The organism is Thauera carbonicopians (assembly GCF_025699485.1).
In the GTDB taxonomy this organism is placed as follows: Bacteria; Pseudomonadota; Gammaproteobacteria; order Burkholderiales; family Rhodocyclaceae; genus Thauera.
Map to the genome: position 1 here is coordinate 57125 of NZ_JANUXN010000012.1, position 57150 is coordinate 114274.

At 67.2% G+C, this 57150-nt stretch carries 52 protein-coding genes and 1 tRNA gene (2 of these 53 only partly in view); 26 read left to right on the forward strand and 27 right to left on the reverse strand.

The window, feature by feature from the left end:
* The 6 genes from peaD to ccsA form a co-directional block, all read left to right on the forward strand.
* A protein-coding gene (gene peaD, locus NX068_RS14735; RefSeq protein ID WP_263462012.1) for a quinohemoprotein amine dehydrogenase subunit beta crosses the window boundary here: on the forward strand, window positions 1-332 show its end. The gene continues 814 nt to the left of window position 1, outside the view; only the last 332 of its 1146 coding nucleotides appear in the window; its start codon lies beyond the left edge, outside the window; the stop codon is at window positions 330-332.
* Between the two features lie 96 nt (window positions 333-428).
* Window positions 429-1748 (forward strand): alginate export family protein, encoded by a 1320-nt coding sequence (locus tag NX068_RS14740; protein ID WP_263462013.1) that lies wholly within the window; start codon window positions 429-431, stop codon window positions 1746-1748.
* A 57-nt stretch (window positions 1749-1805) separates the two neighbouring features.
* Window positions 1806-3308: an aldehyde dehydrogenase family protein gene (locus NX068_RS14745; protein WP_263462014.1), complete on the forward strand. Its 1503-nt coding sequence runs from the start codon at window positions 1806-1808 to the stop codon at window positions 3306-3308.
* An 87-nt stretch (window positions 3309-3395) separates the two neighbouring features.
* Window positions 3396-4262, forward strand: coding sequence for a hypothetical protein (locus NX068_RS14750; RefSeq protein ID WP_263462015.1), 867 nt, complete (start codon window positions 3396-3398; stop codon window positions 4260-4262).
* On the forward strand, window positions 4259-5272 hold the full coding sequence (locus tag NX068_RS14755) for a U32 family peptidase (protein WP_263462016.1): 1014 nt from the start codon (window positions 4259-4261) through the stop codon (window positions 5270-5272). The genes NX068_RS14750 and NX068_RS14755 overlap by 4 nt, the downstream gene beginning before the upstream one ends.
* A 1-nt stretch (window position 5273) precedes the next feature.
* Window positions 5274-7466: a cytochrome c biogenesis protein CcsA gene (ccsA, locus tag NX068_RS14760; protein ID WP_263462017.1), complete on the forward strand. Its 2193-nt coding sequence runs from the start codon at window positions 5274-5276 to the stop codon at window positions 7464-7466.
* Window positions 7467-7560: 94 nt separating this feature from the next.
* On the opposite strand, the gene NX068_RS14765 is transcribed toward ccsA, so the two are convergent.
* The 4 genes from NX068_RS14765 to NX068_RS14780 all read right to left on the reverse strand — a co-directional run bounded on the left by NX068_RS14765 (window position 7561) and on the right by NX068_RS14780 (window position 13615).
* On the reverse strand, window positions 7561-9084 hold the full coding sequence (locus tag NX068_RS14765) for a CoA-acylating methylmalonate-semialdehyde dehydrogenase (protein WP_263462018.1): 1524 nt from the start codon (window positions 9082-9084) through the stop codon (window positions 7561-7563).
* A gap of 70 nt (window positions 9085-9154) precedes the next feature.
* Window positions 9155-10948: an acyl-CoA dehydrogenase gene (locus NX068_RS14770; protein ID WP_263462019.1), complete on the reverse strand. Its 1794-nt coding sequence runs from the start codon at window positions 10946-10948 to the stop codon at window positions 9155-9157.
* A gap of 46 nt (window positions 10949-10994) precedes the next feature.
* Window positions 10995-11789: a crotonase/enoyl-CoA hydratase family protein gene (locus NX068_RS14775; protein ID WP_263462020.1), complete on the reverse strand. Its 795-nt coding sequence runs from the start codon at window positions 11787-11789 to the stop codon at window positions 10995-10997.
* 41 nt (window positions 11790-11830) lie between these two features.
* The gene (locus NX068_RS14780) at window positions 11831-13615 is read right to left on the reverse strand and encodes a long-chain-fatty-acid--CoA ligase (RefSeq protein WP_263462021.1); all 1785 of its coding nucleotides are present in this window, start codon (window positions 13613-13615) and stop codon (window positions 11831-11833) included.
* A 24-nt stretch (window positions 13616-13639) separates the two neighbouring features.
* Between NX068_RS14780 and NX068_RS14785 the strand changes: the two genes are divergently transcribed.
* The 4 genes from NX068_RS14785 (at window position 13640) to NX068_RS14800 (ending at window position 16792) form a co-directional block, all read left to right on the forward strand.
* A complete protein-coding gene (locus NX068_RS14785; protein ID WP_263462022.1) occupies window positions 13640-14755 on the forward strand; it encodes an AraC family transcriptional regulator in 1116 nt (371 codons plus the stop codon).
* 201 nt (window positions 14756-14956) lie between these two features.
* Window positions 14957-15859 carry an RNase adapter RapZ gene (gene rapZ, locus NX068_RS14790; protein WP_263462023.1) on the forward strand — a complete coding sequence of 301 codons (903 nt, stop codon included), beginning with the start codon at window positions 14957-14959 and terminating at the stop codon, window positions 15857-15859.
* On the forward strand, window positions 15856-16245 hold the full coding sequence (locus tag NX068_RS14795; protein ID WP_263462024.1) for a NusG domain II-containing protein: 390 nt from the start codon (window positions 15856-15858) through the stop codon (window positions 16243-16245). Before rapZ ends, NX068_RS14795 begins: the two co-directional genes overlap by 4 nt.
* Window positions 16226-16792, forward strand: coding sequence for a Gx transporter family protein (locus NX068_RS14800; RefSeq protein WP_263462025.1), 567 nt, complete (start codon window positions 16226-16228; stop codon window positions 16790-16792). Before NX068_RS14795 ends, NX068_RS14800 begins: the two co-directional genes overlap by 20 nt.
* Window positions 16793-17073: 281 nt before the next feature.
* Here NX068_RS14800 and NX068_RS14805 read toward each other — a convergent pair whose 3' ends face one another.
* The 14 genes from NX068_RS14805 to ybgC form a co-directional block, all read right to left on the reverse strand.
* A complete protein-coding gene (locus tag NX068_RS14805; RefSeq protein ID WP_263462026.1) occupies window positions 17074-17949 on the reverse strand; it encodes a dienelactone hydrolase family protein in 876 nt (291 codons plus the stop codon).
* Between the two features lie 170 nt (window positions 17950-18119).
* On the reverse strand, window positions 18120-18386 hold the full coding sequence (gene infA, locus NX068_RS14810; protein WP_068639481.1) for a translation initiation factor IF-1: 267 nt from the start codon (window positions 18384-18386) through the stop codon (window positions 18120-18122).
* Between the two features lie 553 nt (window positions 18387-18939).
* Window positions 18940-19224 carry a hypothetical protein gene (locus NX068_RS14815; protein ID WP_263462027.1) on the reverse strand — a complete coding sequence of 95 codons (285 nt, stop codon included), beginning with the start codon at window positions 19222-19224 and terminating at the stop codon, window positions 18940-18942.
* A 227-nt stretch (window positions 19225-19451) separates the two neighbouring features.
* Window positions 19452-19527, reverse strand: a tRNA-Lys gene (locus NX068_RS14820).
* A gap of 70 nt (window positions 19528-19597) precedes the next feature.
* A complete protein-coding gene (locus NX068_RS14825) occupies window positions 19598-20704 on the reverse strand; it encodes a YeeE/YedE family protein (protein WP_263462028.1) in 1107 nt (368 codons plus the stop codon).
* A gap of 99 nt (window positions 20705-20803) precedes the next feature.
* Window positions 20804-21508: a 7-cyano-7-deazaguanine synthase QueC gene (gene queC, locus NX068_RS14830; protein WP_263462029.1), complete on the reverse strand. Its 705-nt coding sequence runs from the start codon at window positions 21506-21508 to the stop codon at window positions 20804-20806.
* 31 nt (window positions 21509-21539) lie between these two features.
* On the reverse strand, window positions 21540-22211 hold the full coding sequence (gene queE, locus NX068_RS14835; protein WP_263462030.1) for a 7-carboxy-7-deazaguanine synthase QueE: 672 nt from the start codon (window positions 22209-22211) through the stop codon (window positions 21540-21542).
* Between the two features lie 7 nt (window positions 22212-22218).
* A complete protein-coding gene (gene ybgF / locus NX068_RS14840) occupies window positions 22219-22932 on the reverse strand; it encodes a tol-pal system protein YbgF (RefSeq protein WP_263462031.1) in 714 nt (237 codons plus the stop codon).
* Between the two features lies 1 nt (window position 22933).
* The gene (gene pal / locus NX068_RS14845) at window positions 22934-23449 is read right to left on the reverse strand and encodes a peptidoglycan-associated lipoprotein Pal (protein WP_263462032.1); all 516 of its coding nucleotides are present in this window, start codon (window positions 23447-23449) and stop codon (window positions 22934-22936) included.
* 54 nt (window positions 23450-23503) lie between these two features.
* A complete protein-coding gene (gene tolB / locus NX068_RS14850) occupies window positions 23504-24784 on the reverse strand; it encodes a Tol-Pal system beta propeller repeat protein TolB (protein WP_263462033.1) in 1281 nt (426 codons plus the stop codon).
* A 54-nt stretch (window positions 24785-24838) separates the two neighbouring features.
* Window positions 24839-25732, reverse strand: coding sequence for an energy transducer TonB (locus NX068_RS14855; RefSeq protein WP_263462034.1), 894 nt, complete (start codon window positions 25730-25732; stop codon window positions 24839-24841).
* Window positions 25729-26145 (reverse strand): protein TolR, encoded by a 417-nt coding sequence (tolR, locus tag NX068_RS14860; RefSeq protein ID WP_263462035.1) that lies wholly within the window; start codon window positions 26143-26145, stop codon window positions 25729-25731. Before tolR ends, NX068_RS14855 begins: the two co-directional genes overlap by 4 nt.
* 18 nt (window positions 26146-26163) lie before the next feature.
* Window positions 26164-26832, reverse strand: coding sequence for a protein TolQ (gene tolQ / locus NX068_RS14865; RefSeq protein WP_263462036.1), 669 nt, complete (start codon window positions 26830-26832; stop codon window positions 26164-26166).
* Window positions 26829-27326, reverse strand: coding sequence for a tol-pal system-associated acyl-CoA thioesterase (gene ybgC, locus NX068_RS14870; protein ID WP_263462037.1), 498 nt, complete (start codon window positions 27324-27326; stop codon window positions 26829-26831). The genes tolQ and ybgC overlap by 4 nt, the downstream gene beginning before the upstream one ends.
* Window positions 27327-27506: 180 nt before the next feature.
* Between ybgC and NX068_RS14875 the strand changes: the two genes are divergently transcribed.
* The 6 genes from NX068_RS14875 (at window position 27507) to NX068_RS14900 (ending at window position 33196) form a co-directional block, all read left to right on the forward strand.
* Window positions 27507-28667 carry an STAS domain-containing protein gene (locus tag NX068_RS14875; RefSeq protein ID WP_263462038.1) on the forward strand — a complete coding sequence of 387 codons (1161 nt, stop codon included), beginning with the start codon at window positions 27507-27509 and terminating at the stop codon, window positions 28665-28667.
* A 43-nt stretch (window positions 28668-28710) separates the two neighbouring features.
* Complete coding sequence (gene hslV, locus NX068_RS14880) at window positions 28711-29247, forward strand: ATP-dependent protease subunit HslV (RefSeq protein ID WP_263462039.1); 537 nt, start codon at window positions 28711-28713, stop codon at window positions 29245-29247.
* A gap of 10 nt (window positions 29248-29257) precedes the next feature.
* Window positions 29258-30592, forward strand: a complete 1335-nt coding sequence (gene hslU / locus NX068_RS14885; RefSeq protein ID WP_263462040.1) for an ATP-dependent protease ATPase subunit HslU — start codon at window positions 29258-29260, stop codon at window positions 30590-30592.
* Window positions 30593-30686: 94 nt separating this feature from the next.
* Window positions 30687-31562: an AEC family transporter gene (locus NX068_RS14890; protein ID WP_263462041.1), complete on the forward strand. Its 876-nt coding sequence runs from the start codon at window positions 30687-30689 to the stop codon at window positions 31560-31562.
* 1 nt (window position 31563) lies between these two features.
* Window positions 31564-31905, forward strand: a complete 342-nt coding sequence (locus NX068_RS14895) for a cupin domain-containing protein (protein ID WP_263462042.1) — start codon at window positions 31564-31566, stop codon at window positions 31903-31905.
* 151 nt (window positions 31906-32056) lie between these two features.
* A complete protein-coding gene (locus tag NX068_RS14900) occupies window positions 32057-33196 on the forward strand; it encodes a cytochrome P450 (protein WP_263462043.1) in 1140 nt (379 codons plus the stop codon).
* A gap of 120 nt (window positions 33197-33316) precedes the next feature.
* On the opposite strand, the gene NX068_RS14905 is transcribed toward NX068_RS14900, so the two are convergent.
* From NX068_RS14905 to NX068_RS14935, 7 genes are all read right to left on the reverse strand, one after another.
* Entirely contained in the window at window positions 33317-33718 is a 402-nt protein-coding gene (locus NX068_RS14905) for an RNA-binding S4 domain-containing protein (protein WP_263462044.1), read from the reverse strand.
* Between the two features lie 118 nt (window positions 33719-33836).
* A complete protein-coding gene (gene cysN, locus NX068_RS14910) occupies window positions 33837-35117 on the reverse strand; it encodes a sulfate adenylyltransferase subunit CysN (protein WP_263462045.1) in 1281 nt (426 codons plus the stop codon).
* A gap of 64 nt (window positions 35118-35181) precedes the next feature.
* Window positions 35182-36096: a sulfate adenylyltransferase subunit CysD gene (cysD, locus tag NX068_RS14915; protein WP_263462046.1), complete on the reverse strand. Its 915-nt coding sequence runs from the start codon at window positions 36094-36096 to the stop codon at window positions 35182-35184.
* 60 nt (window positions 36097-36156) lie between these two features.
* Complete coding sequence (locus tag NX068_RS14920; RefSeq protein WP_263462047.1) at window positions 36157-36927, reverse strand: phosphoadenylyl-sulfate reductase; 771 nt, start codon at window positions 36925-36927, stop codon at window positions 36157-36159.
* Window positions 36927-37478: a DUF934 domain-containing protein gene (locus NX068_RS14925; RefSeq protein ID WP_263462048.1), complete on the reverse strand. Its 552-nt coding sequence runs from the start codon at window positions 37476-37478 to the stop codon at window positions 36927-36929. The genes NX068_RS14920 and NX068_RS14925 overlap by 1 nt, the downstream gene beginning before the upstream one ends.
* A complete protein-coding gene (locus NX068_RS14930) occupies window positions 37471-39159 on the reverse strand; it encodes a nitrite/sulfite reductase (RefSeq protein WP_263462049.1) in 1689 nt (562 codons plus the stop codon). The genes NX068_RS14925 and NX068_RS14930 overlap by 8 nt, the downstream gene beginning before the upstream one ends.
* A gap of 62 nt (window positions 39160-39221) precedes the next feature.
* Window positions 39222-40001 carry a sulfite exporter TauE/SafE family protein gene (locus NX068_RS14935; protein WP_263462050.1) on the reverse strand — a complete coding sequence of 260 codons (780 nt, stop codon included), beginning with the start codon at window positions 39999-40001 and terminating at the stop codon, window positions 39222-39224.
* 107 nt (window positions 40002-40108) lie between these two features.
* On the opposite strand from NX068_RS14935, the gene NX068_RS14940 reads away from it, so the two are divergent.
* Window positions 40109-41050 (forward strand): CysB family HTH-type transcriptional regulator, encoded by a 942-nt coding sequence (locus NX068_RS14940; protein ID WP_263462051.1) that lies wholly within the window; start codon window positions 40109-40111, stop codon window positions 41048-41050.
* Window positions 41051-41060: 10 nt separating this feature from the next.
* Here NX068_RS14940 and NX068_RS14945 read toward each other — a convergent pair whose 3' ends face one another.
* The gene (locus NX068_RS14945) at window positions 41061-42056 is read right to left on the reverse strand and encodes an asparaginase (protein ID WP_263462052.1); all 996 of its coding nucleotides are present in this window, start codon (window positions 42054-42056) and stop codon (window positions 41061-41063) included.
* A 228-nt stretch (window positions 42057-42284) separates the two neighbouring features.
* Between NX068_RS14945 and prsT the strand changes: the two genes are divergently transcribed.
* Complete coding sequence (gene prsT / locus NX068_RS14950) at window positions 42285-45089, forward strand: XrtA/PEP-CTERM system TPR-repeat protein PrsT (protein ID WP_263462053.1); 2805 nt, start codon at window positions 42285-42287, stop codon at window positions 45087-45089.
* A gap of 145 nt (window positions 45090-45234) precedes the next feature.
* A complete protein-coding gene (gene xdp1, locus NX068_RS14955; RefSeq protein WP_263462054.1) occupies window positions 45235-46125 on the forward strand; it encodes an exosortase-dependent surface protein XDP1 in 891 nt (296 codons plus the stop codon).
* Window positions 46126-46188: 63 nt separating this feature from the next.
* Here xdp1 and NX068_RS14960 read toward each other — a convergent pair whose 3' ends face one another.
* Entirely contained in the window at window positions 46189-48003 is a 1815-nt protein-coding gene (locus NX068_RS14960) for an ABCB family ABC transporter ATP-binding protein/permease (RefSeq protein WP_263462055.1), read from the reverse strand.
* Window positions 48004-48145: 142 nt separating this feature from the next.
* Here NX068_RS14960 and NX068_RS14965 point away from each other — a divergent pair, with 142 nt between their 5' ends.
* From NX068_RS14965 to NX068_RS14995, 7 genes are all read left to right on the forward strand, one after another.
* Window positions 48146-48823 carry a TetR/AcrR family transcriptional regulator gene (locus tag NX068_RS14965; protein WP_263462056.1) on the forward strand — a complete coding sequence of 226 codons (678 nt, stop codon included), beginning with the start codon at window positions 48146-48148 and terminating at the stop codon, window positions 48821-48823.
* Between the two features lie 52 nt (window positions 48824-48875).
* On the forward strand, window positions 48876-51362 hold the full coding sequence (locus NX068_RS14970; protein WP_263462057.1) for an acyl-CoA dehydrogenase: 2487 nt from the start codon (window positions 48876-48878) through the stop codon (window positions 51360-51362).
* Window positions 51359-52645: an acetyl-CoA C-acetyltransferase gene (locus NX068_RS14975; RefSeq protein WP_263462058.1), complete on the forward strand. Its 1287-nt coding sequence runs from the start codon at window positions 51359-51361 to the stop codon at window positions 52643-52645. Before NX068_RS14970 ends, NX068_RS14975 begins: the two co-directional genes overlap by 4 nt.
* The gene (locus tag NX068_RS14980) at window positions 52642-54669 is read left to right on the forward strand and encodes a 3-hydroxyacyl-CoA dehydrogenase NAD-binding domain-containing protein (protein WP_263462059.1); all 2028 of its coding nucleotides are present in this window, start codon (window positions 52642-52644) and stop codon (window positions 54667-54669) included. The genes NX068_RS14975 and NX068_RS14980 overlap by 4 nt, the downstream gene beginning before the upstream one ends.
* A complete protein-coding gene (locus NX068_RS14985) occupies window positions 54670-55077 on the forward strand; it encodes an acyl-CoA thioesterase (protein WP_263462060.1) in 408 nt (135 codons plus the stop codon).
* A gap of 75 nt (window positions 55078-55152) precedes the next feature.
* On the forward strand, window positions 55153-56439 hold the full coding sequence (locus NX068_RS14990; RefSeq protein ID WP_263462061.1) for an OmpP1/FadL family transporter: 1287 nt from the start codon (window positions 55153-55155) through the stop codon (window positions 56437-56439).
* Window positions 56440-56497: 58 nt separating this feature from the next.
* Window positions 56498-57150, forward strand: partial view of a 3-hydroxyacyl-CoA dehydrogenase/enoyl-CoA hydratase family protein gene (locus NX068_RS14995; protein WP_263462062.1) — the 5' portion only. Its footprint extends 1729 nt past the window's final position; only the first 653 of its 2382 coding nucleotides appear in the window; its start codon is at window positions 56498-56500; the stop codon falls past the right edge of the window.

The following is a 57150-nucleotide window of genomic DNA, read 5'->3' on the forward strand; positions in this document are numbered from 1 at the left end:
TGCTGACGGGCGAGGCCGAGGCGCGCGAGTTCGGGCCGCTGACCGAGATCTACTTCACCGGACTGCGTTCGCCGAAGGACCGCAACATCATCTACGGCCTGCTGCATCGGCTGACCAAGTACGACATCGCCGAAGGCAAGCTGCTGCAGGCGGTGGAACTGGAGCATACCTACTACACCTTGCTGACCAACCATGACGGCAGCCGGCTCTATCTCACCGGTACCTTCAACGACATCGCCATCTACGACGCCGATTCGCTGACCAAGCTGGGCAACGTGCAACTGCCGGGCGGCGACATGTCCCTCGGCACCGGACAGGTCTTCGTGCGCTGAGGTCGAAACCCTGTCCCGTCGACGGGACAGGGCCCGTGCGGCCTGAGCTGCCGCGCGGATGCAGCACCAGAAAAACATCATCGAGGAGACGACGGAATGCGCATTCGAACGAAGGTGGTGGCCGCACTGGCCGCCGGACTGACGGGCCTGGGGCCGGCACAGGCGCTGGACCTCTATCAGGGCGAGCGGGGCTCGCTGGGCCTGAGCGTGGACGGCATGGCGGGCGCCTTTTCCACCCGCGAAGACTATCTGGGCGAAGGTGGCAAGAAGTGGCGCGAGGCCTTCATCCACGGTGTGCTGACCGGCAGCACGCGTGCCGGCGAAGGCGAACTGTACGGCGGCCTGGGCGCCATCGCGCAGGGTACCTGGGGCGACGGCGATGCCGGCGGCTACACCACCGGGCGCGAGCGCGACGTCGATCTCGAGGATGCCTACCTCGGCTGGCGCAGCGCGGGCGGGGTGTTCGACTTCTCCTTCGGCCGCCAGCAGTTCCAGCTCGGCGACGGCTTCCTGATCGCCGCCGACCGCGTCAACCTCGGCAAGGGGCTCGACGTGCTCGGCGTCGATGTGGACCGTGGCGGCGCCTACTATCTCGCGGCGAAGAAGAGCTTCGGCAACACCGCGATCCTGCGCATCGACCCCGCGGGACCGTGGCGCGGCGACGTGTTCTGGCTCAAGTCGAACAACCCCTACCAGCAGGACACCGAGCTGGGCGGGCTGAACCTGGAGTACGTGTCCGAAACCTACGGCACGCTCGGCCTGAGCTGGATGAAGGTGCTCGGCGTCGACAAGGGCGCCGGGCTGGGTATCTTCGACCATCGCGACGGCATGCGCATCGCCAACCTGCGCGGCCAGGGCAGCCTGGGCGTCGACAACCTGTTCGTGGCCTTCGAGTACGTCGACCAGCGCGGCGGCGACACCGCGGTGAAGAACGACGCCGACGCCTGGTTCGTCGAAGGCGGCTGGACCTTCGCCGACGTCGCCTGGAGCCCGACGCTGAACTACCGCCATGCGCGCTTCTCGGCCGACAAGGCCTCGACCACCCGCAACGAGGCCTTCGATCCGCTGTTCTTCGGCCTCAGCCGCGGCCTGGGCACCTGGTTCCAGGGCGAAGTCGCCGCCAACTACGCCGGGCCGGCCAACAGCGGCAACAAGGTCGACCGGCTGGAGCTGACGCTGACGCCGCGCGAGGATCTGGCGGTCACGCTGCAGTACTGGGACATCCGCTCGATCGGCGATGCGGCCGATCTGGACGGACGCGAGATCGACCTGTTCGCCTTCTGGCAGATCAACGACAAGTTCACCTTCGTACCGCTGATCGGCATCTACGAGCCGCGCGGCAAGGACGTGAAGAGCCTGCAGGGCAACGACAGGCGCAACGTCTATCTGCAGGCGGTGCTGCTGTTCAATTTCTGACGCTACTGTTTCGGCTGGATTTCACCGATACCCAATGCACATATACGGAGACAGGACATGGATGCACATACGAGTGCGCTGCTGAATGAGAACACACGCCGCTTCGTGGCGAAGCCCAAGCGCCTGCTGATCGGCGGCGCTTGGGTGGAGGCGAGCGAGGGCGGCACGCTGGACGTGTTCGACCCGGCCACCGGCCAGGCCTTCGCCAAGGTGCCGGCCGGCGGCAAGGCCGACATCGACCGTGCGGTGGCCGCCGCGCGCCAGGCCTTCGACGGCGGCGACTGGGCGGTCATGCGCCCGGTCGACCGCGAGCGCCTGCTGATGAAGCTGGCCGACCTGGTCGAAGCCAACGCCCAGGAACTGGCCGAGCTCGAAGCGCTGGACAACGGCAAGCCGGTGACGGTGGCGCGCTTCGCCGACGTCGCGCTGGTGGTCGACTCGCTGCGCTACATGGCCGGCTGGGCGACCAAGCTCGGCGGCGAGACCATGCAGCCCTCGGTGCCGATCATCCGCGAGCGCGAGTTCTGGGGCTTCACCCGGCGCGAACCGGTCGGCGTGGTCGGCGCCATCATCCCGTGGAACTTCCCGCTGCTGATGGCGGCGTGGAAGATGGGGCCGGCGCTGGCCAGCGGCTGCACGATGGTGCTGAAGCCGGCCGAGGAAACCCCGCTGAGCGCGCTGCGCCTGGCCGAACTGGTGCAGGAAGCGGGCTACCCGGCCGGGGTGTTCAACGTCGTCACCGGCCTGGGCCATGTCGCCGGTGCGGCGCTGTCCTCGCACCCGCACATCGACAAGCTCGCCTTCACCGGCTCGACCGAGATCGGCAAGCTGGTGGGCAAGGCCGCGCTCGACAACATGACGCGCATCTCGCTCGAGCTCGGCGGCAAGAGCCCGATGATCGTGCTCGACGACGCCGACGTCGACGCGGTGGCGGCCGGCGCGGCGCACGGCATCTTCTTCAACTCCGGCCAGGTCTGCACCGCCGGCTCGCGCCTGTTCGTGCACAAGAAGAAGTTCGACCAGGTGGTCGAAGGGCTGTCGAACATCGCCGCCGGCATGAAGGTCGGCGCCGGGCTCGATCCCGACACCCAGCTCGGCCCGCTGGTCTCGGCGGTGCAGCAGGAACGGGTGATGGGCTACATCCGCAGCGGCTTCGATGAAGGGGCGCGTGCCGCGGTCGGCGGCGAGGCGGGTGCGGGCGGCGGCTACTTCGTCAAGCCGACGGTGCTGGTCGATGCGCGCGACGACATGCGGGTGGTGCGCGAGGAGATCTTCGGCCCGGTGGTGGTGGCGATGCCGTACGACGACCTGGACGAAGTCGCCCGCCGCGCCAACGACACGCCCTACGGGCTGGCGGCGAGCATCTGGTCGAACGACCTGACGCGGGTGCATCGGCTGATTCCGCGGATCAAGGCCGGCACGGTGTGGGTGAACTGCCATACGGTGCTGGACAACTCGATGCCGTTCGGCGGCTTCAAGCAGTCGGGCATCGGCCGCGAGATGGGACGCGCGGTGTTCGACCAATACACCGAACTCAAGTCGGTGCTGATGGCCTTGTGAGTGCCGTGCGCGCTGCTGCAGGCCGGCAGCGCGCCGGTTCTTCCGATGCGGTCTGTGCGCGGCCCGGGGCCGCAAGGACGAAACGGAATGGATACCCCCGAGCTGGCGGTGACGGCAACCCGTCCCATCGCCCTCGACTGGACTGCAGCAGTGCCCGCCGTGCGCGAACAGCACTGGCGGCGCGTCCATGGCGATGCGTCGCTGGCCGCCTGGCTCGCCCCGCTGGCGCCGACGCATCTGCACTTCGGTAGCGAGTTCTGCGAGCATCTGCTGCCGTCGCCGCGTGTCTTGCGCGAAGCCGTGCGCCAGGCCAGCGAGCGCGGCCTGCGTTTCGCCCTGCTCACGCCGGTCGCTTCGCCCGGCGTGATCGAGCGGCTCGATGCCTTGTTGCCGCTGCTGCCGGACGGCATGGAGGTGGTGGCCAACGACTGGGGCGTGGCCCACTTGGTGGCGACGCGCTTTCCGTCCCTCGGGCTGGTGGCGGGCCGGGTGCTGTGCCGCATGACCAAGGACCCGCGCCTCGATGCGGGCTGGGCCGGTCGCTGCGGTCATGCGCTGGCGGCGCCGGCGATGCGTGCGCTGTTCGAGCGCCTCGGCATCCGCCGGCTGGAACTCGACATGCCGGTCTTTCCCGGCGAGGAAGCGCTCGACGGCCTGCCGCTGCCGGCGGGCGTGCATCTGCCCTTCGTGTATGTGGCCAAGGGGAGGATGTGCCGCGTGGGAAGCCTGTCGATGACGGGACCGGAGCGCTTCGCCGTCGGCCGCCGCTGCAAGAAGGAGTGCCTGCGCATGTCGGCGGCGGCCTCGCGGCCGGGGCGGGAGGATGCCTGCAGCGCGGTGCAGCTCGGCAACACCTTGTTCAGCCGCCATTCCGATGCGATGGCGCATTCCCTGAGGCATGCGGTCGGCATGGGCCGGGTCGCGCGCCTGGTCGTTGCGGGAGAGTCCTTGTGAGAATCGTCGCCCCGGTGTCCCGCTTGTCCGAGATCGGCCTGCTGGCGCAGGCCGGCGCCAGCGAATTCTATTGCGGCCTGGTGCCGCCGGAATGGCTCGGCCGCTTCCATGCCCTGAGCGCCAACCGGCGGCCGTCCGGCAACCTGAAGAGCTACGAGGATCTGGCCGCTGCCGTCGAGCTGGCCCACGCCCACGGCGCCATGCTGTCGCTGGTGCTGAATGCACAGAACTACCCGGCCGCACAGGCCGAGGCGGCGGTGGAAATCGCGCAGCGCTTTGCCGGCATCGGCGGCGATGCGCTGATCGTCAGCGATCTCGGCCTGGTCCATGTGCTTGCGGCGCGCTTTCCCGCCCTGCGCGTGCATGTCAGCTCGGTGGCGACCTGCCGCAACGCGGCAGCGGCGCGCTTGTGCCTCGAGCTGGGTGCGCGCCGGCTGATCCTGCCGCGCGACGTGACCATCGACGAAGCCGCCGGCATCGCCGCCGAAGTGCCGGACATCGAGATCGAGGCTTTCGTCCTCAACGACGGCTGCGTCTTCGAGGAGGGCGCCTGCCATACGATCCATCTGCCGGGGCAGATGGGCGGGCCGATCTGCCTCGACCGCTACCGGTACAGCTACCGCCGCCGGGATGGCGGCGAACTGCCGCCGCATCTGGCGGCGCGCCTGCGGGAGAACGACGAGGCCTACGAGCGCTGGCTCTGGTACCGCTTCTCCTGCGGTTTCAGCACCACGCCGGAAGGCCTGCCTTACGGGCCTTGCGGCCTGTGTGCCATTCCCGCGCTGCGGCGCGGCAAAGTGGCGGCGATCAAGATCGCCGGGCGCGAGGCGCCGACGGCACGCAAGCTGGCGAGCGTGCGCATGGTGAAGTCGGTCGTCGACCGCGTGGGCGGCGGCGCGGACGATGCGGCGGTGCGGGATTTCGCCATGGCCTTGAGACCCTCCGAAGCGCACTGCGCCACCGGCTTCATGTGCTACTACCCGGAAGTGCTGCGGGTGGAGGCGAACTGAAATGGGCGCGTCGTTTCGTGCCGTGCCGGCCTGGGCGATTGCCGTGGCTGCCGCGGCGCTGGCGGCCGGCTGGGCAGCGGCGGGGCAGGCCATGCTCGTGGTCGCGGCCGTGCTGGCGCTGCATGCGGCGTTCAGGCCGGCCGGGCGTCCGCGCGTGCTGTCGCTGGCCGCGGCGCTGGCCTGGGGATGCGTGCTGGCGCTGGGCTGGCATTTCGCCGCGGACGGCTTCGCGCTGCGCTACGTCTGGCTGTACAGCAGCGCCGAGCTGCCGCTGCATCTGAAGCTGGCCAATGTGTGGGGGGGCGATGAAGGCACGACGCTGCTGCTGGCGGCCTGCTGCCTGAGCCTGGCCGCGAGCGGCGTGCGCGCCGGGGCGGATGCGGGCCGCTGGTCCGTCGCCGCGGCGATCGCCGCCTGGTATGCGCTGACCGCGGTCTGGCTGGCGCCGTTCGCGGCGACGCCGGCCAAATGGCTGGCGCAAGCGCCGTCGCAGGGCATGAACGCCCATCTGATGAAGATCTGGATGCTGTTCCATGCGCCGCTGGTGGTGCTGGCCTATGCCTGGACGCTGTCGCTGGCGGCGCCCGCGCTGGCCGCCCTGCGCGGTGCACAGCCGGCCTGGCCCGGCCTCGCCCGCGCACGGGCGCGGCGGGCCTGGGCGGTACTGACCGCCGGCATCGGCTTCGGCATGGTGTGGGCTTTCGAGGATGCGATGTACGGCCAGGTGTGGCACTGGGACCCGGTGCAGACCGCGGCCTTCTGCCTGTGGTGCTTTCTCAGCGCCCATCTGCATGGTGTCGCCGGCTGGGCGCCCGGGCGCAAGCGCGGCTGGGCCGTGCCCTGGGCGGCCTTGCTTGCCGCGCTGATGGCGCCGCTGGCGATGGCGGTGACGCGCAATCCGATGCTCGCCAGCTCGCACCGCTACGTGGGGGCGGATTCGTGGATCGTCCATCTCGCGCTCGCCATCGTGCTGCTGCTGGCCGGGCTGGGGTGTGCGCTGGCCCGGCGCGATCGCAGAAGCGTGCCGGGGCGGCCGGCGTCGGGCATCGGGCTGTGGCTGGCGCAGCTCGGCTTCCTGGCGGCCGGCGTCGCGGCGCTGGCGCAGTTGGCTTTCGCTTTCGGTGCGGAAGCCAGGGGGATGCCGCGCCCGGACGAGTACAAGCCCTTTCTCGCCATGCTGGTCAACCTGATGCCCGGCGGCAGCGAACTGGACGCCTTGCGCCGGGCCTTCGATCAATGGGACGTGGATGGCTACGTGCTGGCCCGTCTGCTGCTGGCACCGCTGGTGGTGCTCGGCGGCGTCGGCGGCTGGTATTTTTTCCGCCGGCTGTCGAAGCGCACGAGCTGGGTGACGCTGGTGCTGGCGGCAGCGCTCGCGATGCTGGGGGCCGAGTCCGGCGGCCTGTTGACGCGTGGTTATGCAGGCATGGGCATCCTGTCGCAGAACATCGTTGCGCTGCTGCCGCTGCTCGACGCCAGCCTGGTCGCAGGGGCCTATCTGGCGGCGGGCTGCCTGGTCTGGGCCGGCGTGACGGCATGGCGCCTGGGCTGGAAAGGCGTGTCGGTGTCGGTGCCGCTGGCGGCGATCCATGCCGGCGTGGTGCTGATGCTGTGGGGCGGCATGATGGCGATCGCGCTCAACAGCTATTCGCAGCACGAGCTGGTGCCGGAGGGCGGGCTGGAAGAGGCGACCAGCGGCTGGGTGAAGGACAGGCATGGCTATACCTTCCGCCTGGCCGGAATCCGCTTCGGCGATGCCGACGACGGCGCCCGGCGTGGCGAGAACGGCATCCGCGCAGTGACGACGGTGGAAGTGCGCGGCGCGCGCGGCGAAATCATGGACGGACAGACGCTCTATCGCGACAGCCGCAGCCTGCCCGAGCGTTACGACGGCCCGATGCGGCAGGTCTGTGAGCTGCTGGACTACCGCTATGCCCGCCACGTCACGACGCCGGGCTACCTGCTCGACCCCCTGATCGACCACGGCTGGGGCCGCAGCGTGCAGTTCTGGATCTCGCCCGCGGCGCTGCTGGAAGCGGCTGCTGCAAATGGCGAGCCGCCGGTCGTGGTCGCCGTGGTGAAGGTCTTCCCGTTCGTGTCGCTGCTGTGGACGGGCCTGGTGCTGGCGGCGCTGGGCGGTGCCTGGCTGGCCCTGCTGCCGCAGCGTGAGGCGAGGGCGGCACGGGCTGGCTGACCCGGATCCCCGACCCGGATCCTTTTCCGCACCGTGCCCAGGTGCGCTCTGCAGTGGGAGCAAATCCCGGCGCAGGGCCGCGCCCGGGCATTTTTTACTTCGCCGTCGGCATGGCGAATTCAGCGCCCTTGCCGATGCTCTCCGGCCAGCGCTGCATGATGGACTTCTGCTTGGTGTAGAAGCGCACGCCTTCTTCCCCATAGGCATGCATGTCGCCGAACAGGCTCTTCTTCCAGCCGCCGAAACCGTGCCAGGCCATCGGCACCGGAATCGGCACGTTGATGCCCACCATGCCGACCTCGATGCGCCGCGCGAACTCGCGCGCCACATGGCCGTCGCGGGTGAAGCAGGCGACACCGTTGCCGAACTCGTGCTCATTGATCAGATTCACCGCCGCGGCGAAATCGGGCACCCGCACGCACGACAGCACCGGGCCGAAGATTTCTTCCCGATAGATGCTCATGTCGGTGCCGACGTGATCGAACAGCGTGCCGCCGAGCCAGAATCCCTGTTCGCAGCCTTCGCCGGCAGCCGAGCCGTGGAAGCCGCGGCCATCGACGAGCAACCGGGCGCCGGCAGCGACGCCCTGCTCGATGTAGCCGGTGATGCGCGCGTGCGCGGCAGGCGTCACGATGGGGCCCATCTCGGCCGCCGGATTGCTGCCGTCGAGCACTTTCAAGGCCTTCGTGCGCTCCACCAGCTTCGGCACGATCCTGTCCGCCACGTCGCCCACCAGCACCGCCACCGAAATCGCCATGCAGCGCTCGCCGGCCGAACCGTAGCCTGCGCCGATCAGGGCATCGACGGCCTGGTCGATGTCGGCATCCGGCATCACCACCATGTGGTTCTTGGCGCCGCCGAGCGCCTGCACGCGCTTGCCGTGCCGTGCGCCGGTCTCGTAGATGTAGTTGGCGATGGGCGTGGAGCCGACGAAGGAGAGGGCCTTCACGTCCGGATGCTCCAGCAGCGCATCGACGGCTTCCTTGTCGCCCTGCACCACGTTGAACACGCCGTCGGGCAGGCCGGCCTCCTTCAGCAGATCGGCGATGAACAGGCTGGGGCTGGGGTCGATGGGGCTGGGCTTGAGCACGAAGCAGTTGCCGGCCGCGAGAGCCACCGGGAACATCCACATCGGCACCATCACCGGGAAGTTGAACGGCGTGACGCCGGCGACCACACCCAGCGGCTGGCGCATCGTCCAGTTGTCCATGCCGGTGCTGACCTGGTCGGTGAAATCGCCCTTCAGCAACTGCGGAATGCCGCAGGCGAACTCGACGATGTCGATGCCGCGGGCGACTTCCCCCTGGGCGTCGGTGAAGACCTTGCCATGCTCGGCGGTGATGAGCGCGGCCAGTTCGTCCTTGTGCCGGTTCAGCAACTCGAGGAAGCGGAACATCACGCGCGCGCGCCGGATCGGCGGCGTGTCCGCCCAGGCGGGAAAGGCCGCACGGGCAGCGGCCACCGCGGCCGCCACGTCCTCCCGGCTGCCGAGCCGTACCTGGCGGCTGACCGCGCCGGTGGCGGGGTTGTAGACGGGCTGCGTGCGGGTGCCGCTGCCGGCCGTGCGGGTGCCGCCGATGTACTGGGCGATCTCGGTATTGCTGCTGCTCTGCGTCATGGTGGAACTCCTTGTGGGTCGCGAATGGGTTTTCCGGGTTGACATGCCCGCAACGGGGGCTGAATGCCGTTCAGTAGTGCTCGGGTGCCAGGGCCATCGTGCTGTTCCCCCCGTCGATGGCGGCATCGCGGAGCGAAGGCACTCGGGTGAGCACGTGATCGGCGTAAAAATGTGCCGTGACGGTCTTTGCATGCAGGAACACCGGATCGCCCTGGCAGCGCCTCAGCATTTCCTCCGCGCGCAGCAGCGCACGGGCCATCTGCCAGCCGGCAACCGTGATGCCGGCCAGCATCAGGTATGGCACCGAGCCGGCATGGACTTCGTTCGGCCGTTGCCCGGCGTGCTCGACCACGAAGCCGATCACCTGCTCGAAAGCCTCCCGCGCCACACGCAGGCGCTTGTGCATGGCCCGCGCCGCGGCACTGTCCAGGGCGGCGAGCTCGGCTTCGGTGGCGGCAATCTGCGCGGCGACGGCGCGTGCCGTGCGTCCGCCGTCGCGCACCGTCTTGCGCCCCACCAGGTCGTTGGCCTGGATCGCGGTCGTGCCTTCGTAGATGGGCAGGATCCTGGCGTCGCGGTAATGCTGTGCTGCGCCGGTCTCCTCGATGAAGCCCATGCCGCCATGCACCTGCACGCCGAGCGAGGCGACTTCGAGGCTCATTTCGGTGCTGTAGCCCTTGACCAGCGGCACCAGGAATTCGTGGAAGGTGGCATTTTCCCTGCGCGTGGCGGCATCGGGATGGTGGTGTGCCGCGTCGTATGCGGCGGCCGCCACGGTAGCCATGGCCCGGCAGGCCTGCGTGTTGGCACGCATGGTCATGAGCATGCGGCGCACGTCGGGATGCTGGATGATCGATGCGCTGCCCGGCGTGGAGCCGTCCACGGGACGGCTTTGCACCCGTTCCTTCGCGTAGGCCGCGGCCTGCTGATAGGCTCGTTCGGCAATGGCGATGCCTTGCACGCCGACCGCGTATCTCGCCGCGTTCATCATGATGAACATGTATTCGAGGCCGCGATTCTCCTTGCCCACCAGATGGCCCACCGCGCCCCCCTCGTCGCCGAACTGCAGCACGGCCGTCGGCGACGCCTTGATGCCGAGCTTGTGCTCGATGGAAACGCAATGCACGTCGTTGCGTGCTCCTGGCTTGCCGGCCTGATCGACCAGGAACTTGGGCACCACGAACAGGCTGATGCCCTTGATGCCTGCAGGCGCGCCGGGCACGCGGGCCAGTACCAGGTGGACGATGTTGTCCGCCATGTCGTGCTCGCCGTAGGTGATGAAGATCTTGGTGCCGAAGAGCCTGTAGCTGCCATCGGCCTGCGGCTCGGCCCGCGTGCGCACGAGCGAAAGGTCCGAGCCGGCCTGAGGCTCGGTGAGATTCATCGTCCCGGTCCATTCGCCCGTCACCAGCTTGTCGAGATAGGTTGCCTTGAGCCCGTCGCTGCCTGCCGTCAGCAGCGCTTCGATCGCGCCATCGGTCAGCAGCGGGCAGAGCGCGAAGCTCAGGTTGGCGCTGTTGAACATTTCGGCGCAGGCCGCGCCGATGATCTTGGGCAGGCCTTGCCCGCCGAACTCCGATGGGTGCTGCAGGCCCTGCCAGCCACCTTCGACGAACTGGCGGTAGGCGCTCCTGAAACCGGGCGCCGTCCTTACCTGTCCGGATTCCCAGGTCGAGGGCTCCCTGTCGCCCATGACGTTGAGCGGAGCCACCACTCCCTGGCTGAACCTGGCGCACTCTTCCAGCACGGTCGCCGCGGTGTCCGGCCCCGCTTCCTCGAAGCCCGGCCACTGCGCGGTCTGCGCCAGCCCGGCAAGCTCCTGCATGCAGAACAGCATGTCGTCGATCGGCGCTTGGTAGCTCATGTTTTTCTCTCCTGTATATGCATCTACAGCCACACGCCGGCGGCGGTCAGCTGTTCGGCTGGACCTTGTAGGCTTTCTTGTTCACGAATTCGCCCAGGCGCGACTGGACGTCGCGCCCGGTCTGCACCACTGCGGCCATCAGGCCCTCGGCGAACAGACCTTCGGTCGCGGCCATGTCGGAGATGCGGTCGATGGAGGTGACGATGGCGTAGTTCGAGAGCACGGCGTTGCCCGCGATCCTGCGTGCCAGTTCCAGGCCGAGGTCGTAGGCCGACCGGGGATTGGCTTCGGTGTTGCAGACGTAGTGGGCGAGGCCCAGGCGTTCGCCTTCCACGGCATCGAGCACTCGTCCGGTCAGCATCAGCTCCACCATCCGGCTGGGCGAGATGATCTTCGCCGTGCGGACCGTCGCGCCGCCGCCGGTGAAGATGCCGCGCGTGCCTTCGGGCAGGGCGAAGAAGGTGCTCTTGTCGGCGACGCGCACATGGGCCGCGCTGGCAAGCTCCAGACCGCCGCCGACCACTGCGCCCTGCAGGCAGGCGATGACCGGAATGCCGCCGTGCTGGATCTTGTCGAAAGCACGGTGCCAGCCCTGGCACACACGCAGGAAATCGACTGCGGTGCGCTCCTTGTCGTGGTGTTCCCTGAGATCCAGGCCGGCGCAGAAGTGATCCCCCTCAGCCGTCATCAGGATGGCGCGGATGTGGCGGGGCACGTTGGAAAAGTAGGCATCGATCTCGGCGATCGCACATTCGTCCAGCGCATTGCGTTTATGCGCCTTGTTCAGGGTGACGATGCCGATGTTGTCCAGCTCGGAAATCTTCAGGAAGGTTTCGGACATGAATGTTCTCCTCTCTAGGGGTTGCGGCGTGGGTGCTTGAACTATTGATCCCGGGTAGCGCGCATGACGAGCGCGCGAAGCGCGGCTTTCTGGATCTTTCCCGTCGCGGTCATCGGCATGTGCTCGATGAACACGACCTTGTCGGGAATCGACCACTTCGCCATGCGCCCCTGGTAACGGGCGAGAATCCGCTCGGCGGATGGGCGGGTATCGGGCTTGGGGACGATGAAGAGCACCGGACGCTCGCCCCATTGCTCGTTCGCTTCGGCGACGCACGCGGCCAGTTCGACGCCGGGCTCTTCCATGGCGATGTTTTCGATCTCGATCGACGAAATCCACTCGCCGCCGGATTTGATGACGTCCTTGCTGCGATCCGTGATGCGCAGATAGCCCTCCGCGTCGATGCTGCCGACATCGCCGGTGCGGAACCAGCCGTCCTCGGTGGCGGGTTCCGCCTTGCCGTAGTAGCGTGAGACGACCCAGTTGCCCTGCACCATGAGATGCCCCGTGGCCATGCCGTCGTGCGGCAGCCGCCTGCCGTCGTCGTCGATCAGTTTGAAGCGGGCTCCGAACAATGGACGTCCCTGCGATGCCAGCACTTGCAGCACATCATCGGCGGGCATCCCTGCATGCCTGGGCAGCAGTTGGCAGACGGTGCCCAGCGGGGATACTTCCGTCATGCCCCAGGCGTGGCGGACAGTGACATTGCGCGTGCCGAAGGCGGCGATCATGTGCGGCGGGCAGGCGGCACCGCCGATGACGATGCGCTGCAGCGTGCTGAATGCCAGGCCCTGGCTTTCGACGTGATCCAGCACGCCTTTCCATACCGTGGGCACGCCGGCCGACAAGGTCACGCCTGCCTGCTCGCACAAGGCGTAGATCCGCTCGCCCTGCATGTTCGAACCCGGCAGCACGATCCTGGCACCCGACATCAGCGCGGAGTACGGCAGGCCCCAGGCGTTGACGTGGAACATCGGCACCAGCGGCATGACCGCGTCGCTGCCCGCAATCGCCAGCGCGTTCGGATGGCAGGACGCATAGGCATGCAGCAGGGTCGAGCGGTGCGAATACAGCACGCCTTTCGGCGCGCCGGTGGTGCCGGAGGTGTAGCAGAGACCGCAGGCCGTGTTCTCGTCGAAGGCCGGCCAGTCGAAATTCCGGCTGTCAGCGCCCAGCCAGTCGGCGTAGATCGCTCCCTCTGCGTGCCCGCCGGCGCTTTCGTCGAGCAGCACCCAATGCTCCACTGACGGGCACCGTTCCCGCAGGTACTCGATGAGCTCGGCGAAATGCACGTCGTAGAACACCGCCGCGTCCCGAGCATCGTTGATGATGAATTCGATCTGTTCGTGGGTCAGGCGCGGATTGACCGTATGGCAGATGGCGCCGATGCCCGCAGTGGCATAGTAGATTTCCAGATGGCGGTAGGTATTCCATGCCAAAGTCGCCACGCGAGCTCCTGGGGCCACGCCACGGCGTGCCAAACCGACGGCCAGTTCCTTGACCCTGCGAGCGAACTCCCGATAGGAGTAGCGGTGCAGGCTGCCGTCATCGAGGGCGGTCACGATCTGCTGATCTGCGCTCGTTTCAAGGGCATGTTCGAGGATCGAACTGATGAGCAAGGGCATGCACATCATGTTTCCGGGCTGCTCCATTTCGCTGTCTCCTGGTTTTTGTGCGCCCAGAGTAAACAGCCCGAACGGGCATCCCAATTGCCGACGGCGACAATGAATATGCAAAAACTGACAATCGCCTGAATGCCGAAAGCCGCTTCGATACACTGCTCGAAAGGCTGTGACATGGGGTCGTCGGCCCTGGGAAACGAGCATCACGCAGGTCGAATCGGAGCATCAATGCGCAAAGCAGGCGTCAGTGCCATGGACGGTTTGGAAGCTTCTGCCCGAATGGGCAGGATCGGCGCCATCGCCGACACGGCCTCCACCGCAACCGTCTCCTTCCACTTCGTGCAGGACTTGTTGCAGAGCCTTCGTTCGATATGTGCGGAGCCCGTCCTGGACCGTTGCTTGAAGCAGGCCGGCATTGCCAAGGAGTTCATCGAGCACCCTGGTTCCCGCCTGACGCACGATCAACTCGTCCGGCTGTATCAGGAAAGCGCATCGGCCACGGGTGACGAGATGATGGGCTTGTGGAGCCGCCCGATTCGCGCAGGCGCACTGAAGTACATCGTCCGGGCAGTGATGGATGCGTCGACGATCAGTGTCGCACTGCATCGTTTCACGCAGGTCTGGAACCTGCTGCTGGATGACTACCGCCTGCATCTGTCCCAGGCGGACAACGCCATCAGCCTGGCACTGCTGCCCAGATCGCCGAAAGCGGTCGTGAACCGGTTCGGCCATGCGCTGATGCTGAAGCTCACGCATGGCATCGTTTCCTGGCTCGTCGGCCATGAAGTGCCGGTCCAGCGAGTGTCGTTCGTGTTCCCGCGTCCGCTCTTCGCTGCCGATTATCCGATTCTCTTTCCTGCGCCCATCGACTTCGAAGGGCCTTTCTCGCAGATCATCTTCGATGCGGAGCTCGGGAGCATCCGGGCTGAACGCAATGCCAGCGATGTGCGCATGTTCCTGCAGCGTGCCCCTCGCGACTGGATCTTCACTTCGTACCATGAACACACCATGCGGCTGAAGGTGCGCGAATTGCTGTACGCGGACCTCGGGCGGACGCTGGAAGACGTGTCGGGCAAACTCCACATGTCCTCGCGTACCTTGATCCGCAGATTGCAGGACGAGGGACTGTCCTTTCAGGGCATCAAGGACGAGCTGCGCAGGGATCTGGCCATCCTGAACCTCGCTCACCAGGACGTTTCGCTGGCCGAGATATCCTACTCGCTGGGCTTCAGTTCGCCAGCCGTTTTCCATCGCGCTTTTCGGTGCTGGACAGGCATGACGCCAGGCGTCTATCGGGTTGCCCAGCAGAAACTGCGTGGTTCCGATTTGGAGCCTCGGGGATAAAGCGCAACAAGCAGATACAATCGTGGTTCCCGGATCGGCAAGAATGCGCCGGAAATGGATCCGCGCGGAACGAAGTTCGTTCGTGCGCGGCAGGCACCCATTCCGGCTGGCGCCTGCTGCCGGATCGAAACGCCGATCCGCCGGTCGAAGGGCTTGAAGCGCGCCTGTATCTTGCGCGCCGTTTCCAGATCAAGAGGGACCATGCAGATCGTACTCATCAGCGGCTTGTCGGGATCGGGCAAGAGCATTGCACTGAACGTGCTGGAGGATGCCGGCTACTACGTCGTGGATAACCTGCCGGCAGCGCTGCTGCCGCAACTGGTGACGCACCTGCGTGGCGCAGGCTGGGCGCGGGCGGCGATCGCGGTCGACATGCGCTCGGGCGCGAGCATCGCGGCCTTGCCGAGCCAGGTTGAGCAACTGCGCGATACGGTCTCGGACCTGCGCTTCATCTTCCTCGACGCGCGCGACGAGACGCTGATCGCGCGCTTCTCCGAGACGCGCCGCCGCCACCCGCTGGCGGGCGAGGGCGTCACCGTGGAAGAGGCGATCAAGCGCGAGCGCGATGCGCTGGCGCGCATCGCCGAACTGGCCCATCGCATCGACACCAGCGATCTGCACCCGAACACGCTGCGCGCCTGGGTCAAGGATTTCATCCGGGTCGAGGAAAGCCAGGGGCTGACGCTGATGTTCGAATCCTTCGGCTTCAAGTACGGCATCCCGCTTGATGCCGACCTGGTGTTCGACGTCCGCTGCCTGCCCAACCCGTACTACGATCCGCGCCTGCGGCCGTTGACCGGGTGCGACGAGCCGGTCAAGGAGTTCCTGCGCAAGATCCCCGAAGTCGCCCGCATGAGCGAGGACATCCGTCGCTTCATCGCCAACTGGCTGCCGGCCTACATGCGTGACAATCGCAGCTACCTGACGGTGGCGATCGGTTGCACCGGCGGCCAGCACCGCTCGGTCTATATCGCCGAATGGCTGGCGGACCGCTTCCGCGACCAGCTCAGCGTGATCGTCCGCCACCGCTCCGCGGCGCGGCGGGCGGCGGATCGCGGCGCTGCGGCAGTGCATGCGCCGGCGGCCGAAGAAAAACAGTCGTGAGCTTTCCGTTTGCCGCCTGGCGGGCGCTGCTGCGGCCGGGCGACGTGCTGATCGCGGCCGCCGGCCTGGCTCTCTGCGTCCATGCCGCGGCGCTGCTATGGCAGGGCGGGCGGCCCGAGACTGCGGTCGTGCGCGCCGGCGGCAAGGTCGTGGCCGAGATCGCGCTGTCGGCGCCGCGAATGCTCGATGTGGCAGGGCCGCTCGGCACCACGCGCATCGAGATCCAGCCCGGCCGCGCACGCGTCGCCGCGGACCCCGGCCCGCGGCAGTATTGCGTGCGCCAGGGCTGGCTGACCCAGGCCGGCGCGGTGGCGATCTGCGCACCGAACGAAGTCAGCCTCAGCCTGACCGGCCGTGGGGCCGACTATGACTCACTCAACTATTGAACTCCTTCCTTCGCCGAAGGACCGCCGCATCGCGCGCCATGCGGCGGCAGCGATCGTGCTGACCGTGGCCGAGGCGGCGATCCCGCTGCCGCTGCCGGGCGTCAAGCCCGGGCTGGCGAACATCGTCACGCTGATCGTGCTGGCGCGCTGGGGCTGGCGCGAAGCCGTATGGGTGGCCTTGCTGCGGGTCTTTGCCGGCAGCTTGCTGCTGGGCCAGTTTCTGGCCCCGGGGTTCTTCCTGAGCTTGTCCGGCGCGCTCGCCAGCCTGGTGGTGCTGGGACTGGCGATGCATCTGCCGCGGCGCTGGTTCGGCCCGGTCAGCCACAGCATTCTGGCGGCGTTTGCGCATATCGGTGCGCAACTGGTGGTGGCGCGGCTGTGGCTGGTGCCGCACGACGGGGTGTTCTACCTCGTGCCGGTGTTTGCGCTGGCCGCGGTGGTGTTCGGCCTGGTCAATGGCCTGGTGGCGGCACGCCTGATGGAGGAGCTTGGCGGCGGCGGAGCGTCGGGGGACGGCAAGAGCAAGGAGGCCGTGCGGCCTTCTTGAGTCGGGAGCTGGCGTTCCGGCGGCCAGCACTCCGGCCGCCGGAACGCCAGCTCCCTGGAACGTCCGGGCGCCTGCCTGCGTCCAATCCGCATTGCGAAGTGCCGTGAGCGGTTGGGGCGAAGCATGAAGGGGCGCTGGAGGAAATACCTGTCGGCCTTGCTGGCGGCGATCTGCGGCATTGCCTTCGGCTGGTTTGCCGGCCTCGGTGTGGCGCGCGCCGAGGCCGGCCATGTGACGGCGGGCGCCCCGGCCATCCATGCGGCCGGGGCGCCCGCCGGCGATCACAGCTTGGCCGAGAACCACTCCAGCAGGCGCTTCCAGCCGTCTTGCGCTTCAGTCTGGCGATAGCTCGGCCGATAGTCGGCATGGAAGGCGTGGGGCGCGTCGGGATAGACGATGATCTCGCTCGGCTTGCCGGCCGCATCGATGGCGGCGCGCATGGCTTCGACGTCGTCGAGCGGGATGCCCTGGTCCTGGCCGCCGTAGAGGCCGAGCACTGGCGCGTGGAGCTGCGCGGCGACGTCGATCGGATGCGCAGGTTGATTGTCCGAAGGAGCGCCGTCCAGCCGGCCATACCAGGCGACGCCGGCTTTGAGCTTCGGGTTGTGCGCGGCATACAGCCAGGTGATGCGGCCGCCCCAGCAGAAACCCGTGATCGCCAGCCGCGACGCGTCGCCGCCCTTGCTCGAGGCCCACTCGGCGCAGGCGTCGAGATCGGCCATGACCTGGGCGTCCGGCACCTTGGGCACGATGGACGACAGGATGTCGGCGACGTTTTCGAGCTTGGATGGGTCGCCCTGGCGGAAGAACAGCTCCGGCGCGATGGCCAGGTAGCCTTGCTTGGCCAGGCGGCGGCAGACGTCGCGGATGTGCTCGTGCACGCCGAAGATTTCCTGTACCACCAGCACCACCGGCAGTTTGTCGCTTCCGGCGACACGGGCGAAGTACACCGGCAATTCGCCGTCGGCGGTCTGGACGGTGCTCGTGCCGGCGTCCAGGCCTCGTGCATCGGTGCTGATCACCGTGCTTGCCTGGACCGGGAGCACGGCAAGGGCGAAGCCGGTGGCGGCGATCGTCGTGACGAAGCCGCGGCGGTCCACCCGCGCGGCAGGCAGCAGGCTGTCGAACTCGGTCGTCGAGGTGTCGTGTGCATCCATCTTCATCTCCATCCGTGAGGGTGTGATTCGTGTGCAGCCCTGTGGTGACATCCGCAGCGAGGGTGATGTTCCCATGTCGTTCGATGCAGGTACAGGCTCGCTGCGAGCAGATGCCTGCGTCAACGAAAAAGCCCCTGCCGATCCGGCAGGGGCTTCGAAGGGCTGAATGCTCAGCGGCGGCGGGGCGGCGGGGCCGACGCGGTGCCGGCCGGACGGCCCGGCAAGTGGCGGAAAGTGATGCGGCCCTTGCTCAGGTCGTAGGGCGACATTTCGAGCGAGACGTTGTCGCCGGCGATGATGCGGATGTGGTGCTTGCGCATCTTGCCGCCGGAGTAGGCGATGAGGTTGTGGCCGTTGTCCAGGGTGACGCGGTAGCGTCCATCCGGCAGGACTTCGGTAACGGATCCGTGCATTTCGATGAGTTCTTCCTTGGCCATGTTCGGGCTCCTTGTCATTGTGCCGGAGCGCATGCCTCGGGCGCGCAGCGGCGATTTGCCCACCTCCGCCGGGGAAGGGCATCGGGCCGGGGGCTTGTGCGTGTGGCGCAAGGGGCGGACCGGCCGGGCCTGCGCAAAAGTGACAGGCCGCTTCAAAGCTGGGGCGATTGCACACCCGCATCATTCCGAACGGGTGCGAGCCGTGCGTCGGATGCAAGCCGGCGCGCAGCGTGAGAGCGGTCCGGAACGCTTGTCGGGCGCGAAGACCACATCGGCCTGCGGCACACGGGTGCCGCAGCTTGTGTCTCGGAAAAACCGGGCGAACCCGCCAAAGGGCTCACCGGACGACACGATAGGTCATTGAAGGGGAAGGGCCGCCCCTCGCATGCGCCACGGCGTCATCCAGGCCATGGGCGGGTGAGGCGGTCATCGGCTCGATGTTTCCGCGGCCACGGCAACAGCGGCGCTGTGGGGACGGAAGCGGCTTCGCCAATCTTCAGTGGCGGGCATGATACCTGCCTCTCTGGTGGCCTGTCCAATCGGGGTGTTGTAATCAAGTGCGGCGGGCGGGCGTCCGGTGTGCACCGCCGCCGTCATCGCAATGGAAGCGGCAGTCGCTGCCGTGCCGGGCGGCACGCCTGTCGCCTCGCTCCTTCGGCGTTCTCCCGCTGTCGGCGGTGACGACGACTTCCGGCAGCAGCCATTCCGTTTCGGCGGCCTGCATCACGAGCAGCCCTTCCTGAAAAGCCTCGCTGCGGGGTTGGATAGTGGCCGCAAAACCCAGCGCGTGCACTGCGATGACGCCCGTGGCGACCAGTGCCTTCGTCCATGTCTTCATGTGTCTGCTCCTCGGATCGGGGACCCGCCGTTCGGGCCGTGCTGCCATTTGAACAGGCGGATGTATCCCGGATTTTTCCGGGGCGGACGGATTTGCAGAGGCATGTATCCCGATGCGGGTTGGACAATTCGGGATACATGCCGGGGCTTGGGGGGGCCGGTGCTGCGGGGGGAGGCGAAAAAAACAAAACGCCAATCCTTTGGCAGGATTGGCGTTTCATTTGAATTTGGTAGGCCGTGCAGGATTCGAACCTGCGACCAACGGATTAAAAGTCCGCTGCTCTACCAACTGAGCTAACGACCCAAAAGAGAGGCAGAATTTTAGAAGCTGGGGGCAGCCACGTCAACAACGCACCGCCGTCTCCCGGTCTGGCTCATGCTTCCCGCATCAGCAGCCAGTACTGGATCTTCATCGCGATGGCGCAGCCTGTGATGATGGCGGCGGTGGTGATGAAGGAACCGACGGCCAGGGTGGACAGGCCGGTGATACCCTGGCCGATGGTGCAGCCCAGCGCCGTCACGCCGCCGAAGCCCATCAGGATGCCGCCGATCATGTGGCGGGCGAGGTCGGGGGCGTCGCGGAAGCCTTCGAGGCGGAAGCTCTTCGACAGCACGGCGTAGAGGGCCGAGCCGGTAATGACGCCGAGCACGCTGGCGATGCCGAAGGTGACGATGCGGCTGGTGTCGCTCCAGAACATCAGCAGTTCGAGCGTGAAGGCCAGCGGTCCGACGAAGGTGAGGGATTCGGCGCGGCCGCTGTTGGTGGCGATGAAGGCTTCTTCCAGGGTTTCGGGGTGTTCGGCGACGTAGCCGATGTGGCCGGAGACGTACCAGCCGGCGACCACGGTGGCACCGACGATCACGCCGCCGAGCCAGACGTCGACAGTGCGCGCATCGCGGTCGGCGATGGCCCACAGCAGCAGGATGATGCCGATCAGGCCGGCGGCGATCGCCAGTGCGCTGGCCGGCTCGATGCCGGCGGCAGCGATGAAGGCAGGAATGTCCTGGGTATGTGGCAGCTCTGCGGCGACGGTATCGAGGACGTTGACGCGCCAGACCGCGAACAGGCCGCGCAGTGTCATGTAGGCACTGATGGCGAGGAAGACGAAGACCACCAGCGACTTGAGATTGCCGCCGCCGATGCGGATCAGGGTCTTGCTGCCGCAGCCCGAGGCCAGCGTCATGCCGACGCCGAAGGCGAGGCCGCCGACGACGTGCGACAGCCAGGTCAGTTTGCTGCCGGTGTAGATCGAGCGGGTGACGTCGATGAGTCCGGCCAGTTGCAATGCGGCGGTGCCGAGGATGGCGACCGCGATGGCAACGACCCACATGCGCATGCGGCTCCAGTCGCCCATGTTGATGATGTCGGACACCGCACCCATGGTGCAGAAGTTGGTCCGATTGGCGACGAGGCCGAACACCGTGCTGACGGCGAAAGCGAGCCAGGCGATGGTGGAGGCGGAGACGATCGTTTCTTCCATGGTGCAGCCGGCAACGGGATGGCCGGCCATTCTAGGCGAAAACCCCGGCAGCGTTGAGCCGAAGGCTGCCGGGGCGATGAGTGGTCGTCGTCCGGCGGCTCAGGCGCTGCGCAACTGGTAGGGCGTGGGGTCCGCCACGCCTGCGCCTGCGAAGCCTGCGGCGCGCAGGCGGCAGGCTTCGCAGCGGCCACAGGCGCGGCCGGCATCGTCGGCCTGGTAGCAGGTGACGGTGATGCCGTAATCGACGCCGAGCGCGGTGCCGCGGCTGATGATGTCGGCCTTGCTGAGATCGATCAGCGGCGCGTGGATGCGCAGGCGGGCGCCTTCGACGCCTGCCCGGGTGGCCAGGTTGGCCATCGTCTCGAAAGCCTGGATGAAGGCCGGGCGGCAGTCGGGGTAGCCGGAATAGTCCACCGCATTGACGCCGATGAAGATGTCGTTGGCGCCGAGGACTTCGGCCCAGGCCATGGCGATCGACAGCATCACGGTGTTGCGGGCGGGCACGTAGGTGACGGGGATGCCGGTGCTCTCGCCGTCTGCGGGCATGTCCTCGGGCACCTCGATGGACGGGTCGGTCAGCGCGGAGCCGCCGAACTGGCCGAGGTCGATGCGCGCGAGCCGATGCTCGCGGGCGCCCAGCGCCTGGGCGACGCGCAGCGAGGCCGTCAGCTCCGCGGTGTGGCGCTGGCCGTAGGCGACCGACAGGGCATAGGCATCGAAGCCCTGGTCGTGGGCGATGGCGAGGCAGGTTGCGGAGTCGAGGCCGCCTGACAGCAGGACGACGGCGCGTTTGGCTTGAGTCATCGGGAAAGCTTCCGATCTGTGGTGCTGCGGCTCAGCGGCCGCGGGCGTCGTTCCACAGCACTTTGTGCAGTTGCAGTTGAAAACGGACCGGCAGGCGGTCGCGCACGACCCATTCCGCCAACTGCGCGGGCTCGAGCGAACCCGCGACCGGCGACAGCAGCACGGTACAGCGCTCGGCGATGCGGTGCTCGGCGATCTGGCGCTTGGCCCATTCGTAGTCCGCTGCGTCGGCCAGCACGATCTTGACTTCGTCGTCGGGCGTGAGCAGGGCGATGTTGGCGTACAGATTGCGCTCGACTTCGCCGGAGCCGGGCGCCTTGAGGTCGACGACGCGCGATACGCGCGGATCGACCTTGCCGATGTCGAGCGCACCGCTGGTTTCGAGCGACACCGAGTAGCCGGCGTCGCACAGTGCGCGCATCAGTGCCAGGCAGTTCTTCTGCGACAGCGGTTCGCCGCCGGAGACGCAGACGTGCTTGAGGCCGTGGCTTGCGACCTCGTCCATGATGTCGTCGAGGCTGCGCGACTCGCCGCCGGTGAAGGCATAGGCGGTGTCGCACCAGGTACAGCGCAGCGGACAGCCGGTGAGGCGCACGAACACCGTCGGCAGGCCGACGCGGGTCGATTCGCCCTGCACCGAGGCGAAGATCTCGGTGATGCGCAGTTTGACAGCCGTCGCCGTCGCTGTTTCGTTAACCGTCACGCCGGCCTCAGCGCTGGCCGAGGCGCTGCCTGGCGACCTGGGCGGCGTTGCTCTGCGGATAGCGTTCGACCAGCGTCTGCAGCGTGCGGCGCGACGTGGCCGCGTCGCCGATCGACTGCTGGCTGTTGGCCAGGCCGAGCAGGGCGTCGGGGGCGACGTTCTCGTTGGGCCACTTGGTCAGCACGGTATTGAAGTGCTTGGTGGCGGCGTTGATGTCCTTGGCCTGCAGCGCGGCATTGCCTGCCCAGAAATGGGCGCCGGCGCTGAAATTGCCCGCGGGGTACCTGGCGACGAAGGCATCGAAGGCGGTCAGCGCCTCGCGATGCTTGCCTTCCTTGAGCAGGTTCAGCGCTGCTTCGTAGTCGGCGGATTCGGCCGCGGGGTCGCCGCCGGCGGCAGCGGCCGTTGCGCCGCCCGTCTCGATCTGGCGCAGACGGGTGTCGAGGTCGACGTAGAAGTCCCGCTGCCGCTGCTTGAGGGTTTCCACCTCGTTGACCAGCAGCTCGATCTGGCCGCGCAGGCGGGCGACTTCGGCACGCAGCTGTTCGTTCTGGTTGGCGAGTTCGAGCTGGCCGCGGCTGGTGGTTTCCAGCCGGCCCTCGATGTCCTGGCGCATGTCGGTGATCTGCCGGCGGGCCTCGTTGTCACCGAACAAAGCCGCTTGCGCGGCTCCGGCCGATGACAGGACGAGGATCACCGCCAGCGGCAGCAGGCGCTTCATCTCAGAACTCGCCCGAGTAGAGCATGTCGCCGCGGCGGTTCTCGGCGAAGCACGCTTCGGTGGGCGCGTCGCAGCGCGGCTTTTCCTCGCCCAGGCTGACGGACTCGATCTGCGATTCGCGGGCGCCCAGCAGCAGCAGCGCCTGCTTGACCACGTCGGCGCGCTTCTGGCCCAGTGCGAGGTTGTATTCGCGGCTGCCGCGCTCGTCGGTGTTGCCCTGGATCAGCATCTTCATCTGCGGATTCTGCACCAGGAAGCGGGCGTGGGCTTCGATCAGCGGCTTGGCTTCCGGCTGGATGACGTAGCTGTCGAAGTCGAAGAATACGCTGCGCTTGGACAGGATGTTGTTCGGATCGGTCAGCGCGGCGATGCCCGAGCCGGCGGCGCTGTCGGCGGTGACGGTGGCGACGCCGGTGCCCGAGCGGTCTTCGACCTGGGCTGCAGTGTCGGTGGGGCCGGTGCTCGAGCACGCGGCCAGGATCAGCGACAGCAGGGCGGGGATTGCAAGCTTCTTCATGTGTGATGCTCCGGTATGTCTGGTTTTGAGACAGCAGTGGTTGTTACAGCTTTGTTATTGCCGTGGCTGCGGACCCCAGGCGGGTTCGCGGACATCGGCGGCCTTCACCGTCAGGCGCTGCTTGATCCGCCCATCCGACGACACCGCCGACAGCACGCCCCGCCCGCCGCTTTCGGTGGCGTAGAGGATCATGCGGCCGTTGGGGGCGAAGCTGGGCGATTCGTCGCGTGCCGAATCGGTGAGGATCGTTGTCTGGCGGGAGGCGAGGTCCTGCACGGCCACCTGGAAGCGGCCGGCATTGCGGGTGATGAAGGCAAGCAGCTTGCCGTCCGCCGACAGGCGCGGACTGACGTTGTAGTTGCCGTCGAAAGTCACCCGCTGGGCGCTGCCGCCGCCAGCGGAGATACGGTAGATCTGCGGACTGCCGCCGCGATCGGAAGTGAAGTAGATGTTGCTGTCCCGGCCCCAGAAGGGCTCGGTGTCGATGCCGGACGACGTGGCCAGGCGGCGCACGCCCGAACCGTCGGCGTTGAGCACGTAGAGCTGCGACTGGCCGTCCTTGGTCAGCACCACCGCAAGCTGGCTGCCGTCGGGCGACCAGGTGGGGGCGGAATTGGAGCCCTTGAAGTTGGAGACGACGCGGCGCTGGCCGGTGGCGAGCGTGTGCACGTAGATGATCGGCTTCTTCTGCTCGAACGAGACGTAGGCCAGGCGCTGGCCGTCCGGCGACCAGGCGGGCGAGATGATGGGTTCGCGCGAGCGCAGCGCGGTGGCCGCGTTCATGCCGTCGGCGTCGGCGACCTGCAGTTCGAAGTTGGGGCCGCTCTTGACCACGTAGGCGATGCGGGTGGAGAAGTAGCCGGGCTGGCCGGTGAGCTTTTCGTAGACGAAGTCGGCGATGCGGTGGCCGACGAGGCGGTTCTGCGCCGCCGTCATCGGCAGCGCCATGGCGCCGAGTTCGAGCTGGGTCTGGGTGTCGAACAGGCGGAAGCGCACTTCGTAGCGGCCGCTGCCTTGGGCGATGACGCTGCCGGTCAGCACCGCGTCGGCGCCGCGGCCGCGCATCGCCGGCAGGTCGGGCATGACGGATTCCGGCAGTGCCAGCGGACCGAGGTCGACCAGGCTGAACAGCCCGCTGCGATCGAGGTCGGCGCGCACCACGTCGGTGACGCTGTTGGGCAACTGGCCCTCGTGCTCGAAGATCGGAATGATCACCGGAAAGCGCGAGGCGCCGGCGCCGGTGATCTCGATCGAAAGCTGCGCGCGCGCGCCCAGCGCGAAGCCGGCCAGCATGATGGCCAGCAAGAATCGGAAGAGGGTCAGGGTTCGTGTCATGTGAGGCTGCTCCAGCCGCAGATTATATCGATGGATTAAGTAGATAAAGCGTGCTTAGTTGTCGGCCAGCGGACGGAATCTGAGTTCGAGCGTGCGCTGGAACAGAGCCGGGTTCGAAGGCGTGGGCAAGGGGTCCGAGGCCAGGATCGCGCGCTCGATGGCCTGGTCCAGCGCGGGTACGCCGGATGAGCGCTTGAGCCGCACGGCGAGCACGACGCCGGTCGGAGTCTGATCGACCTCGAAAACCGCTTCGGGGTTTCCCGATAGCCCCGGCGGCGGCAGCAGCTTGCCGCGTACCTTGGTACGGATCGCATTCACGTACTTGTCCATGTCGCCCTGCGCGCCGGCGCGGGCGGCTTCCTGCCGCAGCATGCCTTCGAGCCGGGCGTCCTGCGCGGCCTGCGTTTCCTTTGCCAGCAATTCCTTCATGTAGTCGTCCTGCGCAGGCTTGGGCTGAGGCTTGGCCGGAGGTTTCGGCTCCGGTTTCGGCTGAGGCTTGGGCTCCGGTGCGGGCTTCGGCTCCGGTTTGGGTTCCGGTTTCTTCGGTTCGGGTTTCGGGGCCGGTTTCGGTTCCGGTTTCGGTGGCTCCGGCTTTTTCTCCGGCGCCTTGGTGGCGATCTCGGGCGCGGGTGCCGGCTTGGGCGGTTCGGGCTTCGGCTCCGGTTTCGGTTCGGGCTTGGGAGGCGGCGGTTCCGGTTTGGGCTCGGGTTTCGGTTCCGGCTTGGGTTCGGGCTTCGGCGCCGGTTCTGGCTTCGGTGCCGGCTTCGGTGCGGGCGTGGCCATTTCGGGCGCGCTGACGAGCCCGACTTCGAGCCCGGCCGGCGGCGGGCTTTGCCAGCGGATGCCGAAGAACAGGAACAGGAACAAGCCCAGATGGACCGCGACGGTCAGTCCGAGCGACCGCCATTTGCCCGGTGCCTTGCGGGGCGGTACGACGCGATCCCTCATTTCTGTGGCGCACTGCTCTGGGTGATCAGGCTGATCCGGCGCACGCCGGCGCCGCGGGCGACTTCGAGCACGTCGATCACCTTCTGGTAGTTCAGCGTGTTGTGGGCGGCGACGAGGAAAGCCTGCTCGGGATTCTTCTCCAGCGCTTCCAGCAGCGCGGGCTGGAGCTGGTCGTTGCGCAGGGCGCGGGAACTGCCGCTGCTGCTGGCGCGTAGCGCGAGCTGGCCCTCGGCGTCCACTTCGATGACGAGCGCTTCGGCCTGCGGCGGGGGCGTGCCCGCGCCGGCCGACGGCACTTCGATGGTGCCGTGCTGGATCATCGGCGCCGTGACCATGAAGATCACCAGCAGCACCAGCATCACGTCGATGTAGGGGACGACGTTGATCTGGTTCATCAGGCGGCGTTGACGCATGGTGGTCCTCCGTGTCCGTCAGCGCAGGTTGCGCTGCAGGATGTTGGAAAACTCCTCGATGAAGCTCTCGAAGCGGATGCCCAGGCGGTCGATGTCGTGCGCGAAGCGGTTGTAGGCGACGACGGCCGGAATCGCCGCGAACAGGCCGATCGCGGTCGCCACCAGCGCTTCGGCAATGCCGGGGGCGACCTGGGCGAGCGTGGCCGAGCCGACGCTGGACAGCCCGCGGAAGGAGTTCATGATGCCCCACACGGTGCCGAGCAGGCCGATGTAGGGCGACACCGAGCCGACCGAGGCGAGGAAGGCGAGGTGGGCTTCGAGGTCATCGACCTCGCGCTGGTAGGTCGCGCGCATCGCGCGCCGCGCGCCGTCGAGGATGGCCGGATGGTCGTGGCCCTTGGCCCGCAGCTTGGTGTATTCGCGGTAGCCCGATTCGAAGATGCGCTCCATGCCGCCGTTTTCGTTGCGGGTGGCGGCGTCGAACAAGGTGTTGAGATCGCCGCCGCTCCAGAAGTCGCGCTCGAACTCGTCGGTCTCGTTGCGGGCGGCGCGAATCTGGAACCATTTGCGGAAGATCCAGTACCAGGACACCAGCGACAATGTCGCGAGCAAGGCCATGACGAGCTGGACGAGGACGCTGGCCTGGCTGATGAGGCTGAGGATGGAGAGGTCGTGGGTGACGGTCATGCTAGGCTTTCGAAGTGGGCATGGAGATTGGCGTACAGCGGGGCCGGAATCTGCACCGGCTTCTGCCGGCGCTGGTCGATGCAGGCGATTAGGACTTGGGCGGTGAACAGAAGTTGCCCGCCGCGCCGGATTTCCTGGTCGAACACCAGGCTGGCGCGGCGCAGGGTGGCGATGCGGCTGACGACCTGCAGGACGTCGTCGAGGCGGGCGGGCTGCAGATAGTCCGCCTTGACCGAGCGCACGACGAAGGCGATGCCCGCCGAATCCAGCAGCGCCTGCTGCTCGACGCCGAGCGCGCGCAGCCACTCGGTGCGTGCGCGTTCGCAGAAGCGCAGGTAGTTGGCGTAGTAGACGACGCCGCCGGCGTCGGTGTCCTCGTAATAGACGCGGACCGGCAGGGCGAACGAAGCCGCCGTGGACGGCAGGCCCCGTGGCAGGCGATCCTGCGGCAGGCAATCCTGCGGTGGCGAGGCAGCGGCAATTTCTGGTTGCATCGCAGCATTCTATCCGAGCCTGTGGGGCCGTCCAGTGGCGCGTGAAGATGGGGACATTTACAAAACGTAATCCCTGCGAATGGCCGCACGCGGGCCGGTTTCCGCAGGCGGATTGCGGGAAATGCTATCCTCCGAAAGGGCTCCTGGAGCCCGTGGTCAATACTTGGGACGAAGCACAGCGTGGCACTTTCCTTTTTCGGCCGGAAACGGCCGGGCGGTGAGCGGCAGACCGGGCTGGCCGAGGATCTCGGCGAAACCGGGCGTCCGCCACCGACCGTGCTGTCCGAACTCGATTTCAGCGGCACCGGAGCCGAGCGCGGCTTCTCCGTGGCCGCGGGCGGGGTCGAGGTCCAGGAGGTCGGGACCGGCATCGGTGCGGTGTTCGAAGAGGCGGCGATCCTCTACGCCAACGGCAGCGTGGCCGAGGCCGAGCAGGTGCTGACGGCGACGCTCGACGATCCGAAGGCGACGACGGGCGAGGGGCTGTGGATGATGCTGCTGGATCTGTATCGCCTGACCGGCCAGCGCGAGCGCTTCGAGGCGCGCGTGCTCGACTACGCCATGCGCTTCGAGCGTTCGCCGCCGCCGTGGGTGGATCTGTCGCCCAAGGGAGGGCGTACGAGCGGGGAGCGCATGCCGGTGGTCGGCCTGTCCGGCGACCTGAGCGGCCAGGGCGAAACACAGTTGAAGCAGATCGCAGTCGTTGCGCAGCGCAGCGGGGCAGTGCGCATCGATGTCGGCAAGCTGCGCAAGGTATCGGACGCCGGCTGTGCTGCCTTGCTGGGGCTGCTCGAGGCCCTGCTGGCCGAGCGGATCAAGCTCAGCCTGTCGAGCGTCGAACCGTTCATCGAGGATCTGGCGCGGCGGGCCATCGTCGGCCAGGCAGAAGGGCGCGATACCTGGCTGTTGCTGCTCGAATTGTTGCAATTCACCGGCGACCAGGAACGCTTCGAGAACCTCGCCATCGATTACGCGGTGACCTTCGAGGAGTCGCCGCCATCATGGAAAGGGATCGCGGTGGCGGTGCCGAAACGCGCCGAGGCCGATACCAATGCGGCTCTGGAGGGCGATGTGCCCCGCTTGTGCGGCGAACTGTGCGGGGCCTCGAACGAAGCGCTGAAACGGCTTGCCAGCCTCGCCGCGGACCGCAAGGAATTGAAGGTGGATTGCGCAGGGCTGCTCCGGGTCGATTTCGTCTGCGCGGGCCTGCTGTTCAACATTCTCGCCACGGTCAAGGCACAGGGTAAACTCGTGACCCTTTTCAACGTCAATGCCATGGTGGCGGCGCTGCTGCGCGTCATGAGCGTCGACCAGGTCGCACACATCACGCTGCGCCACTGAAATCTATCTAGCAACGCCGGCCGCGAGCCGGCGGGGAATCGTCATGGAACAATATCGCGGTACAACCATCCTGTCGGTGCGGCGCGGCAATCACGTCGCCCTCGGCGGCGACGGCCAGGTCACGCTGGGCAACATCGTCATCAAGGCTTCGGCGCGCAAGGTGCGCACGCTGTACGACGGCCAGATCCTGGCCGGCTTCGCCGGCGGCACGGCCGATGCCTTCACGCTGTTCGAACGCTTCGAAGCCAAGCTCGACAAGCACCAGGGCAACCTGCTGCGCTCGGCGGTCGAACTGGCCAAGGACTGGCGCACCGACCGCATGCTGCGGCGGCTGGAGGCGATGCTGGCGGTTGCCGACCGCGACCACTCGCTGATCATCACCGGCAACGGCGACGTGCTCGAGCCCGAGCAGGGCATCGTCGCCATCGGCAGCGGCGGCGCCTATGCGCAGTCGGCGGCGCGCGCGCTGATCGAGAATACCGAACTGGCACCGGCCGAAGTCGTCTCCAAGGCGCTCGGCATCGCCGCCGACCTGTGCATCTACACCAATCACCATCACACCATCGAAGTGCTGGATTGAGAGCGAACGCATGACCCAGATGACCCCGCCGGAGATCGTCTCCGAACTCGACAAGCATATCGTCGGCCAGGACAAGGCCAAGAAGGCCGTCGCCATCGCCCTGCGCAACCGCTGGCGCCGCGCCCAGGTGGAGGAGCCGCTGCGCAGCGAGATCACGCCCAAGAACATCCTGATGATCGGCCCCACCGGCGTCGGCAAGACCGAGATCGCCCGCCGCCTGGCGCGCCTGGCGAACGCACCCTTCATCAAGATCGAGGCGACCAAGTTCACCGAAGTGGGCTACGTCGGCCGCGACGTGGACACCATCATCCGCGACCTGATGGAAATCGCCATCAAGGACGGCCGCGAGCGGGCGATGAAGCGGGTGCGCGACCGCGCCCTCGACGCCGCCGAGGACCGCGTGCTCGACGCCCTGCTGCCGCCGGCGCGGGCGATGGGCTTCAATGCCGAACCCGAGCCGGCGCAGGATACGGCGACGCGGCAGAAATTCCGCAAGAAGCTGCGCGAAGGCGAACTCGACGACAAGGAGATCGAGATCGAAGTGGCGGCGCCGTCGATGCAGGCCGAGATCTTCGCGCCGCCGGGCATGGAGGAACTGACCCAGCAGATCCAGGGCATGTTCCAGAACCTGGGCGGCGGCAAGAAGAAGCAGCGCAAGCTGAAGATCCGCGAGGCGCTGAAGCTGCTCGCCGACGAGGAAGCCGCGCGCATGATCAACGACGAAGAGGTCAAGCTCGAAGCGGTGCGCTCGGTGGAGCAGAACGGCATCGTCTTCCTCGACGAAGTCGACAAGATCGCCGCGCGCAGCGATGCCCACGGCGCCGACGTGTCGCGCCAGGGCGTGCAGCGCGACCTGCTGCCGCTGGTCGAAGGCACGACGATCTCGACCAAGTACGGCATGATCAAGACCGACCACATCCTGTTCATCGCCAGCGGCGCCTTCCACCTGTCGAAGCCGAGCGACCTGATCCCGGAATTGCAGGGCCGCTTCCCGATCCGCGTCGAACTCGAATCGCTGTCGGTCGGCGATTTCGAGCGCATCCTCACCAGCACCGACGCCTGCCTGACGCGCCAGTACGAAGCCTTGCTGGCGACCGACGGCGTCGAACTGGCGTTCACGCCCGACGGCATCCGCCGGCTGGCGGAAATCGCCTACCAAGTGAATGAAAAGACCGAGAACATCGGCGCCCGCCGCCTGTACACGGTGATGGAGAAGCTGCTCGAAGAGCTGTCCTTCGAAGCCGGCAAGGCCACGCTCGGCAAGCTCGTGATCGATGCAGCCTACGTCGACGGCCGGCTCGACATGCTGGCTCAGCGGGAAGACCTGGCGCGCTACGTGCTCTGAGCGAATCCTCCGCTGCATGCGCCCCGGGGGCGGATCTCATCCGCTTCCGGGGCGTTCCTGTTCATGGACGTGGCTTCCTTTCTGCGAATTCCCCATGCTGATCCGAATCGTCGAAATCCTCTTCCCGCTCTTCGCGATCACCGCGCTGGGCTATTTCGTCGGTCGCCGCGTCAAGCCCGACCTGTCGCACGCCAACAAGCTGAACATGGACGTGTTCGTGCCGGCGCTGGTGTTCGCGGCGCTCGCCAACAAGGCTTTCGACGTCAGCGCCTACCTGCCGCTGATCCTTGCCACCACGCTGATGGTGGTCGGCTCCGGCCTCGTCGCCTGGGCGGTGGCGCGCGCGGCCGGCATCGAGCCGAAGACCCTGGTGCCGCCGATCATGTTCAACAACTGCGGCAACCTCGGCCTGCCGCTGGCCGTGCTGGCCTTCGGCGAAGCCGCGCTGGCGCCGATGGTGGTGCTGTTCATGGTCTCGAACCTGATCCACTTCTCGTTCGGCGCCTGGCTGTTCGACCATCGCGTCAATGTGTTCACGGTCTGGAAAGTGCCGTCGGTGCTGGCGACCTTCCTGGGCATCGCCGTCAGCCTGACCCAGTTCGAAGTCTGGCCGCCGCTGCTGACCGCGATCCGCATGCTGGGCGAAATCTCGATTCCGCTGATGCTGTTCGGCCTCGGCGTGCGCCTGGCGGGTTCGCGCATCGACTCGATCGGCTTCGGGCTTTTCGGCGCCGTGCTGCGCCCGGTCGTCGGCATGGCGCTGGCGTGGGCGATCATGCTGGTGATCGAGCTGCCGCCGCGCGAGCAGGCGCTGCTGCTGGTATTCGGCGCGCTGCCGCCAGCGGTCCTCAACTACATGTTCGCCGAGCGCTACGGCCAGGAGCCGGACAAGGTGGCCTCGATGGTGCTGATCGGCAACGTCGCCGCCGTGCTGTTCCTGTCGATCGCGCTGGCCCTGGTGCTGGACTGACGTGAGCACCCTTCGGCCCAGGCGGGGCAATCTTTACGCGCCGCTGCCCGCGGCGGGGGCCGACGAGGATTTCCACACCGTGTTCGCCGGCGCGGCCTGCCGGGTCGAGCGCATCGTGTCGCACGGCCACGCCAGCCCGCCGGGTTTCTGGTACGACCAGGCCGAAGACGAATGGGTCGTGCTGCTGCAGGGCGAGGCCGAACTCGGTTTTGCCGACGGCCAGCGCATCGGATTGCTGCCGGGAGACTGGGTGGAACTCCCCGCCGGCTGCCGGCACCGGGTGGAGTCGACCGCGCCGGCCACCGTGTGGCTGGCCGTGCATTGCGCACGCGGCGCGGATTGAGCGGCGGGCAGGCGAAGATTCGCCGGTCGGCACCGGGGCAGGGGCTGGCTGGCTCCATGGGCCTGTACGCTCAGCGCTTGCAGTACCATGACGGTCCGGGTCTCGGCCGCCGCCTGCCGGAGGCAAAGGGGGAATGAGGATGAGCGATCACATGCCTGATGACCTGTCTGCTGCGGGCAGGGATTTGAGAGCCTTCACCGATACCTTGCGCCCCCGGCACGGCGTGGTACGCAACGTCCATGGTGAGTGGGTGTTGCTGAGGCACGGGCTGGTGGTGGAGGCGGCGCTGGACGACGAGCGCTTCTCCAGCGCGGTGTCGAACCATCTGCAGATCCCGAACGGCCTGGATGGAGCCGAGCACACGGCATACCGGCAGGCCCTCGACGGCTTCCTCACCGCAGAGGCGCTGGCCCCTTTCCACGATGCATTCCGCCGGGTGGCGGCCGAGCTGATGGCGTCGCTGCCGAGGGGTGTTGCGATCGATGCGGTGTCGCAGGTGGGCGTGCGCTTTGCCGTGCGGGCGCAAAGTGTATGGCTGGGCTGGCCGGCCGATCTCGAGGATCGCCTCGTCGATTGGGTTGCCGAGAACCATGCCGCGACGCGTTCGGGCGACAAGGCGTGGACGCGGAAGGTGGCGGAGGCTTTCGACGACCTGATCCGCTGCGTACTGGCGCCGCGCCGCGGAACCGGGCGCGAGGACGGCGTCGAGGATGTCACCACCCGCCTGATGCGGACCGAAGTGAACGGCCGGCCTTTGACCGACGCCGAGATCGTGTCGGTGCTGCGGAACTGGACGGGCGGGGACCTGGGTTCCATCGCGCAGTGCGTCGGCGTGCTGGTCCATTACCTGGCGACCCACCCCGTGCTGCAGAAGCGCCTGCGCTCGGGCGTTCCCGAGGCCGAGACCGATGCCGTCATCGACGAGATCCTTCGGATCGACGATCCCTTCGTGTCCAATCGCCGGGTGACGACCTGTCCCGTGACGATCGGTGGCGTGGAACTGCCGCAAGGCGCGCGCGTGAAGCTGAACTGGACCTCCGCAAACCGCGACGAAGCGGTTTTCGGCGATCCGGACGCCCTGGATCCGGTGCGCAACGCCAGCCGCAACTTGGTGTACGGCATCGGCAGGCACGTGTGCCCCGGGCGTTTGCTGGCAACGCTGGAGCTGCGCATCGCCTTGCAGGAACTGCTGACCGCAAGCTCGTCGATAGTGCTCGATCCGCGGCAAGCCGTCGAACGGGCGGTGTCTCCGGTCGGCGGCTGGCGCACGGTGCCGGTGGTGTTGGCCTAGGTTGGTTTCGGCCTTGGGCAGCCGGGTGGAATGGAGCAGGCACCCAGGCCTTCGTCCAGTTGCATGATTCATGGCCGCCCGGATTCATGATCGAGCCGGCTGGCCGGCTGGTTCGAGCCTCTAGAACCAGCTGAAACGGTCGATCCGGCGGCGGTCACGCTTGGTCGGACGGCCGTGCAGGTCGGCGCCCGGCGTGGCGGCGAGCTTGCGCAGCTCGCGCGCCTTTTCGCGCTGTTCGGCGCTTTCCGGTGTTTCTTCGTACAAGGTCTGTGCGATCGCTGCGGAGCCGCGCTTGTCGGCGATTGCCCGCACGACGACGGTACGTGTTTCCTCGCCGATCGTGATATCGATGCGGTCGCCGGCCTTGACCTCGCGTGCAGGCTTGGCCGCGAGGCCGTTGAGCTTGACCTTGCCGCCATCCACCGCTTCCGTCGCCGCGGTGCGATGCTTGAAGAAACGGGCGGCCCACAGCCATTTGTCCAGGCGGGTGCGGGCGGTGTCGGCGGCGGGACGGTCAGGCATGGCGGTTGCGGAGATCTGAAAAAGGACATGGGGCCACCGACATTATCGATGGCCCCGTGTATCGGGGCAAAGGCTCAAGCGCTGCAGTGCTACGCGGCTCGGCCTGGCGCGGCCCGGCTCATCCGATCATCCCGGCGCCGACGGTGTTGTTGGTGCTCTCGTCGATGATGATGAAGGCGCCGGTGGCGCGGTTGCCCGCATAGCGGTCGGCGACGATGGGCTGGGCGAGCTTGAGCGTGACGCGGGCGATGTCGTTCATCGCCAGGCCGGTCGCGGCTTCGTGTTCCAGCGTGTTCACGTCCAGGCGGTAGTCGATCCTGGCGAGCTTGGCCTTCACTTCACGCGTGGTGTGGCGCACGAGATAGGTGCGCGCCGGCGACAGCGGCGCTTCGGCCAGCCAGCAGACGGTGGCGTCGATCTGCTTGACCGGCTCGGGCGCTTCGGCGGACTTGACGATGAGGTCGCCGCGCGAGATGTCGATCTCGTCTTCCAGCAGCAGCGCCACCGACTGTTCGTGGATCGCGCGCTCCAGCGGCACGCCGCCGATCTCGATCCGCCTGACCTTGCTGGTGGCGCCCGAAGGCAGCACCGTGACGGCGTCGCCGACGGCGATCTCGCCCGACTCCACCCGACCCATGAAGCCGCGGTAGTCGTGCAGCTCGGGGTTGGCCGAGTCCTGCGGGCGGCAGACGAACTGCACCGGGAAGCGGAAGTCCTCGGCCTGCTCGGTGTGGGCGGCGGGGGCGTTCTCGAGGATGTCGAGCAGGGTGGGGCCGTCGTACCAGGACAGGCGATCGCCGCGGTCGACGATCATGTCGCCGGCCAGCGCCGAGATCGGGATGAAGCGCACGTCCTTGATGCCGAGCTTGTCGGCGAAGGCGAGGTAGTCGGCCTTGATGCGCTCGAACACCGCCTGGTCGTAGTCGACCAAGTCCATCTTGTTGACCGCGACCAGCAGGTGCGGGATGCCGACCAGGCTGGCGAGGTAGGAGTGGCGGCGGGTCTGGGTCAGCACGCCCTTGCGCGCATCGACCAGGATGATGGCCAGGTTGGCGGTGGAGGCCGCGGTGACCATGTTGCGGGTGTACTGCTCGTGGCCCGGGGCGTCGGCGATGATGTACTTGCGCCGGCCGGTGGAGAAATAGCGGTAGGCGACGTCGATGGTGATGCCCTGCTCGCGCTCGGCCTGCAGGCCGTCGGTGAGCAGCGACAGGTCGACCGCGCTCATGCCGCGCTTGGCCGAGGTCTTCTCGATGGCGTTGAGGGTGTCGGCGAGGATGGTCTTGCTGTCGAACAGCAGGCGGCCGATCAGGGTGCTCTTGCCGTCATCGACGCTGCCGCAGGTCAGGAAGCGCAGCAGGCCGTTGTCGATCTCGGGCAGTTGTTCGGGGGCGGACATGGTCATGATTCCTTCAAGCTTTCTTCAGATTCGGTAGCAGTGCGCAGTGGGCGGTGCTGCTCGTTCAGAAATACCCTTCCTTCTTGCGCTGCTCCATCGAGGCTTCGGAGGTCTGGTCGTCCATTCGCGTCGCGCCGCGCTCGGTGATCGTCGTCGTCGCCGTCTCGGCCAGGATCTTCTCCACCGTGTCGGCGTCCGACTCGACCGGCGCCGTGCAGGTGATGTCGCCGACGGTGCGGAAGCGCACCTGGACGTCTTCGACCTTGTCGCCCGGCCTGGCCGGCGTCAGTTCGGTCACCGGCTGCAGCAGGCCGTTCTTGCGCACCACCGGGCGGACGTGGGCGAAATAGATCGACGGCAGCTCCAACTGCTCGCGCTGGATGTACTGCCACACGTCCAGCTCCGTCCAGTTGCTGATCGGGAAGGCGCGGATGTTCTCGCCCTTGTGGCTGCGGGCGTTGTACAGGTTCCACAGCTCCGGGCGCTGGTTCTTCGGGTCCCATTGGCCGAACTCGTCGCGGAAGCTCATGATCCGCTCCTTGGCGCGCGCCTTCTCCTCGTCGCGGCGGGCGCCGCCGATGCAGGCGTCGAAACCGAATTCCTCGATCGCTTCCAGCAGGGTCACCGACTGGTGCTTGTTGCGCGACTCGTCGGCATGCTTCAGCACCACGGTGCCGCGCGCCATCGAATCCTCCACCGAGCGCACGATCAGGCGCTCGCCCAGCTCGGCGGCGCGCTTGTCGCGGAAGTCGGTCACTTCCTTGTAGTTGTGGCCGGTGTCGATGTGCATCAGCGGGAAGGGGAAGCGGCCCGGGCGGAAGGCCTTCTCGGCCAGGCGCAGCAGGCAGATCGAATCCTTGCCGCCGGAGAACAGCAGCACCGGGTTCGAGCACTGGCCGGCGACTTCGCGCAGGATGTGGATGGCTTCGGCTTCGAGCCAGTCGAGATGGGAAAGCGTCTGTTTGGTCAGCGTCGACATGATGTGATTACCGTTGCGAATGCGTGTTCGGGGGCGCGAGGGAGAGTACGGGAGCAGGCTTCAGCCCTTCTTGGCGTGAAGGCCGCATTCCTTGGTTTCGGGATCTTCCCACCACCAGCGTCCGGCGCGGACGTCCTCGCCCAGGGCGATGGCGCGCGTACAGGGGGCACAGCCGATGCTGGGGTAGAACTGGTCGTGCAGCGCGTTGTAGGGCACCTCGTTGATGCGGATGTAGGCCCACACTTCGGTCTCGCTCCAGTCCGACAGCGGGTTGAGTTTTTCCAGGCCGTTGCCCTGGTCGAACTCGCGCAAGGGCAGGCCGCTGCGCGTCACCGACTGGGCGGCGCGCAGGCCGGTGATCCAGGCCTTCTTGCCGGCCAGGGCGCGGCGCAGGGGCTCCATCTTGCGCACGCCGCAACAGGCCTTGCGCAGCTCGATCGAGTCGTAGAAGGCATTGATGCCGTGGCTGCGGACGAAGTTTTCCACCGACGAGGAGTCGGGGAAGAAGACTTTCAGCCTGGTGCCGTAGCGCTGCTCGACTTCGCCCATCAGCGTGTAGGTCTCCGCCGGCAGGCGGCCGGTATCGAGCGAGAAGACCTCGATCGGCAGCGCGTTCGACAGGATCAGGTCGGTCAGCACCATGTCCTCGGCGCCGAAGCTGTTGGCGAAGGTGAGCTCGCCGGCCGTGCCGAACTCCGCCACCGACTCGCGCAGCAGGGCGAGCGCGGCAGCGGCCTTGGCGCCGACCGTGGCGCGCAGGGCGTCGCTCAGCTCGGGCCGGGTCGCCGGGTTGCCGGGGGGCGGACGCAGCAGGGAGACGCTGGCGTTCATCAGGCGGCGTCCTTCTGCAGCGGGGTGCGCGTCTGGCGTCGGAACAGCGGCTCGGGCACGTCGACGGCGCCCTGGTAGGGATTGCTGAAAGCCTTCAGGCTGGTCAGCGCGGCTTCGAGCTGGGCGGTGGTGTATTTGCCTTCGCTCGGCTGCAGCACGCTGAAGCCGCAGCGCAGCATGAAGAAGAACTGGTCGCGCAGCACGTCGCCGATCGCGCGCAGCTCGCCGCCATAACCCAGGCGGGTGCGCAGCAGGGTGGCGATCGAATAGCCGCGGCCGTCGGCGAACTTGGGGAAGTCCACCGCGACCAGCTGCAGCGCCGGCAGGTCGGCTTCGAGGGCGAAGGGGTCTTCGTCGCCCGCCAGCCAGACGCCGAGCACGCCGGCTTCGGCCTTCGGCAGCAGTTCGTCGCGGCGCGCCTGCCACACGGCCAGCGGCACGATGATGCGGCCGGCGGGCAGCGCGACGTCGGCCGCGGCCTCGCCTTCGGCCAGGCGGAGCACCTGCCAGTCGTCGGGCTGGATGAGGCCGTTCTTGATGATGTCAGACATTGGCGGTCTCCCGGGCTTCGATGCGTGCAGTGCGCTCGGCATAGACGCGGGTCTTGAACGAGTCGATGCCGATGCGGCGCACGGTGTCGATGAAGCGTTCGTCTTCGTGGCGGTTGTCGATGTAGTTGTTGATCAGCGAAGTGATCACGTCCGGCATTTCGGCGGCGGCGAAGGACGGGCCGATCACCTTGCCCAGCGAGGCCTGGTTGCCCTGCGAGCCGCCGATCGTCACCTGGTAGAACTCCTGGCCGTTCTTGTCGACGCCGAGAATGCCGATGTGGCCGACGTGGTGGTGGCCACAGGCGTTCATGCAGCCGGAGATGTTCAGTTCGAGCTCGCCGAGGTCGTACAGGTAGTCGAGGTCGGTGAAGCGGTCCTGGATCGCGTTGGCGATCGGGATCGACTTGGCGTTGGCCAGCGCACAGAAGTCGCCGCCGGGGCAGGAGATGATGTCCGTCAGCAGGCCGACGTTCGGCGTTGCCAGGCCCAGCTCGCGCGCCTGCTGCCAGACCTCGAACAGGTCGGCTTCGCGCACGCTGGCGAGCAGCACGTTCTGTTCGTGGGTGTTGCGCACTTCGCCGAAGGCATGGCGGTCGGCGAGGTCGGCGATGGCATCGAACTGCTCGGCGGTGAGGTCGCCCGGCGCCACGCCATAGGGCTTCAGCGACAGCACCACGCTGGCGTAGCCCTGCACCTGGTGGGCGCGCACGTTGCGCCGTGCCCAGGCGGCGAAGGCCTTGTTCTCCGCCAGCTGGGCGCGATAGCCGGCGTCCTGCGGCAGCGGCTCCAGCACCGGGTCGTCGAAGCGGCCGGCGACACGGTCGATCTCGGCCTGCGTCAGCGTCGACGGGCCGTCCTTCAGATGGACGAACTCGGCCTCGACCTGGCGGGCGAATTCTTCCACGCCCAGGGCCTTCACCAGGATCTTGATGCGCGCCTTGTAGGCGTTGTCGCGGCGGCCGTGCAGGTTATAGACGCGCAGGATGGCGCTGCAGTAGTTGAGGATCTGCTGCCAGGGCACGAAGGCGGAGACTTCCGCGCCGATGATCGGCGTACGGCCCAGGCCGCCGCCCACCAGCACGCGGAAGCCCAACTCGCCGGCCTCGTTGTACACCAGGTCCAGGCCGATGTCGTGCGCCTGGATCAGCGCGCGGTCCTGCTTGGCGCCATTCACCGCGATCTTGAACTTGCGCGGCAGGAAGGCGAATTCCGGATGGAAGGTGCTCCACTGGCGCAGGATCTCGCACCACGGGCGCGGATCGGCGATCTCGTCGGCGGCGACGCCGGCGAAGGGGTCGGAGGTGACGTTGCGGATGCAGTTGCCCGAAGTCTGGATGGCGTGCATCTGCACGCTGGAGAGCAGGCCGAGGATCTCGGGCACGTCTTCCAGCTTGGGCCAGTTGAACTGGATGTTGTGGCGCGTGGTGACATGGGCGTAGCCGTGGTCGTAGCGGCGGGCGATGTGGCCCAGCATGCGCAGCTGCCTGGAATCCAGGTTGCCGTAGGGCACGGCGATGCGCAGCATCGGCGCATGGCGCTGGATGTAGATGCCGTTCTGCAGCCGCAGCGGACGGAACTCGTCCTCGCTCAGCTCGCCGGCGAAGTAGCGCCGGGTCTGATCGGCGAACTGGGCGACGCGCTCGTCGACGATGCGCTGGTCGTATTCGTCGTATCTGTACATGGGGTTCGTCTCTCTGGGGTTCGGGGATTCGTTGGCGCAGGACCTATGCCTGCGCCGTGGTGTCAGTGGGCGATCAGCTTGGCGCCGACCAGCACCAGCATGGTGGCCAGGATCGGGCGCAGGAAGTGGTCGGGCACCTTGGTCGAGATGTGGCTGCCGAGCCAGATGCCGGGCAGCGAGCCGACCAGCAGGCTGCCCAGCAGCAGCCAGTCGACGCTGCCCAGCATCCAGTGGCCGATGCCGGCGACGGCGGTCAGCGGTACGGCGTGGGCGATGTCCGAGCCGACGATGCGCAGCGCGGGCATCGTCGGGTACAGGAAGAACAGCGCGGTGACGCCGAGCGCGCCGGCGCCCACCGACGAGATCGACACCAGCACGCCCAGGATTGCGCCGGTCACGATGGTGAGGCGCGCGGTGCGCGCAGGATCGGGCTCACCGCCGAAGCGGGCGAGAGCGAAAGCCTGGATGCGCTTGCGGAAGATCAGGGCGACGGCGGTCAGCACCAGGGCGACACCGAGCGCCACCTTGATCAGGCTGGCGGCGCCTTCGATGCCACCCGGCGCGTAGCGGCCGACCAGGATCAGCGTGATCGCCGCGGCCGGGATGCTGCCGGTGGCCAGCAGCCGGGTGATCTTCCAGTCCACCGTGCCCTTGAGGCCGTGGGCGAGCGTGCCCCCCGCCTTGGTGATGGCGGCGTACAGCAGATCGGTGCCGACCGCGACCGACGGATGGATGCCGAACATCAACACCAGCAGCGGCGTCATCAGCGAGCCGCCGCCGACGCCGGTCAGGCCGACGATGGCGCCCACGGCGAATCCGGCAAGGGTGTACGCAAAATCCATGAAGGGCATCCTGTGAAGTGCGCGGATCGTAGAGGTTTGGCTTAGCCATATAAAGCGGTTTGCGGTTAGACTTTTAGAATTGAAAGTTATATGTAGCAGAATGGACAATGAATCTACAGCAGCTTCGCTATATCCATGAGGTTGCGCGCCGTGGGCTCAACGTCACGGAAGCCGCCGAGGCATTGTTTACTTCCCAGCCGGGTGTCTCGAAGCAGATCCGGCAGTTCGAGGCCGAACTGGGCATCGAGATCTTCGAGCGCCACGGCAAGCGCCTGGTGGCGATCACCGAGCCGGGGCGGGCGGTGCTGGCGATTGCCGAACGGGTGCTGCGCGACCTCGACGACCTGCAGCAGGTCGGCAGCGAGTTCGCCAACGAGACGGTGGGCAGCCTGAGCATCGCCACCACCCACACCCAGGCGCGCTACGTGCTGCCGGCCGTGGTGCGCGACTTCATGCGCCGCTACCCGCAGGTCAAGCTGTCGCTGCACCAGGGCAACCCGCGCCAGGTGTGCGAAATGGTGCTGGATGGCGCCGCCGACATCGGCATCGCCACCGAGGCCATCGCCGATTACGACGACCTCGTGATGCTGCCGTGCTACCAGTGGAACCGCTGCGTGGTCGCCACGCCGCGCCACCCCATCCTGCACGAATCGCCGCTGACGCTGGAGGCGATCGCCCGCTATCCGATCATCACCTACGACGACGCCTTTACCGGCCGCAGCCTGATCAACAAGGCCTTCCTCGGGCGCGGCCTGAAACCCAACGTGGTGCTGTCGGCGATCGATTCCGACGTGATCAAGAAGTACGTGGAAATGGACCTGGGCATCGGCATCCTGGCGCGCATGGCCTACGACGCCGAGGAGGACCGGCGGCTGGGCATGGTGGATGCATCGCACCTGTTCGAGTCCAGCACGACCCGCATCGGCCTGCGCAAGCGGGCCTGGCTCAGGACTTACGTCTTTGCCTTCATCGAGGGCTTCGCGCCCCACCTGACGCGGCGCATCGTCGAAAGCGCGCTGATCGGCGGCGGCAGCGACCCGGGTCTCTGAGCGGCGGGTTTCAGACGCGCTCGAACCAGCGCTTCAGGCGGGCGCCGCGCAGCCCGGCGCCGAGGCCGGCGATCAGGCGGACGCGTGCCTTCAGCGGATCGAGCGTGCGGCATTGCAGCCAGTTGCCCGGCCGATCGGCGCGATGTGCGGTCGCGCCGGCGCCGCAGCGGCTGGCCAGCACGACCGGCACCGCAGCTGGCAGGTCTTCGGCGAGCACCGTTTCCCAGCTTGCGGGCAGGCTGGCGTTGCCCGGCAGCGCCAGCACCAGGCCGGCGCGCCCGGCCGCCTGGCTGGCGCGGGCCAGCGCGCGCACCACGGCCGAGGCCAGTGCGGGGGAACTGCCTGCGCTCACCGTCAGCAGTTCGACCGGCGGCAGCGCCTGCACGCCGTCGGGCAGGTCGATGCGGTGGTGGCGAGGAGACGGAAGGGCCTGCAGCTGGGTGTCGCCGGCGTCGATGGTCAGCGCGCCGGGCGAACTGAAGGCGTCGATCGCGGACGGGTGGCGCTTGGCGAGATGGGCCGCAGGCAGGATGCGGTCGCCGAGCACGGCGAGTACGCCGGCGCGGCCCGCTGCCGGACGGCAGGCGAGCTGTACCGCCTGGTAGAGGTTCAGCGGACCGTCGGCCGACAGCGCGGTGGCCGGGCGCATCGCTGCGGTCATCACCACCGGCTTGCCGGTGGCGAGCGCGACATGGAGGAAATAAGCGGTTTCCTCCAGCGTGTCGGTGCCGTGGGTGACGACGATGCCGTCGATGTCGCCGTCGTCGGCCAGTGCCTGCACGCGCCGCAGCAGCGGTAGCCAGTGGGTCGGGCCCATGTCCTTGCTGTCGATGTTGAACAATTGCTCGGCATGCACTTCGGCCAGCGCGGATAGCTGCGGCACGGCGCCGAGCAGCGCTGCGGCGCCCAACTGGCCGGCGGTGTAGCCGGTGGTGTCGGTCGGCGAGGCGGCGGTGCCGGCGATGGTGCCGCCGGTGGCGACGAGGGCGATGCGGGGTCTGCGCATGTTCGAGCTGCGGGTGTGGGCGGATCCTGAATATATGGGGGCCGGCGGGATGGAGCCCGCTGGCCTGCCCGCGATTCTACGGGATGGCGCGTGCACCGGTGTGGCGTCGAGCACGCGGTGAATATGTCATCGATGTCGTTTGCGTTGACAATGACGAATTCCACGGAGCCGATTCGGTGTCCCCCATATACTCGCTCCACCCTCCTGAAACCGGATGAACCCTAGCTCATGAAACGCTCTGCCCGACTGCTGGCCCGTACGCTCGCCACCGGTGCCGTCTCGCTGCTCCTGTCCGTGCCTGCGCTGGCCGACCCGGCGGCGGCCAGCCGCTATTACGAGGACGGCCTGAAGCGCTTCGAGGCACAGGATGTCGCCGGTGCCATCATCCAGCTCAAGAACGCCCTGCAGCAGGACCGCAACATGCTTGCCGCGCATCTGCTGCTGGCGCGCGCTTATCTCAGTGATGGCGATGTGGGGCCGGCGGAGGTCGAATTCCGCGAAGCGCTCCGGCTCGGCGTGAGCCGCGCCGAAGTGGCGGTGCCGATGGCGCGTATCTATCTGCTGCAGGGGAAGCCAGGCAAGCTGATCGAATCCGTCCCTGCCGACGGCCTGCCGGCGGGAATCCGGCTCGAAGTTCTGACCCAGCGTGGGATTGCCTATGCAGCTTTGGACAAGCGTAGCGATGCCGAACGCAGCTTCGCCGATGCCCGCGCCATCGATCTGTCGTCGCCAGTGCCGCTGGTGGCGGAAGTGCCGATGCTGATCTCCTCAGGCCGTCTGGACCTCGCACGCGAGCGCGCAGTTGAAGCGGTGCAGCTTGGGCCGACCCATGCCGGTGCCTACAATGCGCGCGGCTCGGTGGAGCATGCGGCAGGCGACATCGCTGCCGCGCTGCAGGATTACGAGCGTGCCATCGAACTGCAGCCGAGTCTTGTCGACGCGCGTATCGCACGCGCCGGCATCCTGATCGATCTCGGCCGGGATGCCGAGGCACGCGCCGATCTCGAGCAACTGACCATGGGTGGTCCGGTCGAGCCGCGTGCCTCCTACCTGCTGGCGCTGCTGGCCAGCCGGCGAGGAGAGGGTGGCGGCGCGGCGCGCTATTTTGCCGAAGCGGCAGGTCTGGTGGATGCCTTGCCCATCGAATGGCTGTCGGGCCATGAGCAGTTGCTGATGGTCGGTGGGCTTGCTCACCATGCCGGACGCCAGTACGAGAAGGCACGAAAGTACCTGGAGGCGCTGACTGCCCGCTATCCGCGCAACCTTGGGGCGCGCAAACTGCTGGCCTCGATCTACTTCGAGACGGGCGACCATGCGCGCGCAATGGGCTTGCTCGAACAGGTGCTGCGCGTGCAGCCGGATGATCCGCAGGCCACCTACCTGCTCGGGCGTGTTCATCTTGCGCAGAAACGCTATGCCAAGGCGACCGAACTGCTGGAGAAGGCAGCCCGGGCCGGCGAGTCGCGTGCTCAGGTCGCACTCGGCTTCAGCCGCCTGGCGGAAGGTGATTCTCCAGCGGCGACCCGGGACCTGCTGGCCGCGTTCGACAAGAGCCCGGGCGATCTCGGCCTGGCAATCACCCTGTCGAACACCTTGATGCGTGAAGGAGACGGGAAGACGGCTCTGGATATCGCACAGCGGGCGAACAGCGCGCTTCCCGGAAATCCCGCTGCGCTGAACCTGCTGGGTGCGATCAAGGGTGCTGGTAGTGATCTGAGCGGAGCACGGGCTGCTTATGCCGAAGCGCTCAAGCGTGATGCGGGCTTCACTCCGGCCAGGCTGAACCTGGCCAGACTCGACGTCGCCGAAGGCCGTTTCGATGATGCCCGCCTCGCCTACGGCGAGTTGCTGAAGAAGAACAAGCGCGATACCACCGCGATGTACGAATCGGCATTGCTGGAGCAGCGTGCCGGCCGGCCTGCGGAAGCGCTGCGTTGGCTGGAGAAGGCTGCCGCCGAGCGCCCCGACGACGTACGCATCGGCCTCGCGTTGATCCAGGCGAAAGGTCGGGCAGGTGATCGGCAGGGGGCACTGGAAGCGGCCAAGGCCTTGTCGGCCCGGCGTTCCGGCGACCTGTCGGTGCTGGGGGCGCTGGCGGAAGCCCAGATCGACGCCGGCGATGCCAAGGCTGCCCAGCACACCCTGCGTGAAATGGTGAAATTCGCCGAATTCGACACCACAGCGCTGGTCCGCATCGGCTACTTGCAGATTGCGACCGGTCATCCGACAGATGCGGCCTATGCCGCGCAGAAAGCATTGCAGGGAACGCCCGGAGATAGGGCTGCACTGGTTCTCGCAGCCGAGGCAGCGCTGGTGGCAGGGACCCCCGATGCCGCTTCGCAACTGGTCGCCGAATTGCGCAGCCGGCATCTCAGCAGTCCCGACGGTTTGCGTCTGGCCGGCGACCTGGCCATGGCGGGTGGCCAGCATGCTGTGGCGGCGAACGCCTATCGCCAGGCTTTCGACATGCAGCCGTCCACGCCGCTGCTGCTGCGCCGCGTACAGGTGCTGATGACCCAGGGTAATCCCGCAGCGGGCGTCACGATGCTTCGCGACTGGCTACAGACCGGGGAGGGGGATGTGGAGGCGCGGAAGGCGCTGGCGGAACTGCACATGCACATGTCGGACTGGACCGCGGCCAGGCGCGAATACGAGAAGCTCGTCGCCGCCGGTGCGGGCGATGCCATGGTGATGAACAACCTCGCCAATGCCCTGCTCGGTCTGAAGGACCCGAAAGCACTCGAAATCGCCCAGGCCGCCGTTGCGCTGAATGCTTCATCGCCGCTCGTGCTCGACACGCTGGGCTGGGCGCTGGCGCAGGCGGGGCGTACCGACGAGGCGATAGGCGCCCTGCGCGAGGCACGGCTGCGCGACCCGTCAAATGCCGAGATCCGTTACCACCTGGCCAGTGTGCTGGCGTCCAAGGGACGGCAGGACGAGGCACGTACGGAGCTGCGCGCAGCGCTGGAAGCCGTGGGTGTTGCCGGAATGCCAGCCGAAGCGAAACCTCTGCTCGTGGAGCTCGGTTTGTGAGATTTTTGACTTATTTGATTTATTTGAGTCGCATTGTTTTACACAATGTAAGCAACATATTTATCAAGTAATTGAAAATTAATGAATTTACTGATCTGGCTCGGTTTGTGCTTGTAATGACGCAAACCGTCTAGGGAGAGAAAAAATGACCAAGAACCGCATTCGGATCGCAGCCGCTGCCATCGTGGGGCTGATGGCCATGCCGGCGTTTGCCGCGACCAATTTCACGCTGAATACCAACACCGGGGGCAACGTTAGTTCGATCAAGTCGTCGGATTGGGGCAACACGCGGACTTACAGCAACAATGGCGTCAGCGCCAATGCCAACGCTTATGCAGGCACGGGCAACAACTCGACGGATGTCAACAAGATGAACCTCGAAAGTGCCTACCTGTCGGTGTGGGATGGTGGCCTGGGGGTGATCAACAGGGATGGTTCTACTGGAGATGCCGGCGAGTCGCTGAACAGCCAGCCCGAGCACGCGATGGACAACAACCAGCGCAATGACGTGATCCTGTTCTCGTTCATTGATCAGGTGGCGCTGAACTCGCTGAAATTGAACTACTTCAGTACTGATTCCGATCTTTATGTGTTGGCCTGGACCGGTAGCTCGGCTCCGACCTTGACCGGGCAGTCTTTCCAGAACATTGCGACCAGCGGAAGCGGCTGGGAACTCGTGAGCCTCGTTTCCAACGCGGGCACAGGGGAGAAAAAATTCAACAATGGTCTGGATATTGTCTATTCGAGCTACTGGCTCATCGGTGCGGGCGGTTTCGCGGCTGGGACCGGTGTGACGTCCGGCGATGTCAAGAACAATGGCTCTGCGGCGGGTTTCGGCGACAAGTGCGCTACTACCGGCTCGGGCAAGAATACGACTTGCGGCCTGTACGACTATGTCAAGCTGGCATCCGTTGGTGGCACGGTCAAGCCCCCCAGCAATGGCGGCGGCAACGTGCCCGAGCCCGGTTCGCTGGCGCTGGCCGGCATTGCCCTACTCGGCATGGTCGGCATGCGTCGCCGGAAGAACGCGGCCTGAAGTCCGGGCGGATCTTTTGCCAGGTGTGGCGGCGCCGGAAGGCGCCGTTTTTTTTGCCTGTGCTCAGCCGGGCGGGGCGTTCGTGGCGGCCTCTTCCTGCTGCAGCAGCCACATCTGCGCGTAGGCGCCGCCGCTTGCCAGCAGCGCGCCGTGCCGTCCGCATTCGACGATGCGGCCGCCGTCGAGCACGATGATCTCGTCCGCATCCATGATCGTCGATAGCCGGTGGGCGATGACGAGCGCGGTGCGACCTTCGGCGGCACGCTCGATCTGGGCCTGGATGGCTTTCTCGGTCCTGGAGTCCAGTGCCGAGGTGGCCTCGTCGAAGATCAGGATCGCAGGGTTCTTCAGCAGTGCGCGGGCGATCGCAACGCGCTGCTTCTCACCGCCCGACAGTTTCAGGCCGCGCTCGCCGACACGGGTTTCGTAGCCGTCCGGCAACTGGCGGATGAAGTTTTCCAGTTGGGCGGCGCGCGCGGCGGCTTCGACTTCCTCCCGGCTCGCGCTCGGGCGGCCGTACTGGATGTTGTAGAACAAGGTGTCGTTGAACAGCACCGTGTCCTGCGGCACGATGCCGATCGCCGCGCGCAGGCTGTCCTGCGACAACTGGCGGATGTCGTGGCCATTGATCCGGATCGCGCCCTGCTGCACGTCGTAGAAGCGGTACAGCAGGCGCGCCAGGGTCGATTTGCCCGAGCCCGAATGGCCGACGACCGCGACCGTGCTGCCGGCGGGAATGTCGAAGCCGAGATCGAACAGGATCGGCCGCTTGGCATCGTAGGCGAAGCCGACGCCGTCGAAGCGCACGCTGGCCGGGCCGGCGGGCAGGCTGAGCGCATCCGGTGCGTCGGCGATCTCGCGGTGCTGGTTCATCAGCCCGAACATGCGCTCGATGTCGGTCAGCGACTGGCGGATCTCGCGGTAGATCACGCCGAGGAAGTTCAGCGGCGCGTACAGCTGGATCAGGAAGGCGTTGACCAGCACGATGTCGCCGATCGTCATCTCGCCGCTGGCCACCCGGATCGCGGCCTGCCACATCATCGCCGTGACGGCGACCGCGACGATCACCGCCTGGCCGATGTTGAGGCCGGACAGCGAATACTGGTTGGTGATCTGGGCCTGCATCCACTTGCCGAGCTGCTCGTCGTAGCGGCGCGCCTCGAATTCCTCGTTGTTGAAGTACTTGACGGTTTCGAAGTTGATCAGGCTGTCGATCGCGCGTGCGTTGGCGGCGGAGTCGAGTTCGTTGGTGCGCCGGCGCAGCACCGTGCGCCAGTTGGTGACCTTGACCGTGAAGCCGATGTAGGCCACCAGCGCCGCCAGCGTGATCAGCGCGAACACCGGGTCGTACTGCACCAGCAGGATGCCGATGACCAGACCGATCTCGATCAGCGTCGGCAGGATCGAATACAGCGTGTAGCTGATCAGCGAGCCGATCGAACGGGTGCCGCGCTCGATGTCGCGCGTCAGGCCGCCGGTCTGGCGCTCCAGGTGGAAGCGCAGCGACAGCGCGTGCAGGTGGCGGAACACCCGCAGCGAAATCTCGCGTACCGCCTGCTGGGTGACACGGGCGAAGACGATCTCGCGCAGTTCGGTGAACAGCGAGGTCGAGAAGCGGAACACGCCGTAGGCGAGCAGCAGCGAAGCGGGTACGACGATGAAGGCCTGTTCGCGCGTGATGCTCAGGTCGTCGATCAGGTGCTTGAAGACGATCGGCACCGTCACGTTGGCGCCCTTGGCCGCCAGCAGACAGCCGAGCGCGAAGATCACCCTGCCCTTGTAGGCCCAGATGAAGGGAAGCAGGCTTTTCAGCGTCTGCCAGTCGTGGCGCTCGGTGGGTTCGGGGCCGGGCAGGGCGGTGGCGGAGGAGCGTCTCATGGTTTCGTCGGGGAGGGCGGCAAGCGCGCGATTCTGTTGCCGGGGCCGTGGCGAGTCAAACCGCAAGTCTTTTGATCGATCATGCTTGACAGGAAATAAATTGAACGTATGATTCAAACAAACGTTTGAATTGAGAGTACCGATGCCCGTCGAGCCACGCCTGCCGCAGTCCGAAACGCGCGATCGCATCCTCGATGCCGCCGAACGGCTGTTCATGGAGCACGGTTTCGAAGGCACGTCGATGCGCATGATCACCGGTGCGGCGAATGCCAACCTGGCTGCGGTGAATTACCACTTCGGCAGCAAGGACGCGCTGATCCAGGCCGTGTTCCGCCGCCGCCTGACGGCATTGAACGAAACCCGGCTGGCGGCGCTCGATCGTCTGGAGGCGGAAGCCGGCGGCGAGGCGATCAAGCCCAGCCGCATCGTCGAGGCCTTCTTCGGCACGGCGCTGGAACTGGCCGCGGACACCGAGCATGGCGGCAACACCTTCATGCGCCTGCTCAGCCGCACCTACAACGAACCCAACGCCTTCGTGCGCCAGTTCCTCGCCGAGGAATACGCCGAGGTGATGGACCGCTTCCTGGGGGCGCTCTTCCGCGCGCTGCCGGGGGTGCCGCGCGACGAGATCATGTGGCGCTTCCACTACATGATGGGGGCGATGTCGTTTGCGATCGCGGGTATCGAAAGCGTGTATGCGATGGCGGGCCTGCCCTGCGAGAAGGAGCCGCCGTCGCGGATGCTGCCGCGGCTGATGAGCTTCCTGCTCGGCGGCCTGCGCGCGCCGCTGCCGGATTTCGGCGCGGCGGCAACGGATTGACGGCGATTGACTCGAGAACGGCCGGGGCGGCGCCCGGCATGAGGAGAATGTGATGGTCTGGTTGCTACTGGTTTGCCTCCCTCCCTTGGCAGGTGCGCGCGCCTCCGGGCGAGCGCCACTTTTTGCCTGGCTGCTGGCGGGGCTGGTGTGGATCGCGGCATTGGGCTGGGCGGGCGACTGGCCGGCGCTGCTGACCTTCCTGGTGCTGGCGCTCTATGCGGGGGCGATGAGCGTCTTCCTGGTCGATTCGCTGCGCCGCCAGCGGGTGACGGCGCCAATCTTCAAGGCTTTCCGCAATGCCCTGCCGACGATGTCGCAGACCGAGAAGGATGCGCTCGAAGCCGGCACGGTGTGGTGGGAGGGCGAGCTTTTCAAGGGCAACCCGGACTGGCGCAAGCTGGACGGCTATCCCTGGCCCAGGCTGAGCGAGGAGGAGCAGGCCTTCCTCGACAACGAAGTCGAGGAACTGTGCCGCCTGACCAATGATTGGGATTGCACCCAGCGGCAGGACATGCCGCTCGAAGTGTGGCAGCACATCAAGGACAAGGGCTTCCTCGGGATGATCATTCCCAGGGAGTATGGCGGCAAGGGCTTCTCGGCCTACGCCCACTCGCAGGTCATCACCAAGCTGTCGACCCGCTCGTCGGCGCCCGCGGTGACGGTGATGGTGCCGAACTCGCTCGGCCCGGCCGAACTGCTGCTGCACTACGGCACGCCCGAGCAGAAGCAGCACTACCTGCCCGGCCTCGCCAGCGGGCGGGAGATTCCGGCCTTCGCGCTGACCAGCCCGTGGGCGGGTTCCGACGCGGCTTCGATTCCCGATGCCGGCGTGGTGTGCAAGGGCATGTGGCAGGGCGAGGAAGTGCTTGGCATGCGCGTCAGCTTCGACAAGCGCTACATCACGCTGGCGCCGGTGTGCACCGTGTTCGGCCTCGCCTTCCGCCTGTACGACCCGGACGGGCTGCTCGGCGGCGAGCAGGACATCGGCATCACCTGCGCACTGGTGCCGCACGACCACCCGGGCGTGGACATCGGCCGCCGCCATTTCCCGCTCAACGCGGTGTGGATGAACGGTCCGGTGCGCGGCAAGGACGTGTTCATGCCGCTGGACTTCATCATCGGCGGACCGGCGATGGCCGGCCAGGGCTGGCGGATGCTGATGGAGTGCCTGGCGGCCGGACGCTCGATCTCGCTGCCGGGCTCCAACGTCGGCATGCAGAAGCTCACCGCGCGCACCGTGGGCGCCTACGCCCGCGTCCGCTACCAGTTCAGGACCCAGATCGGCCGCTTCGAAGGGGTCGAGGAGGCGCTGACCCGGATCGGCGCCAACACCTATCTGTGCGACGCGGCGCGCACGATGACCGCCGGCGCGGTCGATCTCGGCGAGAAGCCCGCGGTGGTGTCGGCGATCGTCAAGTACCACGTCACCGAACGTGCGCGCCAGGTGGTCAATGACGGCATGGACGTGATCGGCGGCAAGGGCATCTGCCTCGGGCCGCAGAACTTCCTCGGCCGCGCCTACCAGCAGATTCCGGTCGGCATCACGGTCGAAGGCGCCAACATCCTGACGCGCAGCCTGATCCTGTTCGGCCAGGGGGCGATCCGCTGCCATCCCTTCGTGCTCGCCGAAATGGATGCGGCGCAGCGCAACGACGAAGGCGGTTTCGACCATATCCTGCGCGAGCACGTCGCCTTCACCGTCAACAATGCCGGCCGCGCCTTCGTCATGGGGCTGACCGGCTCGCACTTCGTCAAGCTGCCGATCGACGTCGCGCCCGAGACGCGCCGCTACTACCAGCAGCTCACCCGCTTCTCCGCCGCCTTCGCCTTCATCGCCGACATTTCGATGGGCACGCTGGGCGGCGCGCTGAAGCGCAAGGAAAAGCTGTCGGCGCGGCTGGGCGACATCCTGTCGCTGATGTATCTCGCCACCGCCACGCTCAAGCGCTACGAGGCCGAAGGCCGCCAGCCCGCCGATGCGCCGCTGATGCACTGGGCGATCTGGGACTGCATGTTCCGCATCCAGCTCGCCTTCGAAGGCGTGATCGCCAACTTCCCGAACAAGCTGTTCGCCTTCCTGCTGCGCCGTCTCGTGGTGTTCCCGCTCGGCCGCCCCTACGTGGTGCCGTCCGACCGCCTGGGCCACGACGTCGCTGCGCTGCTGATCGGGCCGTCGGCCACGCGTGACCGCCTCACCGCCGATGTCCATCTGCCGGAAGACGTCGAGGAGCCGGTCGGCGCGCTCGAGGCGGCGCTGCTGGCGACGATCGCGGTCGAGCCGATCGAGGACAAGCTCAAGCAGGCGCAGCGTTCCGGCGCCTTCCAGTCGGGCCTGATGACGGGGGGCGACGTCGATGAAGTCTGGCGCCGCGCACGCGACGCCGGCGTGATCACCGACGACGAATACCTGCTCGTCGAGCGCCGCAACATGCTGCGCGACAAGGTCATCCGCGTGGACGACTTCCCCTACGACTTCGATCAGCGCGCGGCGGTGGAAACCATGCCGGCGGCGTCGCCGGCACGCGGGGAGGCTGCATGAGCAGGGATGTGTTCGTCGTCGATGGTGCGCGCACGCCCTTCCTGAAGGCGCGCACCGGGCCCGGTCCCTTCACCGCCGCCGACCTGGCGACGGCGGCCGGCACGGCGCTGCTGATGCGCCAGCCCTTCGGTCCCGGGCAGCTCGACGAAGTGATCCTGGGCTGCGCCAGCCCTTCGGCCGACGAGGTCAACATCGGCCGCGTAGTGGCGCTGCGCATGGGCTGCGGCAACGCCGTGCCCGGCTGGACGGTGATGCGCAACTGCGCCTCGGGCATGCAGGCGCTGGATTCCGCGATCGCGAACATCCAGTGCGGCCGATCCGGCCTGGTGCTGGCGGGCGGCGTCGATGCGCTGTCGCATGCGCCGCTGCTGTTCTCCGACAAGATGGTGCGCTGGCTGGCGAACTGGTACGCGGCGAAGACGCCCGGCCAGAAGCTGGCGGCGCTGAAGGATTTCCGCCCCGCCAACCTGGCGCCGGTGATCGGCATCATGAAAGGGCTCACCGACCCGATCGTCGGCCAGTTGATGGGGCAGACCGCCGAGAACCTCGCGTTCGCCTTCGGCATCAGCCGCGAGGAGATGGATGCCTTCGCGCTCGAGAGCCATCGCCGCGTCGCGGCGGCGCAGGACGCCGGGCATTTCACCGCCGAACTTGCCCCGCTGATCGGCCGCGACGGCAGCGTCTACGGCGCCGACGACGGCGTGCGGCGCGATGCGTCGATGGCGGGGCTGGCCAAGCTGAAACCCTTCTTCGACAAGAAATACGGCCGGGTCACGCCCGGCAACAGCTCGCAGATCAGCGACGGCGCCGCATGGCTGCTGCTGGCTTCGGCCGAAGCGGTCGGGCGCCACGGCCTGAGACCGCTCGGGCGCATCGTCGACAGCCAGTGGGCAGGGCTGGCGCCGGACCAGATGGGGCTCGGCCCGGTGCATGCGACGCTGCCGATTCTGCAGCGTCATGGCCTGACCCCGGCCGACATCGACGCCTGGGAACTGAACGAGGCGTTTGCCGCGCAGGTGATCGCCTGCCTGCGTGCATTCGCCGACGACGCCTACTGCCGCACCCACTTCGGCCTCGAAGCCGCGCCGGGTGCACCGGACGAAGCGAAACTCAACATCGACGGCGGCGCGGTGGCGCTGGGCCATCCGGTCGGCGCCAGCGGCGCGCGCATCGTGCTGCATCTGCTGCAGGTGCTGCGCCGCAGCGGCGGCAGGCGCGGGCTGGCGTCGATCTGCATCGGTGGTGGTCAAGGAGGAGCGATGCTGGTGGAGGCCGTGCAATGAGCCAACGGAACTGGATGCACTGGACTTTGCGCCGCGAGGCGGACGGCCTGGCCTGGCTGGAAATCGACTGCGCCGGCGCCGCGGCCAACACCTTGTCGGCCGAAGTGATGGCCGAGTTCTCGCAGGTGCTCGACGAGCTCGACCGCCAGCCGCCGGCCGCGCTGGTGATTGCCTCCGCCAAGCCGGCCGGCTTCATCGCCGGCGCCGACATCGAGGAATTCTCGCGGCTGGACTCGCCGGCAGCGGCGCGTGCGCTGGTCGAGCGCGGCTGGAGCCTGTTCAACCGCCTGGCGGCGGTGCGCTACCCCACGCTGGCGTTGATCCGCGGCCACTGCCTGGGCGGCGGCCTGGAGCTTGCGCTCGCCTGCCGCTACCGGCTGGCGATCGATGAGCCGTCGACCAAGCTCGCGCTGCCGGAAGTCATGCTCGGCATCGTGCCGGGCTGGGGCGGCATGCTGCGCCTGCCCGCGGCGATCGGCCCGGCTGCGGCGCTGGACATGATGCTGACCGGCAAGAGTGTCGATGCGCGCAAGGCGAAGCGCCTGGGCCTGGTCGACGACTGCGTGCCGCCGCGGGTGATGGCGTCCGCCGCGCGCATCGTCGCGCTGTCCGGCGCGCCGGCGCGCAAGCCCGCGCTGAAGGAGCGCCTGCTGCGCAAGGTCATGGACGGCCCGCTGCGCAGCAAGGTGGCGGAGAAGGCGCGCAAGCAGACCGAGGCCAAGGTTTCGCGCGACAACTATCCGGCGCCTTTCGCCATCATCGAGATCTGGGAAAAGCATCAGGGCAACGCCTTGGCGGTGCCGGCGGGCGATCCTGCCTCGCTGGAGGCCATCTTCGCCTCGCCGACGACCAAGAACCTGGTGCGGGTGTTCTTCCTGCAGGAGCGGCTGAAGGCCTTCGGCAAGGGCATCGACTTCGCGCCGCGGCACGTCCATGTGGTCGGCGCCGGCGTCATGGGCGGCGACATCGCCGCGGTGTGCGCGCTGCGCGGCATGCGGGTGACGCTGCAGGACCAGTCGGTCGAACGCATCGCACCGGCGATCAAGCGTGCAGCCAAGTTGTTCGAACGCCGTAGCAAGGGCGACGCACGCGCAGCGCGTTTCGCCCTCGACCGCCTGATCCCCGATCCCCAGGGCCATGGCGCGGCCCATGCCGACCTGATCATCGAAGCCATCTTCGAGAACCTGGAGGCCAAGCGCAGCCTGTTCGCCGAGCTCGAACGCCGCGCCAGGCCGGATGCGGCGCTGGCGACCAACACCTCCAGCCTTCGCCTGGAAGACATCGCCACGGCGCTGCAGCAGCCATCGCGGCTGGTCGGCATCCATTTCTTCAACCCGGTGCCGCAACTGCCGCTGGTCGAAGTGGTGCAGGGCGAAGCCAGCGACGAAGAAATGCTGCGCCGTGCGATCGGCTTCGTGCGCGCGATCGACAAGCTGCCGCTGCCGGTCAAGAGCGCGCCGGGCTTCCTGGTCAACGCGGTGCTCGGCCCCTACATGCTCGAAGCGCTGCGCTGCGTCGAGGAAGGGCGCTCGCCGGAGACCGTGGATGCGGCGCTGCTGCGTTTCGGCATGCCGATCGGGCCGGTGGAGCTGGTCGATACCGTGGGCCTGGACATCGCCCTGGCGGCCGGTGAAGCCCTGACCGGCGATGCCGCGTCCGGCCAGCCTGTGGCGCCGCCGCAACGCCTGCTGCAACTGGTCGAGGCCGGCAAGCTGGGCCGCAAGAGCGGCGAAGGCTATTACCGCTGGGTCGATGGCAAGGCGCAGAAGGGCGAGGCGGGTGCCGTCGATGCCGCGCTGGTGGAGCGCATTCTGGCGCCGCTGCTGGCCGTCGCCGAGCGCTGCGTGCGCGACGGCGTGGTCGCCGATGCCGAGCTCGCCGATGCCGGCGTGATTTTCGGCACCGGCTTCGCGCCGCACACCGGCGGCCCGCTCAATTATGCCGCCGGCTTGGGGAAAACCCGGATTGGCGAGGCTCCGGCAGTGGCCGAACGTGCTGACCAGACCACCGGACAGGAGAGCTAGATGAACGATTTCGCCGATGTCCTCAGCACATTGCCGCACGACAAGCAGCCCGCGCTGCGCGTGATGCCGATGCCGGCCGATCTCAACCCCGCAGGCGACGTGTTCGGCGGCTGGGTGATGTCGATGGTGGACATCGCCGGCGCGATCCCGGCGGTGCGCAGGGCGCGCTCGCGGGTGGCGACGGTGGCGGTCAACTCCTTCGTCTTCAAGCAGCCGGTTTCGGTGGGCGACCTCGTCAGCTTCTATGCCGAGGTGATCGCGGTCGGGCGGACCTCGATCACCGTGGATGTCGAGGTTTTCGCCGAACGCGACCCGGAAAACCCGGTCGTGGTCAAGGTGACGGAGGCGCAACTGACCTATGTTGCGCTGGATGACAAGGGGCGCAAGCGGCCGCTGCCGGCCGCTTAGGTATTGGTTGGGGAGCAATCCTTTTTCAGCAGCGCGGGTTGGACCCGCAAATCATAAAAGGTGAGGGGACACGATATGCAACTCAAGCGTTTGACGATCAAGGTCGCAGCGGCGACCGCCATGCTGGCGGCAGGCAACGCGATGGCTGCGGGTTTCATGCTGCAGAACCAGAACGGCGCCGGCACGGGCTACGCCTACGCCGGCTCGGCTGCGGTGGCAGAGGATGCGAGCACTATCTTCTTCAACCCGGCGGGCATGCTGTACCTGAGTGAAGGGCACCATGTTTCGGGCGCGCTGACGGTGCTCGACCGCAAGCTCGAGTTTTCCGACCGGGGTTCGAATGCGCTGCGCGTTGCTGCGCCGCCGGTGCCGGGCTATCCCTTGGGGAACGATGGCGGCGACGCCGGCGGCTCCTCCCTGGTGCCGGCCGTGTATTGGGCCATGTCCTTGAGCAAGGATCTTCGCCTCGGCCTGGGCATCTCGCCGACCTTCGGCAATGCGACGGAATGGGACGATGCCTTCATCGGCCGCTACCAGGGCGCCTATTCGGAGATCAAGGCGATCAACATCAATCCGAGCGTCGCGTACAGGGTCAATGACATGGTTTCCCTGGGCTTCGGCCTGAATTACGTGAAGTTCGAGGCCGACCTGCGGGGCATGCAGCCCATCACCGCGCTGCTGCCCAATACCGTGGACATCGAAAGCAAGCTGTCGGGCGACGATACCGGCTGGGGCTGGAACGCCGGCGTGATCTTCCAGCTGAATCCGGCGTTGCGCGTGGGGCTCACCTACCGCTCGAAGATCGACCTGGATGTCGAAGGCAAGGTCGAGGCGGGGCCGACGTCGACGCCGGCCAAAGTGTCCATCGAGCTGCCGGACATGGCTTCGCTGGCACTGGCCTACCAGGCCAGCGACAAGCTGCAGATCCTCGCCGACTACACCTGGACCGGCTGGAGCTCCATCCCGCGGCTGAAGGTCCAGCATCGCAACTTCGGCGTGGTGCTGACCGACGAATACCTCGGCTTCAAGGACAGCTATCGTGTCGGCATCGGCATGCAGTACCAGTACACCGATGCGCTGCGCCTGCGTGCGGGCGTGGCCTACGACCAGTCGCCCATCCGCAAGGCCGAGGACCGCACCGTGCGCCTGCCCGACTCCGACCGTACCTGGCTCGCGATCGGCTTCAACTACAAGCTGAACAAGCAGACCTCGATCGATGCCGGCTATGCCCGCCTGTTCTTCGACAAGGAGAAGATCGACCGTCGTACCGTGCTCGGCACCAATGCGACCGGCCAGTTCGTCCGCGGCTCGTTCGACACCTCGGTGAACATCTTCTCGGTTCAGCTCAATCACGCTTTCTGACCGCTGCAGAGGGTGGCGACCGGCCCCTTGGCCGGTCGCCCAGCATCCGGAGAACCTCATGAGTCGTCTCATCATCCGCAAGGTTGCCGTGCTCGGTGCCGGCGTCATGGGCGCGCAGATCGCCGCCCATTGCGCCAATGCCGACCTGCCGGTGATCCTGTTCGATCTTCCCGCCGGCGAAGGCGACGCCAACGGCGTCGTCACCAAGGCGCTTGCCGCGATGAAGAAGCTCGATCCCGCGCCGTTCGCGGCCAAGGATCGCGGCCGCTTCGTCGAAGCGGCGAATTACGCCAGCGATCTGGCCCGCCTGGGTGAGTGCGACCTCGTCATCGAGGCCATCGCCGAGAAGATGGAGTGGAAGCTCGACCTGTATGCCAAGGTCGCGCCGCACCTGAAACCGGGCGTGGTGTTCGCGTCCAATACCTCGGGCCTGTCGATCCACGCCCTCGCCGCCGGCATGCCGGAAGGCCTGCGCAGCCGCTTCTGCGGCATCCATTTCTTCAATCCGCCGCGCTACATGCCGCTGGTGGAGCTGATCCCGGCCGCCGAGACCGATCCGGCGATGCTCGATGCGCTGGAAGCCTGGCTGACCACCCGCCTGGGCAAGAGCATCGTGCGCGCCAAGGACACGCCCAACTTCGTCGCCAACCGCGTCGGCGTGTTCTCGATCCTGGCCGTGCTGCACCACACCGCCCGGCTCGGGCTGGCCTT

Coding starts and splice junctions, on each gene's coding strand:
- NX068_RS14740 (WP_263462013.1), top strand. CDS start 429: ATGCGCATTCGAACGAAGGTGGTGGCCGCACTGGCCGCCGGACTGACG.
- NX068_RS14745 (WP_263462014.1), top strand. CDS start 1,806: ATGGATGCACATACGAGTGCGCTGCTGAATGAGAACACACGCCGCTTC.
- NX068_RS14750 (WP_263462015.1), top strand. CDS start 3,396: ATGGATACCCCCGAGCTGGCGGTGACGGCAACCCGTCCCATCGCCCTC.
- ccsA (WP_263462017.1), top strand. CDS start 5,274: ATGGGCGCGTCGTTTCGTGCCGTGCCGGCCTGGGCGATTGCCGTGGCT.
- NX068_RS14765 (WP_263462018.1), bottom strand. CDS start 9,084: ATGACGCAGAGCAGCAGCAATACCGAGATCGCCCAGTACATCGGCGGC.
- NX068_RS14770 (WP_263462019.1), bottom strand. CDS start 10,948: ATGAGCTACCAAGCGCCGATCGACGACATGCTGTTCTGCATGCAGGAG.
- NX068_RS14775 (WP_263462020.1), bottom strand. CDS start 11,789: ATGTCCGAAACCTTCCTGAAGATTTCCGAGCTGGACAACATCGGCATC.
- NX068_RS14780 (WP_263462021.1), bottom strand. CDS start 13,615: ATGCTCGTTTCCCAGGGCCGACGACCCCATGTCACAGCCTTTCGAGCA.
- NX068_RS14785 (WP_263462022.1), top strand. CDS start 13,640: ATGCGCAAAGCAGGCGTCAGTGCCATGGACGGTTTGGAAGCTTCTGCC.
- rapZ (WP_263462023.1), top strand. CDS start 14,957: ATGCAGATCGTACTCATCAGCGGCTTGTCGGGATCGGGCAAGAGCATT.
- NX068_RS14800 (WP_263462025.1), top strand. CDS start 16,226: ATGACTCACTCAACTATTGAACTCCTTCCTTCGCCGAAGGACCGCCGC.
- NX068_RS14805 (WP_263462026.1), bottom strand. CDS start 17,949: ATGGATGCACACGACACCTCGACGACCGAGTTCGACAGCCTGCTGCCT.
- infA (WP_068639481.1), bottom strand. CDS start 18,386: ATGGCCAAGGAAGAACTCATCGAAATGCACGGATCCGTTACCGAAGTC.
- NX068_RS14815 (WP_263462027.1), bottom strand. CDS start 19,224: ATGAAGACATGGACGAAGGCACTGGTCGCCACGGGCGTCATCGCAGTG.
- NX068_RS14825 (WP_263462028.1), bottom strand. CDS start 20,704: ATGGAAGAAACGATCGTCTCCGCCTCCACCATCGCCTGGCTCGCTTTC.
- queC (WP_263462029.1), bottom strand. CDS start 21,508: ATGACTCAAGCCAAACGCGCCGTCGTCCTGCTGTCAGGCGGCCTCGAC.
- ybgF (WP_263462031.1), bottom strand. CDS start 22,932: ATGAAGCGCCTGCTGCCGCTGGCGGTGATCCTCGTCCTGTCATCGGCC.
- pal (WP_263462032.1), bottom strand. CDS start 23,449: ATGAAGAAGCTTGCAATCCCCGCCCTGCTGTCGCTGATCCTGGCCGCG.
- tolB (WP_263462033.1), bottom strand. CDS start 24,784: ATGACACGAACCCTGACCCTCTTCCGATTCTTGCTGGCCATCATGCTG.
- NX068_RS14855 (WP_263462034.1), bottom strand. CDS start 25,732: ATGAGGGATCGCGTCGTACCGCCCCGCAAGGCACCGGGCAAATGGCGG.
- tolR (WP_263462035.1), bottom strand. CDS start 26,145: ATGCGTCAACGCCGCCTGATGAACCAGATCAACGTCGTCCCCTACATC.
- tolQ (WP_263462036.1), bottom strand. CDS start 26,832: ATGACCGTCACCCACGACCTCTCCATCCTCAGCCTCATCAGCCAGGCC.
- ybgC (WP_263462037.1), bottom strand. CDS start 27,326: ATGCAACCAGAAATTGCCGCTGCCTCGCCACCGCAGGATTGCCTGCCG.
- hslV (WP_263462039.1), top strand. CDS start 28,711: ATGGAACAATATCGCGGTACAACCATCCTGTCGGTGCGGCGCGGCAAT.
- hslU (WP_263462040.1), top strand. CDS start 29,258: ATGACCCAGATGACCCCGCCGGAGATCGTCTCCGAACTCGACAAGCAT.
- NX068_RS14890 (WP_263462041.1), top strand. CDS start 30,687: ATGCTGATCCGAATCGTCGAAATCCTCTTCCCGCTCTTCGCGATCACC.
- NX068_RS14900 (WP_263462043.1), top strand. CDS start 32,057: ATGCCTGATGACCTGTCTGCTGCGGGCAGGGATTTGAGAGCCTTCACC.
- NX068_RS14905 (WP_263462044.1), bottom strand. CDS start 33,718: ATGCCTGACCGTCCCGCCGCCGACACCGCCCGCACCCGCCTGGACAAA.
- cysN (WP_263462045.1), bottom strand. CDS start 35,117: ATGTCCGCCCCCGAACAACTGCCCGAGATCGACAACGGCCTGCTGCGC.
- cysD (WP_263462046.1), bottom strand. CDS start 36,096: ATGTCGACGCTGACCAAACAGACGCTTTCCCATCTCGACTGGCTCGAA.
- NX068_RS14920 (WP_263462047.1), bottom strand. CDS start 36,927: ATGAACGCCAGCGTCTCCCTGCTGCGTCCGCCCCCCGGCAACCCGGCG.
- NX068_RS14925 (WP_263462048.1), bottom strand. CDS start 37,478: ATGTCTGACATCATCAAGAACGGCCTCATCCAGCCCGACGACTGGCAG.
- NX068_RS14930 (WP_263462049.1), bottom strand. CDS start 39,159: ATGTACAGATACGACGAATACGACCAGCGCATCGTCGACGAGCGCGTC.
- NX068_RS14935 (WP_263462050.1), bottom strand. CDS start 40,001: ATGGATTTTGCGTACACCCTTGCCGGATTCGCCGTGGGCGCCATCGTC.
- NX068_RS14940 (WP_263462051.1), top strand. CDS start 40,109: ATGAATCTACAGCAGCTTCGCTATATCCATGAGGTTGCGCGCCGTGGG.
- NX068_RS14945 (WP_263462052.1), bottom strand. CDS start 42,056: ATGCGCAGACCCCGCATCGCCCTCGTCGCCACCGGCGGCACCATCGCC.
- prsT (WP_263462053.1), top strand. CDS start 42,285: ATGAAACGCTCTGCCCGACTGCTGGCCCGTACGCTCGCCACCGGTGCC.
- xdp1 (WP_263462054.1), top strand. CDS start 45,235: ATGACCAAGAACCGCATTCGGATCGCAGCCGCTGCCATCGTGGGGCTG.
- NX068_RS14960 (WP_263462055.1), bottom strand. CDS start 48,003: ATGAGACGCTCCTCCGCCACCGCCCTGCCCGGCCCCGAACCCACCGAG.
- NX068_RS14965 (WP_263462056.1), top strand. CDS start 48,146: ATGCCCGTCGAGCCACGCCTGCCGCAGTCCGAAACGCGCGATCGCATC.
- NX068_RS14970 (WP_263462057.1), top strand. CDS start 48,876: ATGGTCTGGTTGCTACTGGTTTGCCTCCCTCCCTTGGCAGGTGCGCGC.
- NX068_RS14975 (WP_263462058.1), top strand. CDS start 51,359: ATGAGCAGGGATGTGTTCGTCGTCGATGGTGCGCGCACGCCCTTCCTG.
- NX068_RS14980 (WP_263462059.1), top strand. CDS start 52,642: ATGAGCCAACGGAACTGGATGCACTGGACTTTGCGCCGCGAGGCGGAC.
- NX068_RS14985 (WP_263462060.1), top strand. CDS start 54,670: ATGAACGATTTCGCCGATGTCCTCAGCACATTGCCGCACGACAAGCAG.
- NX068_RS14990 (WP_263462061.1), top strand. CDS start 55,153: ATGCAACTCAAGCGTTTGACGATCAAGGTCGCAGCGGCGACCGCCATG.